This window comes from Nocardioides ganghwensis (assembly GCF_014779655.1).
In the GTDB taxonomy this organism is placed as follows: Bacteria; Actinomycetota; Actinomycetes; order Propionibacteriales; family Nocardioidaceae; genus Nocardioides; species Nocardioides ganghwensis.
Genome location: NZ_JACXYX010000001.1, coordinates 1 through 56,423 on the forward strand (window position 1 = coordinate 1; position 56,423 = coordinate 56,423).

Below are 56,423 nucleotides of genomic sequence, written 5' to 3' on the forward strand. Positions count from 1 at the left end.
GAACGACCAGTGGGCTGCTGAGTCCGACCCGGGTCGTCACCAGTACGCCGACGAGTTCGTCTTCAAGTTCAACCAGGACCAGGCCAAGGTCGACGAGATCATGCTGTCGGACAACGCCGACAGCCAGGCGGCCCTGGCGACCTCGCTGGGGTCGGACAAGTACAACGACGCCAACTCGCAGCTGGGCGACCGCCTGGTGCAGCAGACGTCGCAGTGCGTGAACACGCTGACGCCTGACTACACCAAGATCACCGAGATCGAGGTCCGCAAGGCCCTGGCCTACGCCTACCCCTACGAGGACGTCTGGATCGCCGGCGGCGAGGTGCCGGGTGTGACCCGTGTCCCCGCGAACTCGATCATGCCTCCCGGCATGGCGGGCAAGAAGGAGTTCCAGGTCGACGGTGAGCAGATCACCTACGACCCGGAGAAGGCCAAGGAGCTGCTCGCCGAGGCCGGCTACGAAGACGGCTACGAGATCACGATGGTCTACTACGAGGTCGACCCGCTGGCCAAGGCCACCCAGGACCAGATCACCAAGGGCTTCGAGGCCTCCGGCTTCAAGGTCACCGCGATCCCGGTCCAGGAGTCGCCGTACAACATCTGGCTCGACCCCGACAACAAGGTCAACAAGAAGCTGAACCTGCGTGGCGTCAACTGGTGCTCGGACTGGCCGGCCGGCTCGACGATGCTCCCGCCGCTGCTCAAGGGTGGGGCCGTCTACAACACCGCGCTGTTCGACGAGCCGTCGATCAACGACGAGATGGACGCCATCAACGAGCTCCCGCTCGAGGAGCAGGCTGACGCCTGGGGCGCGCTGGACGAGAAGATCATGACGGAGTACTTCCCGATCATCCCGACCGCGTTCCGCAACGAGCTGTTCGCCTTCGGCACCAAGATCGGCAACCCGACGGGCGATGGCTCGATCGGTGCGCCGAACTACAAGGACCTCTACGTCATGCAGTGATCCCGCCGACCTGCCGAGGGGTGGGGGCTCCCCGGACCGGGGAGCCCCCACTCACCGCGCGTGGTGGTGCTCGTGCGACTGGGGCGTCCACGCCCCCGACTCGTGCAGGCCCCCGCGCCACAGCGGCAGGGGCGCGTCGCCCACCGCCACCGCGAGGGCGGCGTCGGCGAGCAGCGTCGTCGTGTCCAGCAGCGGCAGCGGGGAGCTCGCAGGCGTGACCAGGGAGGTCAGCTCCTGGCAGCCCAGGACGACGGCCTGGCACCCCTCGCGGCGCAGGCCCTCGAGGATCCCGAGCACCACGTCGCGTGACTGCAGGGAGTACCTGCCGTGGACGAGCTCGTCGAAGATGATCGAGTGGAGCGTCGTCTCCTCCCACAGCGGCAACGGGACCGCTGAGATGCCCATCGGCGCGAGGTGGTCGGCGTAGCGCGCCCACCCCAGGGTCCACCTCGTGCCCAGGACGCCCACCCTGGCGAAGCCGAGGCGCTGGGCCTCGGCTGCGACGACCGGTGCGGCGTGGAGCCCCGGGATGGCCAGCTCGGCGCCGGGAGCCTCGAGGGGGACGTACGCGGTGTCGTCCGTGCACACGAAGAAGTGCGCCCCCGCCTCGCGCAGCCGTACCGAGCTCAGTGCCAGCTGGGTCCGGACGGTCTCGACGTCGCCGCGCTGCCAGGGCGTCGAGGCCGTGGCGAGCGGCGCCCAGCTCAACGTCAGCTCGGGGTGCGGCCGGGTGCCGAGCCGGGCAGCGCCGCCGGCTCGCACACGGCGCAGCAGCTCGGCGCCGCTGTCCAGGGTGGGCGCGAGAGCGCCGATGTGGAACACGGCTCAGCCGACCGGTGCGTGGGGCTGCGGGAGGTGCGGGGGCATGACGAGAGGTTGCGACAGGACCCTTGCGGTTCGCTTGCGGCGGACCTGGCTGCTCCCCGCACGCGCCTCCCGCTACCTTCTGGAGAGTGAGCGACTTCCAGCGCATCCTCGTGGTGAGCACGAACGCGGACGAGGCTGACGTCGCACGGGTGCGCAAGGGCATGGGCGTCGGCGCGATCGTGCTCACCGCACCGACCGCCGAGGGCAAGCGGATCGTGCAGGGGCTGCACCACGACGCGCACCCGGAGGTCCTGCTGGCGCCCGTACGCTTCCCGGACGTCGACCGCGGGCACCGCCTCGACGAGGTCGTACGCCGCCATGCCGTCGCCGACCGCTACCGCGACGTGGTCGTGGTGGCCGACCCGGCGACGATCACGCTCCTGCTGCGGGTCCTGGCGCCCGACCAGCTGCCCGCGTCGGGGCCTGTCACCGAGGTCGGACTGCCGCGCGGTCCGCGCCCCGTCCCGCTCGGCCGGGCGGCCCTCGGCGGCGTCGGGCTGGCGGTGCTGATGGGCCTGCTGTCCCTGGCGGTCCCGGTCTGGGTGCTGCCGACGATGGCCGCGGCTGCCGGACTGGTGCTCCTCGCGCTGCCCGGGCGCCGCTGGCTGGGGCAGTCCGTGCTCATCGCCGTGGCGGTCTCGCTGGGAGTGGCGCTGCTGGCGATCGCCGGGTCGGCCCGGTTCCCCGGCGCCTGGTGACCGGTGCGGCTCAGCCGGCGGGCGGCGCCAGCGCGGGCGTACGCCGCAGCACGACGACCATCGCGCACACGGTGAGCAGCAGTGCCGAGGCCAGCGCCACCACGCCCGGCCAGCCGGCGCGGCTCCACGCGGCGCTGCCGAGCCAGCCGTTGACCGACGCGCCGACGTAGTAGGCGAACGCGTAGAACGCGGCCGCCTGGGCCGTGCCGACGCCGGCCAGGTGGGCCCGGGACGTGACCCATCCGCTGGCGATGCCGTGCACGCAGAAGAAGCCGACGGTGAGTGCCGCCATGCCGAGCACGACGACCGGCAGTGCGCTCGCGAGGGTCAGCCAGGTGCCGACGAGGGCGAGGGCGCAGCCGGCCGGGATGGTCCCGCGGCGGCCGATGCGGTCGGCGATCCGTCCGGACGCCGCCGAGCTCACCGAGCCGAGGGCGTAGACGAGGTAGACGAGGCTGATCGTGCCCACCGGCAGGTCGTAGGGAGCCGAGCTGAGGCGGAAGCCGAGCGCGTTGAAGACGGCGACCATGGTGCCGATGCCGCACGCGCCGAGGACGTAGAGCGCCACCAGGGCCCGGTCGGAGACCGCGGCCCGCGCGCCCGTGAGCACCGCGCCGGCGCCCGCGGGGCGGCGTACGAAGTGGCGCGAGGCGGGCAGCAGCCAGGCGACCAGCGCCGCGCAGGCCAGCGCGAAGAGCGCCGCGGCGGCCAGGCCCCGGCGCCACCCGGCCGCTTCGGCGATCGGGGCGGTGACCACCCGCCCGGCCATCCCGCCGAGGGCGGTGCCGGCGATGTAGAGCCCGAAGGCGCGTCCGTGCGCGGAGGGGTGCAGCTCCTCGCGGAGGTACGCCGTGGCGACCGCGGGCAGCCCTGCGAGGGTGACGCCCTGGACCATCCGCAGCCCGAGCAGCGCCTCCCACGAGGGCGCCAGCGCGCACGCGACGCCGACGACGGCCGCCGACCAGAGCGCCGCGTGGATCAGGGGGGTGCGGCCCACCCGCTCCGACACCGGTCCGACCACGAGCAGGGCCACGGCGAGTGTGGCGGTGGTGAGCGACAGGGCGAGGGTCGCGCGGGCCGGCGTGAGGTCGTACGCCTCCACCAGCTCGGGCAGCAGCGCCTGCACGTCGTAGAGCAGCACGAAGGTCGCCATCCCGGCCGCGAACACCGCCACCATCACGCGGCGGTAGCCCGCGCTGCCCGGACGGTACGGCGAGGCGCCGGCGTCCGTGCGGGGCAGGTCGGTGGTGGTCACCCGGTCGATGGTGCGCCTCGGGACGTCCATGCGTCCAATGTCATCGAGGTGTTCATGCCATGCATCGTGCGTATGATCGTGCCGTGCAGATCCGGGACCTGGCGTGGCTGGTGCAGCTCGGCGAGACCGGGCACGTCACCGCGGCCGCCGCCGCGCTCGGCACCAGCCAGCCGACGCTGTCGCGGACGCTGGCGCGCCTCGAGGACGAGCTCGGCGTACGGGTCTTCGAGCGCACGGCGACCGGGATCGATGTCACTCCCGACGGCAGTCTCGTGCTCGACGCGGCACGCGACCTCGTCGCCCGTCACGACCAGCTGCGGGCTGACCTGGCCAACCGTCTCGATCCCGACGCGGGCCTGGTGCGGCTGGCCTTCCTCGACTCGATGGCCACCACGCTGGTGCCGCGGCTGCTGCGCGCCTTCCACGCGGAGGCGCCCGGCGTGAAGGTCGTGCTGAGCCAGGAGCCCGCCCACCACATCCGCCGGGACCTCGACCGCGGCGTCGTCGAGCTCGGGCTCACGATGGACCGGGCCCCCGACCTCGGCTGGCTGCCGGTGCAGCGCGAGCGGCTCGTCGTCGTGGTCCCGCCGACGCACCGGCTCCGCCGCCGGACCCGGGTCGACCTGACGGAGCTCGGCGACGACGAGCTCGTGACCACGCCGCCGGGATTCGGGCACAGCGCGCTCGTGCGGGCCCTGCTGGACGAGGCCGGGGTCAGCCCGCCGGTCTCCTTCGAGAGCGCCGACCTGGCCACGATCGAGGGGCTGGTGGCCGCCGGCCTCGGCGTCGCGATCGTGCCGGAGGCGTTCGCCGGGCTGTCGGGCTCGGTCGGTCTCCAGCTCGCCTCGCCGTCGGCGACGCGCACGATCGGGCTCACGTGGCGCACCGAGCGACCGCTCGCGCCACCGGCGGAGCGGTTCGTGGAGTTCGTACGCAGCCGGGCCTGGGCCGACTGAGGGGCCCGGCCTGCGGGGGATCAGCCCTTGCGGGGCCCGAACAGCAGGCGGCGTCCCTTGGCGTTGCGCGGCTCCGGGACCGCGGGCGGGGCCGGAGCGGGCCACCATTCGAGGCTCGGGTAGCCGGCGCGGTTGAAACCCTCGCGGTAGACGAAGTTGTCGCCGCACGAGCACACCCAGCGCTCGCCGATCTCGTGCCCTTCGGGGGTGGGTGCACCCTCGGTCTGCAGGCACACATGGATCATCGTGTTGTCCATCTCAACGCTCCCTCCCGTGGCGTCGACCCCGGGACGCCGGGGTTGATCCATCGTCCTCGGGCGCCGTGGGAAAGAAAATGAGCGACTGGCGAATCCGCTCGATCTTGAGCGAACCTCCGCTGAACCTGCGGATTCGCCCGCCTGTGGACCGGACCGCTGGGCGCGGCCGTCAGATCCAGCGCTGGAACCAGATGCGGGCGTCCCACTCCGACTTCGTCAGCAGCTCGTCGGTCCAGATCGGCCAGAACCAGGCGAACGCGACCAGGGCGAGCACGGTGTAGCTGCCGGCCACCACCACCCCGAACGTACGCCGGGGTGTGGGCACGTCGGAGGAGCCGACCAGGTGACCCATCGCCAGCACGACCGACAGGACGAGGAAGGGCAGGCAGGTGATGGCGTAGAAGAAGAAGATCGGCCGCTCGTCGAAGGCGAACCACGGCAGCCAGGTGCTCGCCAGGCCCACGACCGCCACCCCGTGGCGCCAGTCCCGGGCGCCGATCCACAGCAGCAGCGAGGCCACCATCGCCAGGCACCCGCCCCACCAGATGACGGGGTTGCCGATGAGCAGGACCTGGCGGATGCAGCTCGACCCCGACGGCGCCTCGCAGCCCTGCGAGCCGGGCTGGATGTCGGTCTGGGCGTCCACCCCGACGGGTCGTCCCATCACCAGCCACGTCGACGGCCTCGACTGGTAGACGTGGGTCGAGTCGTCGAGGAAGTGGCTGTGGAAGGTGTAGACGTCCTGGTGGTAGGACCACAGCGACCGCAGGGACTGGGTGACCTCGCCGAGTCCCTCGGCGTCGGGCTCGCTCGCCGTCGGCCACGGGTCGTCGCCGCCGTAGGAGGTGTACTGCGTGTTGCTGAACGCCTCCTCGTAGGCCTCGGCGTTCATCAGCCAGCCGGTCCACGACGCGACGTACGTCGCCAGGGCCACGCCGACGAGGGCGACGAAGGCGGGGATCCCGTCGAGGAACACCGAGCGCAGCAGCGGCCGGCGCTCGCCGAAGGCGCGACGGGCGCCGGCGCTCCACAACCAGGCCAGCAGCCCGAAGGCGGCGAGGGTGTAGGCGCCCGACCACTTGGTGCCGCACGCGAGGCCGAACGCCACGCCCCCGACCAGCAGCCACGGCCGCCACCAGAAGAGCCAGCGGCTGCGGGCCCGCTCCGATGCCAGCCGGTCGCGCAGCCACTGCCGGTCGGCGACCACGCAGTGCACGCCGCAGAGCAGGAAGAACGCGAGGAAGATGTCGAGCAGCGCGAGCCGCGACAGCACGAGCTGCAGGCCGTCGACCGACAGCAGCAGGCCGGCGACGAGTCCGAGGACGGTCGAACCGGTGACCCGCCGCACGAAGCGGCACATCACCAGCACCATCAGTGCGCCGACGACGGCCGAGGCGGTGCGCCAGCCGGCAGGATCCATGCCGAAGACCTCGATGCCGCCGGCGATCACCCACTTGCCCACCTCGGGGTGCACGACCATCGACGGGGTGTCCTGGAACAGCCCCGTCAGGTCGCCGTTGAGGATGGTCTTGTCGGCCTCCTCGACGTAGGTGCGGACGTAGCCGAAGGTGAGCAGCGACCAGGCGTCCTTGGCGTAGTAGGTCTCGTCGAAGGAGAACTGGTGCGGGGTGCCGAGGTGCCACCGGCGCAGGAAGAAGGCCAGGCCCGCCAGGCAGATCGCCCCGAGCCAGCCGGCCAGCGGGTCCTCCGACCGCCAGCGCGGGCGATTCCGCTCGGCGGCAGTCGGGTTCACGCCGGAACTCTAACCAGAGGGCCCCGGCGTACGGGTCCGGCGGCGAGCGACCGGTGTCAGACCCCGATCGAGGCCCAGTCGCCCCAGATCGCGAAGGTCAGGCCGCGGCTGGCCTGGATGTTCACGAACAGGGTGTGGCCGTCCGGGCTGAACGCGGACCCCGCGAACTCGTCACCCTCGCGCCCCGCCATCGCGTTGCGGGCGATGGAGAAGAGGTCGCCCTCGGTGGTCAGTCCGCGCAGGTAGTTGCCCTGGTCGTGGTCCTCGCACAGCACCAGCGTGCCCCGCGGGCTGGTGGTGACGTTGTCGGGGAAGTCGAGCACGTCGCGGCTCTCGGACTGGTAGACGCAGCGCAGGGTCTGGGTGCGGGTGTCGTAACCCCACACCTGCCCCCAGCCGCGTCCGTAGCCGTTGACGTTGTCCGGACCGGTCATGGCCGGACCCCCGCCCTGGGTCGCGGTGAAGTAGACGACGCCGTCGTGGAAGACCTGGCCCTCGCAGCGCGAGAAGCCCGCGGCGCCGCGGGCCCGCCCCTGGTCGCCCACGAAGTTGATCGCGGTGTCGTTGCTCGTCGGTGCCGGCTCGCCGGGGGTGTAGGGGAACTCGACGTCGGGCTCGTCGATGTCGACCCACTCGACGTCGTGGACGGTCGTGGTGTCCTGGTGCGCCTCGAGGTGGGCCAGGGGACGGCCCTTGACCGCCAGCATCTGCAGCTGGCCGTTGTGGTCGAGGTTGCGGTGCCGGTCGCGCCGCGCGCGCGGGACGTAGCGGTAGAAGCCCGACGGGAAGGCGAAGTTGTCCTCGGTGAGGTAGAGGATGCCCTCGTCCGGGTCGTACGACACCGCCTCGTGCGCGAACCGGCCTGCCTTGCGGATCGGTCGCGGCTCGGCGAGGCCGCCCGCGGGCACCTCGAAGACGTAGCCGTGCCGCTTCTGCAGCGGCACGTTGGACGCGCCGGTGAAGTCGGGACCGACGTCGGGACCGTTGACGGTCTCCTCGCACGTCACCCACGCACCCCACGGCATCTCGCCGCCGCTGCAGTTCATCATCGTGCCGCTGAGGCTCGTGTAGGCGTCCTGCACCTCGCCGAACCTCGTCACCTGGATCGTGGTGGTGCCGGCGCCGCCGCGCTTGTCGTAGGGCTTGGTGGGACCGAACGCCGGCTGCGGGTTGTTGACCTCGTGGTTGCGCACCAGCAGCACCGACCCGCCGGGGCCCGCGAACGCGCCCATGCCGTCGTGCCGCCCGGGGAGCCGGGTGCCGTCGCGCAGCGTCACCGGCGTGCTCGTGTCGTGGAAGGAGCGGTAGGAGAATCCTGCCGGGAGGTCGAGGCGTACGACGCCGTCGCGGGCGTCCGGGACCGGCACGAGCGTGCCGACGGCTGCGCCTGCGAGGGCGCCGGTGCGCGAGAGCGCGGCGGCGTTGGCGAAGCCCGCGAAGGGGCCGGCGACGAGGGCGCCTCCCAGGGCTCCCTTGATGGCGGTGCGGCGGTTCAGCTGCATGGTGACGGGACCTCCGGCGGGAAGAGGAATGGATCTCGTCACGCTAGGCCCGCGGGCGCGGTGGCGGAACCCCGCTGGGCAGCATCTACGGTGAACCTCATGGAAGGCGTCCTGGTCCTCGCGGGCACTCCGATCGGGCAGTCCGGCGACGCGCCGCCCCGGCTCGCAGCCGAGCTCGCCGGAGCCGACGTGGTCGCCGCCGAGGACACCCGTCGGCTCAAGCGGCTGTGCGCCGACCTCGACATCACGCTGTCCGGGCGCGTCGTCTCCTACTTCGAGGGCAACGAGCAGGCCCGGACCCCCGCCCTGCTCGAGGCGCTGCTCGCCGGGGAGCGCGTCGTCCTGGTGACCGACGCCGGGATGCCGAGCGTGTCCGACCCGGGCTACCGGCTCGTGGCCGCCGCCGTCGAGCACGACGTACGCGTCACCGCCGTCCCCGGACCCAGCGCCGTGCTCACCGCGCTCGCCGTCAGCGGCCTGCCGGTCGACCGCTTCTGCTTCGAGGGCTTCCTGCCCCGCAAGGCGGGGGAGCGCGGCCGCCGCCTCGCCGCCCTGGCCGCCGAGGAGCGGACGATGGTGTTCTTCGAGGCGCCGCACCGCACCGAGGCCGCCCTCGCGGCGATGGCCGAGGCCCTCGGTGACGACCGCCGCGCGGCCGTCTGCCGCGAGCTGACCAAGACCCACGAGGAGGTGCGCCGCGGCCCGCTGGCCGAGCTCGTCGCGTGGGCCGCGGACGGCGTGCGCGGCGAGGTGACGATCGTGGTCGAGGGATCCAGCGGCGGCCCCGCCGTGGACAGCGACCCCGGCTCCCTGCGTACGGCCGTCGCCGAGCTCGAGGCCTCCGGCTCGACCCGCAAGGAGGCGATCGCCGAGGTCGCCCGGCGCGCCGGCCTGCCCAAGAGAGAGGTGTACGACGTTGTCCACCGCTGACCAGGGTCCGACCCGCAGCCGCGCCGCGACCGAGGAGACGTCCGGCGCCCGCCGCGACCGCGAGCGCCCGCCGTCGCCCGAGCCCCTCCCGCACCCGGTCGTCGACAACCACTGCCACCTCGACATCGCCGACGGCGACTGGGTCTCCACCGAGGACGCGATCGCGGCCGCCGCCGCCGTCGGGGTGCCCCGCATCGTGCAGATCGGCTGCGACCTGCCCGGCGCCAGGTGGGCCGTCGCCGCGGCCGCCGAGCACGACGCCCTCGTCGCCGGGGTCGCGCTGCACCCCAACGAGGCGCCGCGGCTCGCGGAGGCCGGACGCCTGGAGGAGGCGCTCGCCGAGATCGAGCAGCTCGCCGGGACCCACGACAAGGTGCGCGCCGTCGGCGAGACCGGCCTCGATCGCTTCCGACATGCGCAGAGTCGTACGGGCGACGCCGGCTGGGCCGCGCAGGAGGAGAGCTTCCGGCGCCACGTCGACATCGCCAAGCGCCTCGGCAAGACGCTCGTCATCCACGACCGCGAGGCCCACGACGACGTGCTGCGGATCATCGACGAGGAGGGGGCGCCCGAGCGCTGGGTGATGCACTGCTTCTCCGGTGACGAGGCCTTCGCCCGGCAGTGCCTCGACCGCGGCGCCCACCTCAGCTTCGCCGGGACCGTCACCTTCAAGAACGCCGCGCCCCTGCGCAACGCGCTCGCCGTCACGCCGCGCGACCGCGTGCTCGTGGAGACCGACGCGCCCTTCCTGACCCCGACGCCCTACCGCGGCCGGCCCAACGCGTCCTACCTCGTGCCCCTCATCGTGCGGGCCATGGCCGAGGTGCTGCACACCGACCTCGAGGAGCTGTGCCGCGCGATCGACGCCAACACCGAGGCCGCCTTCGGGGGCTCCTGGTAGGTCGTCTCGGCAGGCGTTCGACAGGCGTCCGGCAGGCGTCCGGCAGGCGTCCGGCAGGCGTCTCCGTGAGCGGGGACACGTACTTCTTCTCGCCTTCGAGTTTGCGTCAGGGGTCTTCGTCGTTATCGTCTTGTGATTGTTGGCCGGGATCGGGAGTGATTTCCGGCAGCACGTGGACCGGATCGGGCCGGTCCAGCGAGACCCCCGCTCGCACGTCGTACGGCTCCACGCACGCTCGAAGCATGGCTGCCGCGCACGCTCGGCCGGGGGGTGCTGCCGCCCGAGGCCCGGGGAGTACGACGTTCGGAGAATCGTGCGCTCTCGTCTCGCGCAGCTCAGCAGGTCCAGGCTCAACTCACGGGCAGTCCTCGCGACCCTCGTCGCGGTCATCGTGGCAGCCGTCGTCGGCACGACGGTCGGCTACGCCGCCCTCAGCAAGGACGTGACCCTCACCCTCGACGGGAAGACCCGCCAGGTCAGCGCCATCGGCGACACCGTCGCCGACGTGCTCGAGTCCGAGGGCATCGAGGTCACCGACAAGGACCTGGTCGCCCCGGCGGTCGACGAGACCGTCACCGACGGCACGGCCATCGCGGTCCAGTTCGGCCGCCCCCTCGAGCTGTCCGTCGACGGCGACACCCAGACCTACTGGGTGAACTCCACCGACGTCGCGAGCGCCCTGGGCGAGATCGGCCGCCGCTTCGACGGCGCCGACCTGTCCACCAGCCGCGGCTCCTCGATCGGTCGCGGCGGCCTGACGCTCGAGGTCGTCACGCCCAAGGTCGTCCACCTCAAGCTCGGCGCGAAGGACCTCCGCAAGCGGACGGTCACCGCGCTCACCGTCGCCGACGTCCTGAAGTCGATGGACTTCGAGGTCGACAAGCACGACAAGGTCACCCCCTCGCTCTCCACCGAGATCGCCGACGGCGACAAGGTCGTGGTCAAGGACATCCGGATCGCGACCAAGCGCGTCGCGCGCGAGGTCGTCGACGCCCCCGTCATCGAGCGCGAGGACGACAGCATGTTCGAGGGCGAGGAGGAGGTCGTGCAGTCCGGCAGGGACGGCGTCCGCAACGTCACCTACCGGCTGCGCTTCGTCAACGGCGAGCTCGTCGCCCGCAAGGTGGTCAAGGCCGACCTCCGCGTGAAGGCCGTCCCGACGATCGTCAAGGTCGGCACCAAGGAGGAGCCGGAGCCCACCACCAGCAACTTCGCCGGCGGCAGCACCGTGTGGGACTCCCTCGCCCAGTGCGAGTCGGGTGGCAACTGGGCCATCAACACCGGCAACGGCTACTACGGCGGCCTCCAGTTCAGCCTCAGCACCTGGCGCGCCTACGGCGGCCCGGGCTACCCCCACCAGCAGTCCCGAGAGACGCAGATCGCCATCGCCGAGAAGCTCCGCGCGGCGACCGGCGGCTACGGCTCGTGGCCGGGCTGCGCCGCCAAGCTGGGCCTGCCGACCTGATCGAGGCCCACCACTAGGCTTGCCCACCATGACCACGAACCCGGCCGGCCCGAGGCTCCTCGGGCCGGCCGAGGTGCGTCGGCTGGCCGCCGAGCTCGACCTGCGACCGACCAAGCAGCGCGGGCAGAACTTCGTCATCGACGCCAACACGGTGCGCCGCATCGTGCGCGAGTCCGCGATCACCGGCGACGACGTCGTCGTCGAGGTCGGCCCCGGGCTCGGCTCGCTCACCCTCGCGCTGCTCGAGGTCGCCCGCCGCGTCATCGCGATCGAGGTCGACCCGCTCCTCGCCGAGCGGCTGCCCGCCACCATCGCGGCGTACGCCCCCGAGCAGGTCGACCGGTTCGAGGTCGTGCTCGCCGACGCGATGCGCATCGAGGAGGTGCCCGGACCTCCGCCGACGGCGCTCGTGGCCAACCTCCCCTACAACGTCTCGGTCCCCGTCCTCATCCACCTCCTCACCCTGCTGCCCTCGCTCGAGCGCGGCCTGGTGATGGTGCAGGCGGAGGTCGCCGACCGGCTGGCCGCCCGCCCCGGCTCGAAGACCTACGGCGTGCCCAGCGTGAAGGCGGCCTGGTTCGCCGACGTACGCCGTGCCGGCGCGATCGGGCGCAACGTCTTCTGGCCGGCGCCCAACGTCGACTCCGGGCTCGTCGCCTGGACGCGGCGCGAGCCCCCGCGCACCACCGCCACCCGCGAGCAGGTCTTCGCGGTCGTGGACGCCGCGTTCGCCCAGCGCCGCAAGCAGGTCCGCGCCGCGCTGCGCGGGCTGGCCGGGTCGGCGGAGGCCGCGACCGCGGCGCTCGACGCCGCGGGCATCGACCCCACGGCGCGCGGCGAGGTGCTCGACGTCGGGGACTTCGCCCGGATCGCCGAGGGCCTGGCGGCCACCCGATGACGATCACCGTGCGCGCCGCGGCCAAGATCAACCTGCACCTCGCCGTCGGCGCGCCCCGCGAGGACGGCTTCCACCCACTCGACACCGTCTACCAGGCCATCGACCTCTACGACGACCTGTCGCTGTCCGCGGCCGACGAGGACTCCCTCGCCGTGGACGGCCCGCCCTACGTCGACCTCGACGGCATCCCCACCGACGCCTCCAACATCGCGGTGCGCGCCCTGGCCGAGGTGGCCTGCGCGGGCGGGCACGCGATGCGGATCAGCAAGCAGATCCCGGTCGCCGGGGGCATGGCGGGCGGCTCCGCCGACGGAGCGGCCGCCCTCCTCGCCCACGACCGTCTGCACGGTCTCGACCAGTCCGACGACGTCCTCCTCGCGCAGGCCGCACGACTCGGCAGCGACGTGCCGTTCTCCCTCGTCGGCGGTACGGCCCGCGGCCGTGGCCGCGGCGAGGTCGTCGAGCCTGTGGAGGACGCCGGCACCTGGTGGTGGGTCGTCGTCCCCTCCGGGACGGGCCTGTCCACCCCGGCCGTCTACCGGCACTTCGACGTCCTCCACCCCGACGCGCCGTCGCAGCCCGCCGAGCCCACCGAGCTCCTCGCCGCCCTGGCCACCCGGGAGCCCGTACGCCTCGCGCGCACCCTCCGCAACGACCTGGAGGAGCCCGCCATCGACCTGCGTCCCGAGCTCGGCGCCCTGATCGAGCGGGGCGAGCGCGAGGGCGCGCTGCGCGGCATGGTGAGCGGCTCGGGCCCGACCTGCGTGTTCCTCTGCGAGGGCCGCGACGAGGCCATGACCGTGGCGGCCGCGCTGTCGGCGACGTACGACGTGGTCCTGCCCGCGATGGGACCCGTCGCGGGCGCGCACGTCGTCACCACCGGCTGACCGCTGGCCTGGCCGCATCGGGGCCGGATCGGGGCCGGATCGGGGCCGGATCGGGGCCGGATCGGAGACGGGTCCCGACCGGGAGGCTTGAACCGCGGCGGACGGGGAAGCATCCCGCTATGTTGTGCGCGACGTCGACGACGACGTCGCACGGATGACCTGGGGGAGGCATCGTGACCGTGTTCCTGCTGGTGGGAGCCGTCGGCGTCGTGCTGCTCCTCGTCGCCCTGGTCGTCGGCGACGTCCTCGACGGGGCGCTCGAGGGGCTCAGTGCAGGCTTCTTCTCGACCGAGGCGCTTGCGGGCTTCCTCGGCGCGCTCGGCTTCGGCGGCGCGATCGCCCTGGAGACGACCGGGTCGACGTCGCTGGCGGTGGTCATCGGTCTCGTCCTCGGCGTCCTGCTGGGCGCCCTGGCGGCCCGGGCGTCTCGGTTCCTGCACGGCGACGGTGAGGGCGACACCGTCCGCACCTCCGACATGGTCGAGAAGATCGGGTCGGTCGTCAGCGCGATCCCCGAAGGCGGCTTCGGTGTCGTGTCGATCAGCGTCGGCGGCCACCTCACCCGGCTCAACGCCCGCTCGAGCACCGCCGTGCCCGCCGGCACCCAAGTGAGCGTCACCCAGGTCATCTCGCCCACGGCCGTCCAGGTCGAGCCGCTCTTCCTCCCCTGAACCCTCCTGATCCCGTCCTGATCTCCTCCTGTCATCTCCTCCTGTCATCTCCTCCTGTCATCTCCTCCTGTCATCTCCTCCTGTCATCTCGTCTCGTCTCGTCTCGTCGCTAGGAGCACCGCCCATGTTCGGTCTGTCCCCGGTCGTCACCTCCGTGATCGGCCTCCTCGTCCTCCTGGTGCTTCTCGCGCTGCTGGTCACCACCCGCTACAAGGTGGCCGGGCCCAACGAGTCGTTCATCGTCACCGGGCGCAAGGGCAAGGGCGAGGTGCGCAACCCGGAGACCGGTGAGATCTCCACCGACCTGTCCGGCCAGAAGGTCGTCATGGGCGGCGGCGTGTTCGTCATCCCGTTCATCCAGCGCCTCGCCACCCTCGACCTGTCCTCGCGGCGGATCTCGGTGCAGATCCGCGGCGCCGTCTCCGGGCAGGGCATCAAGCTCAACCTCGACGGCGTCGCGCTCGTCAAGGTCGGCGGCAACGAGGACTCCATCCGCGCGGCCGGCCAGCGGTTCCTGAGCCAGCAGGCCGAGATCGAGACCTTCACCCAGGAGGTCCTCGCCGGTGCGCTCCGCTCGATCGTCGGATCGATGTCGGTCGAGCAGATCATCCGCGACCGCGCGGCCTTCGCCCAGCGCGTCGCCGAGGAGTCCGAGTCGTCCCTCACCGGCCAGGGCCTGGTGCTCGACACCTTCCAGATCCAGGACATCACCGACGACGGCTCCTACCTCGCCGACCTCGGCCGCCCGGAGGCCGCCAAGCTCAACCAGCTCGCCTCCATCGCGGAGGCCAACGCCCGCCAGGCCGCCGAGCAGGCGCGGATCGCCGCCGAGCAGGAGATCGCCATCACGCAGCGGGCGCTGGCGCTGAAGAACGCCGAGATCAAGGCCGAGACCGACGCCGCCAACGCACAGGCCGCGGCCGCCGGCCCGCTCGCCCAGGCCGACCGCGACCAGGCCGTCCTGCTCGAGCAGGAGAAGGTCGCCGTACGGCAGGCCGCCCTCAAGGAGCGCCAGCTCGACACCGAGGTCCGCAAGCCCGCCGACGCCGAGCGCTACCGCGTCGAGACCGAGGCCCAGGGTCGGCGCAGCTCGGAGATCCTCGAGGCCGAGGCCCGCAAGGCGTCCTCCATCGCCAACGCCGAGGCCGAGGCCGAGAAGGCCCGCCTGACCGGTGAGGGCGAGAAGTCCCGCCGCTCGGCGCTCGCCGAGGCCGAGGCCATCGAGGGTGCCAAGCGCGGTGAGGCCGAGAAGGCCCGCCGTGTCGCCGAGGCCGACGCCCTCCGCGCCGAGGGCGAGGCGCAGGCCGCCGCCATCCTCGCCGCGGGCCAGGCCGAGGCCGAGGCGATGGACAAGAAGGCCGCGGCCTTCGCCGGCTACAACGAGGCAGCCGTGCTCCAGATGCTCATCGAGGTGATGCCCAAGGTGGCCGCAGAGCTGGCCCGCCCGATGGCCGGCATCGACAAGCTGACCGTCATCTCCGCCGACGGCGCCGGCGAGCTGCCCAAGCAGGTGACCACCAACTTCGTGCAGACCATGGAGCTGCTCAAGACGACCACCGGTCTCGACGTGGAGCAGCTGATCCAGAAGTACGCCCGCACCGACGGGTCGCACGCCCAGCTCGACGAGGCGTCGCCGGCGGTGGACGGCCAGCCGGTCCGCTGAGGTCCTCGTGAGCGGTGCGTGAGACACGTTCTGGAGCCTCGGAAGCTGTCCTGCCCACCGCCACCTCGGTGGCGCCGGGCTGAGCGGTGGGTGACGCAGGTCCTGCGGCCTCCGAAGCTGTCTCACTCACCGCTCGCGGCAGGGCGTACGCCGATCTGCGGGCGCTGGGCCGCACCTGAGAGGATCGCCCGGACATGGCGAACCTCATCAACCTCGAGCGCGTCTCGAAGTCCTACGGCGTGCGGCCTCTGCTCGACGACGTCTCCCTCGGCATCTCGGTGGGGGAGCGGGTCGGCGTCGTGGGCCGCAACGGCGACGGCAAGACCACCCTGCTCGAGGTGATGACCGGCCTCGAGCAGCCCGACGCGGGGAGGGTCTCGCGCACCCGCGGGATCGAGATCGGCTACCTGCACCAGGGCGACGAGCTCCTCGACACCCACACCGTCCGCGAGGCGGTGCTCGGCGGTCGGCAGGACCACGAGTGGGCCGCCGACCCGACCACCCGCCAGGTCGTCGAGGAGCTGCTCGCCGGCGTCACGCTGGACCGCGCCGTCGTCGGGCTCTCGGGCGGCGAGCGCCGCCGCTGCGCGCTGGCCGCGCTGCTGCTCTCGCGCCACGACCTGGTGATCCTCGACGAGCCCACCAACCACCTCGACGTGGAGGCGGTCGCCTGGCTGGCGTCCCACCTCATCGGCCTGCCGAGCGCGCTCATCGTGGTGACCCACGACCGCTGGTTCCTCGACGAGGTCTGCCAGACCACGTGGGAGGTCCACGACGGCGCGGTCGACGCCTACGAGGGCGGCTACGCGGCGTACGTCCTGGCGAAGGCCGAGCGCCAGCGCCAGGCGGCCGCCACCGAGACGCGGCGGCAGAACCTCGCCCGCAAGGAGCTCGCCTGGCTGCGGCGCGGCGCCCCCGCCCGTACGTCGAAGCCGAAGTTCCGCATCGACGCGGCCAACGCGCTGATCGACGACGTCCCCCCGCCGCGCGACCGGATGGAGCTGCAGCGCTTCGCCAGCCAGCGCCTCGGCAAGGACGTGATCGACATCGAGGACGTCGACCTCGCGCGGGGCGATCGGGTGCTGCTCGACCACGCCACGTGGCGCATCGGGCCGGGCGACCGGATCGGGATCGTCGGGGTCAACGGCGCCGGCAAGACCTCGCTGCTCTCGCTCATCTCCGGAGCGCTGCCCCCCGACGTGGGCCGCGTCAAGCACGGCCGCACGGTCGAGATGCAGCACCTCACCCAGGCGCTCGACGAGATCGACCCGGCGGCCCGGGTGCTGCCGACGGTCGAGTCGATCCGTCGGGTGACCAAGACCCTCGACGGCCAGGAGATCACCGCGACGTCGCTGCTGGAGCGCTTCGGCTTCACCGGCGACCGGCTCACCGCGCGCCTCGGCGACCTGTCCGGCGGCGAGCGACGGCGCTTCCAGCTGCTCAAGCTGCTGCTGACCGAGCCCAACGTGCTGCTCCTCGACGAGCCCACCAACGACCTCGACATCGACACCCTCAACGTCCTCGAGGACTTCCTCGACACCTGGCCCGGCACCCTGGTCGTGGTCTCGCACGACCGCTACTTCCTCGAGCGCGTCACCGACTCGGTGTGGGCGCTGCTCGGCGACGGGCAGGTCTCGATGCTGCCGCGAGGGGTGGAGGAGTACCTCGAGCGGAGGGCTGCTTCTGCTGCGTCCGCCTCCCTCGGCGCTGCCGACTCGGCGGCCGCTCCTGCGTCATCCGAACCCGCACCCATCACGGCGGCTCCGCATGACGCAACGCCGGCCAAGGCGCGCCCCGGCTCCGCCGAGGACCGCGCGGCCCGCAAGGTGCTCGCCAAGGTGGAGAAGCAGCTCGAGCGCATCGCCGCGCGCGAGGCCGAGCTGCACGCCGAGATGGAGGCCAACCTCAGCGACTACGACCTGCTCGCGCGGGTCGGCGCCCAGCTCGGCGAGCTCGCGGCCGAGAAGGAGGAGCTGGAGCTGGAGTGGCTCGAGGCCTCCGAGGTCGTCGAGTAGACACGCGGACACAACTCCCTCCGGCGCTGTGCGTCGAGCGTGGCGGTCGGCTCACCGTCGGACTTCTGTCCGCGCGTCTACACTCCGTCAGCTGAGCGGCGTCAGCTGAAGGGTGCCAGCAGCGAGCGCAGCAGTCCGGCGAGCCGGGTGCGCTCGGTGGCGGAGAGGTCGGCGAGCAGGTCGGCCTCCGCCGCCAGCAGCGCCTCGAAGGCCCCGTCGACGGCCGCCTTGCCCTCGGCGGTCAGCCGGACGAGCACCCCGCGACGGTCGTGGGGGTCGGGCAGCCGCTCGACGAGGCCGCGCCCCGTCAGGCGGTCGACCCGGTTGGTCATGGTGCCGCTGGTCACGAGCGTCTCGCGGAGCAGTCGGCCGGGGGAGAGCTCGTACGGGCTCCCGGCGCGGCGGAGCGCGGCCAGCACGTCGAACTCCCACGACTCGATGCCGTGCGCGGTGAACGCGTCGCGGCGGGCGAGGTCGAGGTGGCGGGCCAGGCGGCTGATGCGGGAGAAGACCTCGACGGGCGCGAGGTCGAGGTCGCCGCGCTCGCGGCCCCAGGCCTCGACCAGGTCGTCCACCTCGTCACGCATGGCGGCATTGTGCCAGATCGATCGAGAATCTTGACATCGAGACAGTTCTGGCAGAGGCTGGAGATGTCTCGACATCAAGACATCCGGCGTCCATCGCCCTGGTGCTCCGTTGCGAAAGGCCGCTCGTCGACGCCGCTTCACCGGCTGAACGCAGCGGACTACCGTCCGGGGGTGTGGACCGACATGGACCGACATGGAGGAGGACGCACATGAGCCACACCTGGGACCCCGACCGCTACCTCGCGTACGCCGACGAGCGCGGGCGGCCGTTCGTCGACCTGCTCGCCCGGGTGCCGGCCGAGCGTCCGCGGGTCGTCGTGGACCTCGGCTGCGGCCCCGGGAACCTCACGTCCCTCCTGGCCGAGCGGTGGCGGGGGGCGCAGGTCACCGGCATCGACAGCAGTCCCGAGATGATCGCGACCGCGCGCGAGATCGAGGGCATCGCGTGGGAGGTCGGCGACCTGCGCGACTGGGCCGCGCCGGACCCGCTCGCGCTGCGCGCACCGGCCGACGTGCTGGTGTCCAACGCGACCCTGCAGTGGGTGCCCGAGCACCTCGACCTGCTCCCCGGCCTGCTGGACCGCGTCGCGCCCGGCGGGTGGCTCGCGTTCCAGGTGCCGGGCAACTTCGACGAGCCGAGCCACACCGCGCGGACCGACCTCGCCGCGCAGGAGCCGTACGCCGCGCACGTGCGCGACGCCCGGGTGCCCGTCAGCCACGACCCCGCGACGTACGCCCGCGTCCTGCTCGACCTCGGCTGCGAGGTCGACGCGTGGGAGACGACCTACCTGCACGTCCTCACCGGGGAGGACCCCGTCTTCGAGTGGGTCTCCGGGACCGGCGCGCGGCCCACGCTCCAGGCGCTGCCCGACGACCTGCGCCCGCTCTTCGAGGACGAGTTCAAGGCACTGCTGCGCGAGGCCTACCCGGCCGATGCCGCCGGCCGCGTGGTCCTGCCGTTCCGCCGGATCTTCGTCGTCGCGCGCAAGCCGCACGGGGTGCTGGTCCCGTGAGGCTCCACCACGTGCAGGTCGTTTGTCCGCCCGGTGGCGAGGACGCCGCCCGGCGCTTCTACGCCGACGCACTCGGCATGACGGAGGTCGACAAGCCGGCCGACCTCGTCGCGCGCGGCGGCTGCTGGTTCCGGGCGTACGACGACTCCGGCAGCGTCACGGCCGAGCTGCACGTCGGCGTCGAGGACCCGTACGCCCCGGCGCGCAAGGCGCACCCCGCCTTCGTCGTCGACGGCTCTTCGGCAGGCTCCGGGCGCCGCCTCGACGAGGTGGCGGCCCGCCTGCGCGAGCTCGGCTTCGAGGTCGACGAGAGCCAGCGCACGACCTTCCCCGGTCACCTGCGCCTGCACACCTTCGACGCCCACGGCAACCGGGTGGAGGTCCTCCAGGCCGTCTGACGGCATCCATTTTGACAATGATTCTCATTAACATCTAGCGTCCGTGCCTCCACGAGAGAGAGGCACGGGCCATGAGGTCGTTCAGGATGCTGGCGGTCGCGGTCGCCACGGTGATCGCCGGATCCGGGTGCACCGCACCCGCCGCCGAAGGGGGGAGCGCCGGTCACCCGCACGACCGGGACGCGCTCCGGGTCGTCGGACCGTTCGAGGTGCACAGCGTGGCGCCCGTCGAGAGCAGCGGGCTGTTCACCCGGCTCGAGGTCGCCGAGACGCTGGTGAGCAGCGACCTCGAGGGCGAGCTCCAGCCCGGCCTGTCGCCCTCGTGGACCGACTCCGCCGACGGCCGGGAGTGGACCTTCGACCTGCCCGCCGACGCGACCTTCCACGACGGCACCCCGGTGACCGCCGACGCCGTCGCCGCCTCGCTGCAGGCGGCGTACGAGGAGTCGGCCAGCCCCCTCGCGGCGGCGCCGGTCGAGCGCATCGCCGCCGCCGGCGACGCCGTGCGCATCGAGCTCGACCAGCAGTACCCGTCGCTGCCCGCGACGCTGACGCACTACAGCACCGCGGTGCTCGCGCCGGCGTCGTGGGACGGCGGCCGGGTGACCGAGGTGATCGGCACCGGTCCGTACGAGATCGAGGACGTCGAGCTGCCGGCCCGCGTCGAGGTGACGCGCTTCGAGGACTTCCGCGGCGAGGCGCCCGCCATCGAGCAGGTCAGCTTCCAGACCGTCGCCCGCGCGGAGTCGCGGGCGCTGATGGCCGTCAGCGACCAGGCCGACGTCGTCTTCGGCCTCGAGCCCGCCGGGCGCGAGCGGGTCGACGGCAGCGACACCGCCGAGATGGTCTCCAGCCTCCAGCCGCGCAGCCTGATGATGAAGGTCAACGTCGAGGATCCGGTCCTCGAGGACGTCCGCGTGCGGCAGGCGCTCAGCCTCGCCCTCGACCGTGAGTCGATGGCCGACGCCGTGCTCCGCGAGCCCGACCTCGCCGCCACCCAGCTCTTCCCGCCGTCCCTCACCGCCTGGAACCAGCCCGACCTCGAGCCGCTCGAGCACGACACCGAGGCGGCGGCGGCCCTGCTCGACGAGGCGGGGTGGACCGCCGGGCCCGACGGCGTACGGACCAAGGGCGGGCAGCCGCTGGAGCTCACGCTGACGACCTACCCCGACCGTCCGGAGCTCCCGGCCCTCGCCACCGCGATCCAGGCCTCGCTCGAGGACGTCGGCGTGGCCGTCCGGGTCGACGTCACCAACTCCAGCGAGATCCCGGCCCGCCACGCCGACGGCAGCCTCCAGCTCGGGCTGCTGGCCAAGCACCTCGCCCTCGTGACCGACCCGCTGCCCACCGTCGCCGAGACCTTCGCCGAGGAGGGCTCCGAGTGGGGCGTCATGGAGTGGCGCAACGACGACGTCGCCCGGGCGATCGCGGACCTCGAGGCCGGCGCCGACGAGGACGAGGCCGAGCAGGACCGGGCCACCATCGCCACCGCCGCGCAGGAGGAGCTGCCGCTCATCCCGGTCGCGTGGTACCGGATGAACGCCGCCGTCTCCGGCCACGTCGACGGCTTCGTCATGGACCCGCTCGAGCGGACCTGGCACCTCTCGCAGGCGACGTGGGCCTCGTGAGCGGGGCGTCCACGTCCCGCCTCGGCGCCGTGCTGCTGCGACGCGGCGCGCAGGGCATCGGTGTCGCGGTGCTCGTGGCGACCCTGTGCTTCCTCGTCGTGCGCCAGCTCCCCGGCGACGCGGCGCTGCGGATCGCCGCGGGGCGCTACGGCTACGACCTCGTCGACGCGGAGGCCGCGGCCGCCGTGCGCAGCGAGCTCGGCCTCGACCGCCCGGCCTGGCAGCAGCTCGCCGACTGGCTGGCCGCGCTCGTCCGCGGCGACCTCGGCACGTCGCTCGTGACGTCCGCTCCCGTGCGCGAGGAGGTCGGCTACTACCTCCTCGGGACGCTCCAGCTCGCCGGCCTCGCGCTCCTGCTGGCCGTGGCCCTCGGCGGTGTGCTCGGCACGCTTGCGGCACGACGCCCGGACGGGCTGGTCGACCGTGCGGTCGACACGTGGGTGGCCGGCGTACGCGCCCTGCCTCCGTTCCTGCTCGGGCTCGCGCTGGTGCTGCTCTTCTCCGTGCACTTGGGCTGGCTGCCCACGGTCGGCCACGGCTCCTCCACCACCATCGTCCTGCCGGCCGCGACGATCGCCATCGGGCTCTCCGGGCTCTTCGCCCGCGTCACCCGCGACGCCGTCGTGGAGGTGCAGCGCTCCGAGCACGTGCGCTTCGCCCGCACCAAGGGTCTCTCGGACCGGGTGGTCCTGGTCCGCCACGTGCTCCGCAACGCCGGCGTCGTGCTCGTGCCGTACGTCGGGGTGCAGGCGGTCGTCCTCGTCGAGGGGGTCGTGGTGGTCGAGAGCCTCTTCGGCTGGCAGGGCCTGGGCCACGCGCTGGTGCACGCGGTCTTCTGGCGCGACGTGCCGGTGCTCCAGGCCGCGGCGCTCGTCCTGGCCCTCCTGGTCGTGGCGGTCAACACGCTGGTCGACCTCGTGGTGCTGTGGCTCGACCCGCGCCCCCGCGGAGTGGCGGTGGGCGCATGAGCGCGACGCCGACCCCCGCCGTCCTCCCGGACGTCACCGTCGCCGACTCCCGGCGCGGGGGACCGGGCCGGATCCTCGCGATCGTCGTCCTCGGTGCGCTCGCGGCCTTCGCGCTGGTCGGCCCGCTGGTGCTGGCCGACCCCGGCGCGCAGGACCTCGGCCGCTACCTCGAGGCCCCCTCGCTGGCGGAGCCGCTGGGCCGCGACGAGTACGGCCGCAGCGTGCTCGCGCGGCTGGCCCACGCCACCCGACTCTCCCTGCTCCTCGGCCTGGTCTGCGTCGCCACGGCGCTGGTCCTCGGCACCGCGAGCGGCGTCCTCGCCGCGTGGCGCGGCAGCTGGATCGACGCCGTGCTCCGCGCGGTCTCCGAGGCCTTCGTCGCCATCCCGGCGCTCCTGGTCGTGCTGCTGTTCTCCGCGCTGTCGGAGAGCGGGTCCCTGCTGACGCTGTACGTCGGGCTCGCGCTGGTGCAGTGGGTGGAGTACTTCCGGGTCGTCCGTGCCCGCGCGGCGCTGGTCCTGGGCAGCCCCGCGGTCGAGGCCGCCCGGCTCCTCGGCCTCGGTTGGGTGCACGTGGTCGCGCGCCACCTGTGGCCGGCCGTACGCCCGCTCCTGCTGACCCTCGCCTCCCTCGGCATGGTGACCTCGATCCTGGCCATGTCGACGCTCGGCTTCGTCAAGGTCGGGCTCCAGCCGCCGCGCGCCGAGCTGGGCCTGATGGTCACCGAGGCGTTCCCGTTCCACGACGTGGCGCCGTGGCTCTCGCTCGCCCCGGTCGCCGTGCTGTTCCTGCTCACCGCGGGCTTCCTCGGCCTGCGCCACAAGGAGGTCACGCCATGACGGCGCTCGAGATGCACGACGTGGTCGTCACGCACGCCGGACGGAGGCTCGTCGACGTCCCCCACCTGCGGGTCGGGCCCGACCGACCGGTCACGATCGTCGGCGAGAGCGGGTCGGGCAAGTCGCTGCTGGCGCACGCCCTGATGGGCACGCTCGCGTCCACGCTCGAGGTCGACGGCAAGGTCGACATCGGCGGACGCCTGCTGCCGCTCGCCGAGCGCGGCAACCGGCGCGCACTGTGGGGGAGCGAGGTCGCCATGCTCCCGCAGGAGCCGGCGCTCGCGCTCGACCCGACGATGCGGGTCGGGCGCCAGGTCGCGGAGGGGGTGCTCGGCGCGACGCGGGAGACCGCCCGGACCCGGGCGGCCGCCGCCCTCGCGAGCGTCGGGCTCCCCGGGGCCTCGCGCACCTTCCCGCACACGCTCTCGGGCGGCATGGCCCAGCGCGTGGCGTACGCCGCGGCGACCGTCGGCGGTGCGCGGGTGCTCGTCGTCGACGAGCCCTCCAAGGGTCTGGACCCGGCATCCGTCGACCGGCTCGCCGAGCTGCTGCTGCGCCACGTCGTCGACGGCGGCCTGCTGCTCACCATCACCCACGACCTGCGCCTTGCCGCCGCCCTGGGCGGGGAGGTCGCGGTCATGCGCGACGCCGAGGTGCTCGAGTCGGGCGAGGCGGCGCAGGTGCTGGAGCGGCCGCGGCACGACTACACGCGTCGCCTCGTCGCCGCCGCGCCGGAGCGGTGGCGGCACCCTTGGCAACGGACGGGGTGGGAGACCACCGCGGAGCCGCTGGTGGAGGCGACCGGCCTGGCCAAGGCGTACGGCTCGCAGCAGCTCTTCGCCGACCTCGACGTGCGCGTACGCCCCGGCGAGCGGGTCGCGCTGAGCGGTCCGAGCGGCGTCGGCAAGACCACGCTCGGCGGTGCCCTCCTGCGGATCGTCGCGCCGGACGCCGGGCGGGTCGTCCACCACGACTCCCTGCGCGGGCGGGTGCAGAAGCTCTACCAGGACCCGGCGCTGTCGTTCCCCACGCTGGTGCCGATCGAGGTCGGCCTGCGCGACGTGGTCAAGCGGCACGGGGCCGACCCACGCAGGCTCGACCAGCTGGTCGCGGACCTGCGGCTGGCCCCCGAGCTGCTCACCCGGCGTCCGGCGGAGGTCTCCGGCGGGGAGCTCCAGCGCGTCGCGATCGCGCGGATGCTGCTCGCCCGGCCCCGGCTGGTGCTGGCCGACGAGGCGACCTCGCGGCTCGACCTGCTCACCCAGGAGACGACCATCGACGCGCTCGTACGCGGGCTGGACGACGACGCGGCGCTGCTGGTGGTGACCCACGACAGCGCCCTCGCGGACGCGGTGGCCGACACCCACCTGCACCTGTCCGGCGGCGACGGCCAGGACGCGACCTGACAATCGGGGTGCGGGACGCAGGGGGTTGCGGCACGATCGGCCCGGTGCGACTGCTGCTGATCATCGGACCTCCGGCCGTGGGCAAGATGACGGTCGGTCGGGCGGTCGCGGACCGCTCGACCTTCCGGCTCTTCCACAACCACCACACGATCGAGCTGCTGCTGGACGTCTTCGACTACGGCACGCCGCCGTTCAGGACGCTCAACAGCGAGTTCCGCCGCCGCATCATCGAGGAGGCGGCCGAGGCGGGCACCGACCTCGTGTTCACGTTCGTCTGGGACCTCGACCTCGCCGAGGAGACCGAGTGGCTCGCGGACCTCGTGGCGCCGTACGGCGACCGGGTCGCGGTCGTCGAGCTGGTGGCGGGCCTCGACACCCGGCTGGAGCGGAACCGCACCGAGCACCGCCTGGCCGAGAAGAAGTCGAAGCGCGACCTGGAGTGGTCCGACGCCAACGTCCGCGGGATGGAGGCCGACTACCGGATGAGCTCCGTCCCGGGTCGGGACGCACCGGGCGAGCGCCTGCTCGCGCGGTGGCCGCACCTGGTCGTCGACAACACCGACCTCCCGGCGGGCGAGACGGCCGACCGGATTCTGGCGTGGCTGGTTACTCAGCAGTAATATCGCCGCATGCCTGCCGTCCTCGACCTCTGGAGGAAGACCTCCGCGCTGCCCCTGGGCAACCGGGTCTTCTCGCTCGCCTTCAGCCAGAAGGCGCCCTACTTCGCCACGATCCGGCCGCGTTTCACCGTGATCGAGCCCGACCACGCCGAGCTGGTGATCCCCAAGCGGCGCCGCGTGCACAACCACATCGGCACGGTGCACGCCATCGCGCTCTGCAACGGGCTCGAGGCGGCGATGGGTGCGCTCGCCGAGTCGACGATCCCGCGCGACCGGCGCTGGATCCCCAAGGGGATGGAGGTCGCCTACACCGCCAAGGCCAGCTCCGACATCACCTGCATCGCCGAGACCGCCCCGGAGCAGTGGACCGCCGAGGTCGGTGACGGCTACGACCTGCCAGTGCGCGTGCGAGGCGTACGCACCGACGGCACCGTCGTGGTCGAGGGCGAGATCCGGCTCTGGGTGAGCCCGAAGAGGCCCTGACGGACGTCGGCGGACAGGCGTGCCACGAGGTGCCGAGATCCGGTCCGCCGCGTTCCGAGCGACGGTAGCCTGAGCGTCCGTCACACAGCGCAGAGGGAGAACATGGGTATCGACATTCGCCCGGCAACGTTGGAGGACGTCGATGCGATCGTCGATCTGGCTGCTTCGCGATCACTGGCTGCGATCGAGGCGGCTGAGGGCGCAGCGGGCGGCTTCCTGGTGTCGGACCTCGAACGCAGTGAGTACGAGCACCGGATCGTCGAGAGCCGCTTCTTCTACGTCGCGACCGACGACGGCACCATCGTCGGCTTCCTGATGGCCTACACGTCCGAGCAGCTGCGGGGCGACGAGTGGTTGAATCGCAGGGTGTTGGCCACGCTGGGCGCCTTCACCGTGATCAAGCAGGTTTGCGTGGCACGGTCACATGCCCGCCAGGGTGTGGGGTCCCGGCTCTACCACGAGCTGCTGGTCGATCGACCTCGCGAACCAGTGGTCGCGGCCGTGGTGAACGAGCCCCGCAACGAAGCGTCCAACAGCTTCCATCGCAAGCTGGGGTTCGAGGAGCTCACCTCGCTGACCCCGCCTGACGGGAGGCCACGGTTGGTCTTCGTGCTGCGGGAAGCACGGCTCGACGTCCTGATGGGTCAGTACGGCACGGCGATCGACCTTTACAAGCACGAGGACCTGCTCAACTGGCAGAAGCTCAACAACTTCTTCTACATCACCACGGGCCTCGCTGCGGCGTTCGCCTTCATGCTCGGTGACGTGGTGAAGGACGCCGCCGCCCGTCGAGCGCTGACGCTGGGTGTGAGCACGCTCGGTGCGACGTCGTCACTGGCGTTCTTGATCACGCTGTACTTCGGCCGGAAGTACCTTCAGGCTCGCAAGGCCACGGTGGTCCGATTCGAGGAGCACATCGCGTGGCACGGCGGGCAGCGCATCGTGGGCTCTGCCGGCGGAGATCCCCAGAACAAGTGGCTGAGCTTCTCGCCGACCGGCCTGGTGATGATGGCCGTGCCAACGGTTGGCCTCATCATCTGGGGCGTTGCCATCACGCTGCTGCTGGTCCGACTCTTCTGAATGAGTTTGGATGTCAGGCCGCTGCGGCGCCCGCATTGAGCCGTACGCCGGTCGACTGGCCGCGGGTGGACAGCCTGCGCTCGACGTACTCGGCGAGCTTCGACAGCGCATAGTTGATGACGATGAAGATCAGGCCGACCACGAAGAGCACCTGGATGGGGTTGTCGAGGTTGAGCGAGATCAGATTGCCGCGACGGAGCAGCTCGGTGTAGAGCCCCAGCACGGCCACCAGCGAGGTGTCCTTGAGGATCACGACCAGCTGGCTGATCAGCGCCGGGAGCATGGTCCGGAAGGCCTGCGGCAGCTCGACGTTCTTCATCGACTTCCACCGGGTCATGCCGACGGCCAGCGCGGCCTCGCTCTGGCCGCGGGGGAGCGAGTTGACCCCGGCGCGCACGATCTCGGCGATGATCACCGAGTTGTAGAGCGTCAGGCCGATCACGAGGAACCAGAGGCCGTCGCTGCCGGGCAGGAACGAGATGTCGATCCCCGTCGACCGGACCAGGATGTAGACGTAGAAGATCGAGATGATCACGGGCAGTCCCCGGAAGAGCTCGATCACGGCGACGACAGGGATGCGGCCGGCCCTGCCCAGCATCATCCGGGCCACTCCGAGGAGGGTCCCGATGACGAGGGAGAGGGAGATCGCCAGCACGGCCGCCGTGAGGGTCGCCTGCAGTCCCTTGGCCAGCAGGCGCCAGACGAGCACGAAGTTGTCGTCGCTGGGGTTGATCAGCGGTGACCAGAGCTCGGAGTCGAACTGACCACGGTCGGCCAGTCGCCACACGGCCAGGCCGGTGAGCCCGAGGAGGATGACGGCGGCGACGACCGTGCCGATGGCGGCGCGGCGGCGCGCCTTGGGCCCGGGCTCGTCGTAGAGGACGTTGCTCATCGCGCGATCGCCACCTTTCGCTCGGTGTAGGCAAGGAAGGCCGCGGCCGGGAGGGTGATGCACAGATATCCGACGGCCACCCCGGTGATGACCGGCAGGCCGTCGTAGCCCTGCGCACTCGTGAGGTTCTTGTAGACCGACCAGAGGTCGCCGCCGACGCCGAACGCGCCCACGACTGCGGAGTTCTTGAACATCGCAATGATGACGCTGCCCAGCGGCGGGACGATGCTGCGGAACGCCTGGGGCATGACGACCTGGGTGAGCGACTGGCTGAAGGTCAGGCCGATCGAGCGGGCGGCCTCGGCCTGACCGGCCGAGACGGAGTTGATGCCCGAGCGGATCGCCTCGCAGACGAACGCGCTCGTGTAGATCACCAGCGCCGAGACACCGAAGACGTAGTAGGACTGGTTGATGCCGATCTCCGGCAGGCCGAAGGCCATGAAGAAGAGCACCACGGTGAGCGGGCAGTTGCGGACCAGGGTGACCCACGAGGTGCCGAACCAGCGCAGCGAGGGGATCGGGGAGACCCGGCAGGCCGCGATGAACGTCCCGAGGATCAGCGATCCCACCATGCCCCACAGGCAGATCCCGAGCGACCTCAGGAACCCGGACCAGAAGAGGTCCATGTTGTTGAAGACGGCGTCCACGTCAGGTCCTTCTACGTCGAACGGGTGCCGGGGCGGAGACCTCCGCCCCGGCACACCGTGGATGGGTCACGCGCAGGCGTCGGGCTCGGGCAGCTCGGGCGTCTCGGTGCCCTCGACCTGACCTGCCGTGGCCTCCCAGGCCTCGAGGTAGGCGTCCTCGTTCTCGGCGAGCGTCTCGTTGATGAACTCGCAGAACTCGACGTCACCCTTCTCGATGCCGATGCCGTAGGGCTCCTCGGTGAACTGCTCACCCACGAGCTTGAACGCACCCTCGGACTCGTCGACGAAGCCGAGGAGGATGACGTTGTCGGTGGTGACGACGTCGACCTGGCCGTTGTCGAGGGCGTCGGCGCACTTGTCGTAGACGTCGAACAACACGAGCTGGTCCTCGCTGGCGAGATACTCCTTGATGTTCTCCGACGGCGTGGACCCGGTGACCGAGCAGACCTTGGCGTCGGGGTTGTCCGCGAGGTCCTCGGGACCCTCGATGGAGTCGTTGTCCTCGGCGACCATCAGCATCTGGCCGGCCTCGTAGTAGGGACCGGCGAAGGTGATCCGCTCCTTGCGCTCGTCGTTGATCGTGTAGGTGGCGACGACGAAGTCGACCTCCCCGTCCTCGATCACCTGCTCGCGAATGTCGGAGGTGCTCTCCTTCCACTCGATGTCCTCGGGAGCGATGCCCATGGCGCCGGCGATGATCTTCGCGACCTCCACGTCGAAGCCCTCGGGCTCGCCCTCGAGGTTCTGCAGGCCGAAGCCCGGCTGGTCGAACTTGGTGCCGACGGTGACGGTGCCGGCCTCCGCGATCTCGGCCATTGTCGTGCCGGCCTCGAAGTCGGTGTCGCTCGCCACCTCGACCTCAGGCGTCTCGTCGTCGCCGCCGCAGGCTGCCAGCGACAGGGCCAAACCCGTGGCGGCGATGATCGCCTTGGTCCTGGTGAATCGCATTGCGTCTCCTTCTGTCCTGAGCCGAAGAGGTTCCGGCCCCCGTTGGGTGGATGGATCAGTGCGTCAGTGCTTGAGGATCTTGCCGAGGAAGTCCTTGGCGCGGTCCGAGCTGGGGTTGGTGAAGAACTCCTCGGGGGTGTTCTCCTCGACGATGGCGCCGTCGGCCATGAAGACCACGCGGTCGGCAGCCGTCCGGGCGAAGCCCATCTCGTGGGTCACGACGATCATCGTCATGCCCTGCTCGGCCAGGTCGACCATGACGTCGAGGACCTCCTTGATCATCTCCGGGTCGAGCGCGGAGGTGGGCTCGTCGAAGAGCATCACCTTGGGCTCCATGGCGAGTGCGCGGGCGATGGCCACGCGCTGCTGCTGGCCGCCGGAGAGCTGCGCGGGGTACTTCTCGGCCTGGTGGCCGACCCCGACGCGCTCGAGCAGCTCGCGCGCCTTCTTCTCCGCGGCCTCCTTCTTCATGCCCCGGACCTTGATCGGGCCGAGCGTGACGTTCTCGAGGATCGTCTTGTGGGCGAAGAGGTTGAAGCTCTGGAAGACCATGCCGACCTCGGCCCGCAGGGCGGCGAGCTCCTTGCCCTCGGCAGGCAGTGGCTGGCCGTCGAGGGTGATGGTGCCCTCGTCGATCGTCTCGAGCCGGTTGATCGTGCGGCAGAGCGTGGACTTCCCGGACCCGGACGGTCCGATCACCACCACGACCTCGCCGCGGGTGACGGTGAGGTCGATGTCCTTGAGTGCGTGGAGCTGCCCGAAGTGCTTCTGGACGCCGCTCAGCACGACGAGGGGCTCGCCCCGGCCGGCGCTGACGGGGGCCGTTTCCTGCGCGGTCATGGCCGCAACCTATCGGCACGTGGCCCTGTCGGGCCATCGTCCACGGCCCGTCGGGGCCATCACAAAGTGGTGACGATTCCCGCCTCGGGGTCCCAGCGGCGCAGCTCGGTGAGGGTCAGCACCGCGTCCTCGTGCCCGACGGCGTCCAGCGCGGCGGCCACGTCGGCGCGCGGCACGCGCCGCGCGAGGGTGACGTGGGGCAGCCATCCTGCGTGCTGCACCCCTGGCACGTGGGAGCGCAGCTCGAGAACCGCGCGCACGATTTCGTCGGGCACGTCGACGAGGCGTACGAGCGTGACGCGGCTGCCGCCGAGCAGTGCGACGCCCGAGGGACGTACGGCGACCGGCAGCAGCGGGGCGACGAGCTCGCGGGCGCGGTGCTCGTCCTCGGGCCCGATCGAGGGAGCGGCGAGGACCGTGACGTGCGGGCTGTTGGTGACGCCGCGGTGGTCGAGCTGGGAGGGCAGCCCGGCGTCGCGCAGGGCCTGCCACTGCCGGCGTACGAGCTCGCACCCGGCCTCGTCGGGCAGCAGCTCGAGGGCGTGCAGGCGAGGCATGGCGGCGAGCCTAGGCCGGGGGCCGGGGGGACGGCGTCAGGACGCCTTGCGACCGCTGGTGACGCGCGAGGTCTGGTGGGACGTGGCGTCGAAGACCCGCACCCAGTCGACCTGCGCGGTGTCGCCGAGCTCGTCCGCGGTCAGCTCGCCGAGCTCGTAGTCGGAGGTGAGGTTGGACAGCACGAGGTACTGCGGGGCCTGCGAGACGGCCTTGGCCTCGCGGTAGTACTCGCGGCCGTCGATGCGGAAGATGTACTCGCGCGGCGTCCACTCGACGGAGAACACGTGGAACTCCTCCCACCAGGACCGCTTCGCCCCCAGCGAGCGCCGCAGGGTGGGGAACATGTCGCCGAGGCTGACCTTGTTCCAGCCGGCCTCGTAGTAGTGGATGTGGGACCCGACGGTCTCGGTGCCGCGGCCGTTCTCGCCGAAGAACTCCATCACGTCGATCTCGGTGCCGCCGGCGGGGACGCCGTCGACGTACTTCGTGCCCTGCGGGAGCAGCCAGAAGCCCGAGTGCATCCCCTTCGCGCGCTGCGGCTTGATGCGGGCGGCCACGATGCCGTGGCGGAACGCGCGGGTGTGCTCGGTCGCCACCTGGCTGTTGAGCAGGTAGGGGCTGGTGCCGGAGGCGCGGGGGTGCGTGTAGGAGCACGGCAGGCCGGAGCGGGCGGGGTCGAGGGCGACGCCGAGGTGCAGCACGCCACCGTCGACGCGGCGGGCCGAGGGGTCGACGCGGGCGCAGGTGCGCGGGGCGTACACGCTCTCGTGCTCGCGCTTCTGGTCGTTCCACACCGAGAGGTCGAGGTCGGTGCCGGAGAAGGTGTCCTCGAAGGCGGGCGTCCAGCGCGACGTGGTCACCGTACGGGTGGCCCAGGTGCGACCGCGGGAGGTGGTGGTCGCACGGTAGGTGCCGGCGCGGGGGGCGAAGGCGGCGGCGCCCCACGCGTCCTCACGGGCGGTGGCGACGACCTTCCAGCCCTGGCGGGTGCGGCGCTCGAGCGTGACGGTCTGGCCGGGCGAGGCCGGGCTGAACGTGGCCACCAGGCTGCCGGTGTCCTGCGGGCCGGCCGGTGACGTCCCGGGCTGCACGATCGGGGGGAGCGAGGTCAGCGTGGCGCGGACCGAGCCGGTGCGGGTCGTCTGCTTGCCGCCCTTCTTGCCGGCGGCGTGGACGTCGGAGGGGAGCAGCGCGAGCAACAGGACGGTAACGAGCAGGCCGATCACCAGTGCCGTGCGCACGGACTTGGATCGATCGACCTGCTGCTCGAGCTGCACTGGGGGCTCCCCGGGGCCGGTGGGTGACACCGCGCTCCTGTGGGGGAGGAACGCTCGGTGTTACCGCACTGTGTATCTGACGTAAGGATCTTGAGCAACATTCGGCAAAGAATGTGGCCATTCCGGAGAAATGGCCCATCCGGACTACGTGCAATGGTCTAGACGTGTGCTCCGGGCGCGATGCGGTCGAGCGCCTCGCGCCGCCGTACGCTGGACCCGCTATGAGCACTGCACCGGTTGCCACCCCAGACGTCGCCACGGACGCCGCCCCAGAGGCCGCGCGCACCTACGAGGTCAAGACCCACGGGTGCCAGATGAACGTCCACGACTCCGAGCGGCTCAGCGGCCTGCTGGAGGACGCCGGCTACGTCCGCTTCGACGGGGACGGTGCCGACGAGCAGGCCGGCCATCCTGATGTCGTCGTCTTCAACACCTGCGCCGTGCGGGAGAACGCCGACAACAAGCTCTACGGCAACCTCGGCCACCTCGCGCCGGTGAAGGCGCAGAAGCCGGGCATGCAGATCGCCGTCGGCGGCTGCCTGGCGCAGAAGGACCGCGACACCATCACGAAGCGAGCGCCGTGGGTCGACGTCGTCTTCGGCACCCACAACATCGGCTCGCTCCCGGTGCTGCTCGAGCGGGCCCGCGTCCAGGAGGAGGCCCAGGTCGAGATCCTGGAGTCGCTCTCGGTCTTCCCCTCGACCCTGCCCACCAAGCGCGAGTCGGCGTACGCCGCGTGGGTCTCCATCTCGGTCGGGTGCAACAACACGTGCACCTTCTGCATCGTCCCGGCGCTGCGGGGCAAGGAGAAGGACCGCCGTCCCGGCGAGATCCTCGCCGAGGTCGAGGCGCTGGTCGCCGAGGGCGTCACGGAGATCACCCTGCTCGGCCAGAACGTCAACGCCTACGGCGTGGAGTTCGGCGACCGCCAGGCCTTCTCCAAGCTGCTGCGCGCCTGCGGCGGGATCGAGGGCCTCGAGCGGGTGCGCTTCACCTCGCCGCACCCGGCCGAGTTCACCGACGACGTCATCGAGGCGATGGCCGAGACGCCCAACGTGATGCCGTCGCTCCACATGCCGCTGCAGTCCGGCTCCGACAAGGTGCTGCGCGACATGCGCCGGTCCTACCGCCAGTCCAAGTACCTCGGGATCATCGAGCGCGTGCGCGCCGCGATCCCCGACGCCGCGATCACCACCGACATCATCGTCGGCTTCCCCGGCGAGACCGAGGAGGACTTCCAGGCCACCCTCGACGTCGTGCGCGCCGCGCGCTTCTCGGCGGCCTTCACCTTCCAGTACTCCAAGCGCCCCGGCACCCCCGCCGCGGTGCTCGAGGACCAGGTGCCGGCCGACGTCGTCAAGGACCGCTACCAGCGCCTCGTCGAGGTCGTCGAGGACGTCGCCTGGTCGGAGAACAAGGCGCTCGTCGGGCGCACCGTCGAGCTGATGGTCGCCGAGGGCGAGGGCCGCAAGGACACCGCGACCAAGCGCCTGTCGGGCCGCGCGCGCGACAACCGGCTCGTGCACTTCGCCGCCGACTTCTCCGCGGTCGACGCCGACTCCGTGCGCCCCGGTGACATGGTCACCGTCGAGATCACCTACGCCGCCCCCCACCACCTCGTGGCCGACGGCGCGATCCGGTCCGTACGCCGCACCCGCGCCGGCGACGCCTGGGAGCGGCGTACGTCCGCCCCGCCCGCGGCCGCCTCGGTCGGGCTCGGCATGCCCGCGGTCGGCGTACCGGCTCCGCTGCCCCCGGCCCCCGCCTGCGGGTGACGCCTGGCGCTTGCGCGGGAGTCACCGGTTGACCGGCGACTCCAGGAAGATCATGGAAGGTCCGAGCCACCAGGTGACTCGGATCCTCCACGATCGCGTTGTCCACAGATCGTCCCGAGGGGATCGTGCAACGGCGTGCACCACGCGATCGTGGATCGGGTGACCGATCTCGATCGCCTGCTCCTCGCGCAGGACGGTGTCGTCTCCCGGGCCCAGGCCCTGCACGCCGGCCTGCACCCCCACGACCTGCGTCGGCTGGTACGCCGTCGTGACCTCGCTCCGCTCCTTCCCGGCGTGTACGTCTCCCACACGGGCGAGCCGTCCTGGGTGCAGCGAGCATGGGGTGCGGTGCTGGCCTGCGCGAGTCCGCGCGGTGTCGCCGGCGCCTCCCTGGGCGCGGCCCTCGCCGGTGCCTCCGCGATGCGAGCCGCCGACGGCCCAGGGCGCCCCGGCGCGGACAACGGACCGATCCAGGTGGTCGTGCCCCGCAGTCGGCGCGTGGTGGCGCCGCCGGGCATCGCGGTGACCCGCACGTTCCTGCTGCACGACCGCGTCCAGTGGAACCTCGGCCCGCCGCGGCTGCGCTACGACGAGGCCGCGCTCGACGTGGCTCTCGGGAGCGATGGCGACCTCGCGGCGGTGGGGGCGATCGCGCGCGCGGTGCAGGGCCGACACACGACTGCCGTCCGCATGCAGCGCTCGCTGGCGTCACGCAAGCGGGCGCCCCGTCGCGACTTCCTCGACGCCGTCCTGCGCGACGTGGCCGACGGGACGTGCTCGGTCCTGGAGCACGCCTACGTCGACCGGGTGGAGCGCCCTCACGATCTCCCTCGTGCTGATCGCCAGCGACGAGCCGGGACGGCGACCGGCATCGTCTACCGCGACGCGGTCATCGGCGAGCGCGTCATCGAGCTCGACGGCCGGCTGTGGCACGACACCGCGGAGCAGCGGGACAAGGACTTCGAGCGGGACCTCGACGCGGCGATCGTGGGGCTGGACGCCGTACGCCTCACCTGGGGCCAGGTCGTCGGACGACCGTGCTCGACCGCGGCGAAGCTGTCGTTGCTGCTCGAACGCGACGGCTGGCCCGCTGCCACGCCCTGCGGGAGCGGCTGCGTGCTGGCCGTCGCCGCGTGATCGTGGAGGATCTGGGCCAGCATGTGGCTCGGATCTTCCACGATCGCCGGGAGTCGCCGGGTCCCGCGACTCCCGACGAACGTCTCAGGCCGGCGGCTCCGGCGACCCGTCCTCGGCCTCCTGGCCCGCGGAGGGCCCGTCGCCGGACTCGTCGGTCGTGCCGGACTCCTGGTCGTCGGCCTCGCCCTCCGGCGCCTGCGACTTGTCGTCCGGCTCGGAGACCGCGTCGGGGAGGACGTCGTCGACGGCGGGGTTGTCATCGGGGTCGAGGTCGCGGGCCAGGCCGTTGTCGGCCGGGTCGTCGTGGATCGCGTCCACCCCGCCGGGCACCAGCTGGGGCTCCTCGGCGTAGGGCTCGGGCATCGGGCTCAGCTCGTGGTCGGTCATCGTTCCCCTCCCTGGGTCATGCGGGTGATCCTGCCCCGGCCGTCCGGCCCGGGCCACCCCCGCTCGGGCGGTCGTCCCAGCCGAAGGCCAGGTAGCCGACGCCGGAGGACAGGTTCGCGAGGGCGTACGCCTCGTGCGGCACCATCGGCTCCGGCAGCGCGTCGAGGCGGAACCAGCCCAGCGACGTCGCCTTCTCCGCCTCGACGATGCGCGGCTCGCCGCTCCACGACCGCGCGGTGAAGAAGAAGTCCGCGCGCTCCTCGACCGCCGGGCCGAACCGGCTTCGCTGCATGGTGAACACGAACTCCAGCGACAGGTCGGTGACGCCGAGCTCCTCGAGCGCCTCCCGGCGCGCGGCGTCGTACGCCGTCTCGCCCGGCTCGACGTGGCCGGCGGCGGCCGCGGCCCAGTGGCCCGGCATGTAGGGCACGGGCCCGCGCTGCTGGAGGAGCACCTCGGTGCCGTCGTCGCCCGCCCGGAGCAAGTAGACGTACGAGGCCGGGACGAGGGCGAAGCGGTCGGTCACTCGACCCAACCTAGGGCGCCGTCAGCGGGCGGTGCCGGGCGGGATGTCGTCGTCCTTGCCGTCGAGCTGGTCGAGCGCGTCGCGCGCCTTGCCGGTCGCCTTGTCGATCTTGTCGGCGTGCTTGCCGCCGGTCTTCTCGTTGGCGAGGGCGCCGGCCTTGTCGATGCCCTGGGCGATCTTGTCGCCGTGCTGGTCGACGGCCTCGGTGAGCTTGGCCTTGGCCTTGTCCAGGAAACTCATGGGTCCTCCTCGCGATCAGCCGCCCACCCCGACGGGTGGTGACTCCGGCACGCTTCGAGACTAGCCACGCTGCGACAATCGGGGCATGTCCCGCCCCAGGCCCCGACCGGTCGTCGCCCTCGTCGGAGCCACCGCGTCGGGCAAGACCGGCCTCAGCCTCGACCTCGCCGAGCGGCTCGGGGGAGAGGTGGTCAACACCGACGCGATGCAGGTCTACCGCGGCATGGACGTCGGCACCGCCAAGCTCCCCGAGGCCGGGCGGCGCGGCATCCGGCACCACCTGCTCGACCTGTTCGAGGTCACCGAGCCGGCCACGGTGGCGCTGTTCCAGGGGTGGGCTCGCGAGGCGATCGCCGACATCCGCGACCGCGACGCCACCCCGGTGCTGGTGGGCGGCTCGGCGCTCTACACCCGGGCGATCCTCGACCGGTTCGAGTTCCCCGGCACCGACGACTCGCTGCGCCGCGAGCTCGAGGTCGAGCTCGAGCGCATCGGCAGCCACGCCCTCCACGAGCGGCTCGCGGGCGTCGACCCCGAGGCCGCGGCGCAGATCCTGCCCGACAACGGCCGCCGCGTCGTACGCGCGCTCGAGGTCGTCGCGCTCACCGGCAGGCCGTTCAGCGCCAGCCTGCCGAGGCTGGAGTACGCCGACCCGCTGACCGTGCAGATCGGCGTGGACATCGACCGGCCGACGCTCGACGAGAGGATCGCGCGCCGGGTGGAGGAGATGTTCGCCAGTGGGTTCGTCGAGGAGGTCGAGGCCCTGCTCACCCGCGGCCTGGCCGAGGGCCGCACCGCGTCCCGGGCGATCGGCTACCGCGAGGTGATGGGCTACCTCGCGGGCGACCGCAGCCTCGCCGAGGCGATCGAGCAGACGACGGTCGCGACCCGGCGGTTCGCCCGCCGCCAGGACTCCTGGTTCCGCAAGGACCCCCGCATCGTGTGGATCGCGCACGACGACCCCGACCGGGTGGACAAGGCGGTCGGGGCGGTCGAGCGGCTCGGTGACTGAGGCGCCCAGGAGCGCAATCCCGGTCAAGCACGCCGCCGCCGGGCGGTGACACGCTGGCGCCATGGCGACGATCTACTACACCGGCTGCACCCTCGACGGCTTCATCGCGACCGATGACCACTCCCTCGACTGGCTGACCTCGCGCGACATCGACATGGACGGGCCGATGGCCTACCCCCGCTTTCGCGAGCAGGTCGGCGCCTGCGTCATGGGCGCCACGACGTGGCAGTGGATCCTCGACCACGACGAGGAGCCGTGGGGGTCGCTCCCGACCTGGGTGATGACGCACCGCACCTTCCCGGACGCCCCGCCCAGCGTGCGGTTCGACCGCGACGACGTACGCCGGGTGCACGCCGAGATGACCGAGGTGGCCGACGGCAAGGACGTCTGGGTCGTGGGCGGAGGCGAGCTCGCCGGGCAGCTCCACGACGCCGGCCTCCTCGACGAGGTGTGGCTGCAGTACGCCCCCGTCACGATCGGCGGCGGCGCCCCCGTGCTGCCGCGCCACGTCGAGCTGCGCCTCGAGGAGGTCGACCGCAACCGCGACTTCATGTGCGGGCGCTACTCCGTGGTCCGCTGATCCGTGGTCCGCTGATCCGTGGTCCGCTGACTCCTCCCGGAGGGCGTGGACAAGGCCCGCGGCGGCGGGCAGGGTGGATGCAACGACTCTCGGGAGGAACCCCATGCCCCACCTCGCCCGCCGCGTCAGCGCCACCCTCTCGGCCAGCGGCCTCGCCGTCGCCGCCGTCCTCGTCGGGTCCCCGGCACCCGCTGAGCCGTCGGCCCGGCCGTCGGCGCAGCCGGTCGCGCCGGCGGTGTCCGAGCGCCCCACGGTCAAGGACCCGACCGCGGTCGGCAAGGGCGGTGCGATCAGCACCGTCGACCCGGAGGCCAGCGCGGCCGGGCTCAAGGTGCTGAAGGCCGGCGGCAACGCGGTCGACGCCGCCGTCGCGGCCGCCGCGACCCTCGGCGTCACCGAGCCCTACAGCGCGGGCATCGGCGGTGGCGGCTACTTCGTGTTCTACAACGCCAAGTCCGGCAAGGTCCGCACGATCGACGGCCGCGAGACCGCACCGCGCAAGATGCCGCAGGACGCGTTCATCGACCCGGCCACCGGCAAGCCCTACCCCTTCACTCCCGAGCTCGTGACCAGCGGGGTCGGCGTCGGCACGCCCGGCACCCTGGCGACCTGGGACAAGGCGCTGGGCAACTGGGGCACGTGGTCGCTCGCCGAGGCGCTCGCCCCGGCGACGAAGGTCGCACGTCGCGGCTTCAAGGTCGACGAGACCTTCCGGCAGCAGACCCTCGACAACGAGGAGCGGTTCGCGGCCTTCAGGGACACCAAGAGGTTGTTCCTTCCGAAGGGAGACGCCCCCAGGGTCGGCTCGATCTTCCGCAACCCCGACCTGGCCTCGACCTACGACATGATCGCCCGGCGCGGGACGCGGGCGTTCTACCGCGGCAAGCTGGCGCGCATCATGTCCGACGTGGTGCGCAACCCACGCACGACCAGGAACACCGACCTCCCGGTGCCGCCGGGCCACCTCACCCCGCGCGACCTGCGCGACTACGAGGTGCGCTCGCAGCGGGCCACGAAGAGCACCTACCGCGGCCACGACGTCTACGGCATGGCGCCGTCGTCGTCCGGTGGCACCACCGTCGGGGAGGCGCTCAACATCCTCGAGCGCTACGACCTGTCGGCGATGACGCCCGAGCAGGCCCTGCACCACTACCTCGAGGCCAGCGCCCTCGCGTTCGCCGACCGCGGCAAGTACGTCGGCGACCCGGCCTACGTCGACGTGCCGACCCGGCGGCTGCTCGACGACCGGTTCGCCGCCGAGCGCGCCTGCGCGCTCAACCCGGCCAAGGCCGCGACCAAGCCCGTCGCCGCCGGCGACGTGACGTCGTACGACGGGGTGTGCTCGCCGACGTCGGCGAAGGGCGCCACCGACGCCGACACCGAGAACATCTCCACCACCAACCTCACCGTGGCCGACCGGTGGGGCAACGTCGTCGAGTACACGCTCACCATCGAGCAGACCGGCGGCTCGGGCATGGTCGTCCCCGGCCACGGCTTCCTGCTCAACAACGAGCTCACCGACTTCTCGACCGTCTACGACGCGGCCGACCCCAACCGCATCCAGCCCGGCAAGCGTCCGCGCAGCTCGATGTCGCCCACGATCGTGCTCAAGGACGGCAAGCCGTTCCTCGCGCTCGGCTCGCCGGGCGGCTCCACGATCATCACGACGGTCATCCAGATGCTGGTCAACCGCATCGACCTCGGCATGACGATCGAGGAGGCCATCGCAGCGCCCCGCGCGACCCAGCGCAACACGGTCAACGTGACGGCCGAGCCGGCCTTCATCGCGGCGTACGGTCCCGCGCTGACGGCCCTCGGGCACACGCTGGTGCCGTCGGGTGACGCGTTCACCAGCGCCGCCGAGATCGGGGCGGCGACGGCGATCGAGTTCGGACCGCGCAAGCGGCTGACCGCCGTGGCCGAGCCGAGCCGTCGGGGCAAGGGGTCCGCCAAGGTGGTCGACCCCCGCTGACGCTGGCGCGGCCTGCCACAATCGACGGGTGAGCTACCCCTTCCTGAAGGGCCACGGGACCGAGAACGACTTCGTGGTCCTGCCCGACGCGGACGGCACGGTGCACGGAGACGCCGACGGCGAGATGTCCGCCGACCGGGTGCGGGCGCTGTGCGACCGCCGCGCCGGAATCGGCGGCGACGGCGTGCTCCGCGCCGTACGCCGCGGTGACGGCTGGTTCATGGACTACCGCAACGCCGACGGCTCGGTCAGCGAGATGTGCGGCAACGGGGTCCGGGTCTTCGCGCGCTACCTCCACGAGCGCGAGGGCGAGGCGTTCCCGATGCCGATCCAGACCCGCGCCGGGGTCAAGGTCGTCGACCGCTCCGGCGACGAGCTGACCGCCGACATGGGCACGCCCGAGGTGCTGGGCGAGACCTCGGTGTCGGTGATGGGGCGGACCTGGCCTGCGCAGCACGTGTCGATGGGCAACCCGCACGCGGTCGCGTTCGTCGACGACCTCGCCGAGGCGGGCCCGCTCCTGGAGGCTCCCGAGCACGACGACGCGGTGTTCCCGGACGGCGTCAACGTCGAGTTCGTCGTACGCCGCGGCGCGCGCCACGTCTCGATGCGCGTCCACGAGCGCGGGTCGGGGGAGACGCGGTCGTGCGGCACCGGCGCGTGCGCCGTCGCGGTGGCCACGGCGCTCGCCGACGACGCCCCCCGCGGGACGACCTACCGCGTCGACGTGCCCGGCGGCACGCTCCACGTCGAGTGGACCGAGGACGACCGGATCCTGATGACCGGTCCGGCGGTGCTGGTCGCCGAGGGGACGACCGACCTGTAGCCGCGGGTCTCGATACAGCCGCACGCGGCTTTGTCCCCCAGCCGCTCGGCCACTCGACCTGGCCGGCCCCACGCGGCGACCTCCTGCGTCGGTCGCCGCTGCCCGGCTCATAGGATCCGGGCCATGGACATCACCGGATCCACCGCCATCGTCACCGGCGGCGCGAGCGGCATCGGTGCCGCCGTCGCCCGAGCCCTCGCCGCCCGCGGTGCGACCGTCGTCGTCGCCGACCTCAACGCCGAGAAGGGCGAGGCGCTCGCCGCGGAGATCAACGGTGTCTTCGCCCCCGTCGACGTCACGAGGACCGAGCAGGTCACCGCCGCCGTCGAGGCAGCCGCCGAGATCGCGCCGCTCCGCGCCTGCGTCAACTCCGCCGGCATCGGCTGGGCGCAGCGCACGATCGGCCGCGACGGGCTGCTGGAGCAGGCCCACGACCTCGACGCGTTCCGCAAGGTCGTCGAGATCAACCTCATCGGCACCTTCGACGTGACCCGCCAGGCCGCGACCGTGATGAGCCGCAACGAGCCCGACGAGGACGGCCAGCGCGGCGCGATCGTCAACCTCGCCTCGGTCGCGGCGTTCGACGGCCAGATCGGCCAGGCCTCCTACTCCGCCTCGAAGGGCGGCGTCGTCGGCATGACCCTGCCCGTCGCGCGCGACCTGTCCGCGGCCGGCATCCGGCTCAACACCGCGGCGCCGGGCCTGATCGACACCCCGATCTACGACGCGTTCCCCGACCCCGAGGAGTTCAAGGCCAACCTCGGCCGGAACGTGCTCTTCCCCAAGCGCCTCGGCCGCGCCGACGAGCTCGCCAGCATGGTCGTGGAGTGCCTCACCAACTCCTACATGAACGGCGAGACGATCCGCGTCGACGGCGGCATCCGGATGCCTCCCAAGTGAGCTGACGGCCCGGGGCGGACCGAACCTGCGCCACCTCGCGGAGCGGCACCGCCTGCGCCGCCGCCGAGCCGCTGGGAGGCCCCCGCTGGTCCAGACCGACGTCCAGCATCTGGGCGTTTCGATGCCTGCGACCGGGCCGAAGGTGGATGGTGCGAGGGCACGTCTCATCTGCATCCGGCCTGTGGGGGGCACTCGATGGCACATCTGGCGGAGCCGCACGACGCGGCCCCCGGCGCCGCCGACGACCGCGCGCCCGGCGAGGGCGAGCTCGCCTCGCTCGTCCGCCGCTGGGTGGGCGTACGCCGGTCCGGCGCCGCCGTACGGGTCGCGCAGGCGCCCGCGACCGCGCCCGTCCGCAGCGAGTCCGAGCCCGTCCCCGAGCCCGTTCCCGAGCCCGCTCCCGAGTCGGACCCTGCCACGGAGGCACCCCTCGCGATGCGGTCGGTCGCGCGCGCTGAGGCCAGCGGGGAGCGCGCGCCGCGGATCCCGGCGCTGCCGAGCCGCCCGACCGCGGAGGACACCGAGCACGCGACCCGGCTCGCGGTCCTCATCGACGCCCGCCGCGTCTCCGAGGACGTCGCCGCGGGACTCCTCACGCGACTCGGTGACCGCGGGTCGGTCAACGTCTGCCGCGCGTACGCCGACTGGCGCCGCTCCGACCTCGGCACGTGGGTCGAGCGCCTGCGCCGGCAGGGACTGCACTCCTTCCACCAGTTCGGCGACGGCGACGACCAGGCCCTGGTGGCGCTGGCCATCGACGCGGTCGACATCGCCCGCGAGGCCTCGGTCGACGAGGTCGTCCTCGCCGGCGACATGACCTCGATGCTGCCGCTCGTGCACCGGCTGCACGGCGCGGGCGTCCGGGTGGTCGTGGTCGGTCCGGCGCACACTCCCCACGACGTACGGGCCGCGTGCGACGAGTTCCTCGACGAGGACTCCCTCCTCGGCGAGCCCGCGGCCCCGGCCGGCCGCCACCGCGCCTGAGCTGGCCGCACCCGGCGCTGTCGCCCTGCGGGTGTTGGCCGTCGCCCCGGTCAGGCCTAGCCTGACGCGATGCGTCTCCAGGTGGCTCGGCTCGCCCTGACCGGTCTCGTCGCCGGCTTCGTCTCCGTCGTGACCCCGGCGTCGACGGCGGTGGCCGTCCCGGTGCCGTGCGTGGTGACGACGACCGGCACGGGCGGGGTGGTCGCCGCTGCCGGTGACACCTTCGCCACGACCGCCTTCGAGCTGGTCGCGCCGTCGTCCGCCGCCAACGTCGAGGACGTCGACGTGGAGGTGTCGCTGGTCCACGACAACGCCTCCCAGGTCAGGGTGCGGCTCGCCCACGCCACGACCAGCATCTTGCAGCGCCGCTTCGTCGACAGCGGTCCGCAGGTGCGTCCGCTGACGTGGGACGACGAGGCGGCCTCCGCCTACGGTCCGACGTCCCTCGCCGGGACGTACCGCCCCGACGAGCCCCTCACGGAGCACGACGGCACCGCCGCCCAGGGCCAGTGGCGCCTCCTGGTCGACAACTGGGCCGGATCCCGGGGCCGGGTGGAGTCGTGGTCGGTGCGCATCAGCTACTCCGCCTGCGACGCCGACGACGACGGGGCCGAGGACCACACGGACAACTGCACCGGCGTGGCCAACCCGGACCAGTCCGACCGGGACGCCGACGGCATCGGCGACGCCTGCGACGGCGACACGGACGGGGACGGCCTCGTCGACACCGTCGACGGCTGCCGCCTCGTCGCCGCGGCCACCGCCAGCGGGTGCCCGAGGGTGGGAACCCGGACGCGGCTCGGCAAGGACGAGGGTCGCCTGGTCGGACGCGTACGCTCCGACGTCCGCGCCTGCCGGTCCGGCGTCGAGGTCACGCTCAAGCGCGCGAAGCCCGGGCGCGACCTCAGGCTGGTCGTCCTCCGTGCGCGCTCCTCGGGCCGGTTCTCCACGCGGATGCCGCGCTCGGCGGGCCGCTACTACGTCGTCGTCCGCTCGCAGTACGCGCCGGGAGCCGCCGAGTGCGCCTCGAGCCGCTCGAAGAAGGTGCGCGTCCGCCGCTGAGGTTTCGCCGCCCGATCGCGGGGAACAGGCTCGCCATGGGACATCGCGGCAGGGTCGGCAGCAGGTTCGCCAGCAGGGTCGGCAGCGGCAGCAGGGTCGTCGTCGGGGCGGCGCTGGCGGTGGTGGCCGCGCTCGCGACCACCCAGCCGGGGACGACCGCCGGACCGGCGTCGGCGGCGGAGCCGTGCCCGGTGATCCCGATGACCGGTGCGGACGGCACCGCGGTCCCGATCGACGGCCAGTGCGACATGGACGGCGACGGCCACCCGGACGCGTGGGACAACTGCCCGGCCGAGTGGAACCCGGGCCAGGAGGACAGCGACGGCGACGGCCGGGGCGACGCCTGCGACTGGGACGACCCGCCGCCGACCTCCCCGCCGACCACCCCGCCGACCACGAGTCCCACCGCCAGTCCCACCACCAGTCCCACCGCGACTCCCACCTCGTCGCCGACCTCCCCGAGCCCGACCACCGCCCCCACGCCGCCTGCCACCTCGCTCCCGGGCTGCCAGGCCGGCTGCGCGTACGCACGCACCGTCGGCCTGCGGGCCGCGGGCGCGAGGCTGCGCGGGACCGTGTCGTCGCCGGCCACGGGCTGCCGCTCCGGTGCGGAGGTCACGCTGTGGCGCACCAAGAAGCGCGCCGACCAGCGCCTGGTGGTGCTGACGAGCCGCGCGTCGGGGGCCTTCTCGACCCGGCGCCCGGCGCGACCCGGCCGCTACTACGTCACCGTCGCCTCGCCCGACCAGCCCCTGTGCGCCTCGGCGAGGTCGCGCGCGATCCGCGTCGGCCGGCGCTGAGCCGACACCGCTGCGGAGAACTCGTTAGCGCAGGTCGTCGTGCCGACCTACCCTTGTCGGTATATGACGAACGCACCTGCCCACCCACCCACTGACGGCCCGGCCGCCGACTTCACGCTGCGCGACGCCCTCGACGCGACCCGCGGCTGGGACGACGAGACCATCCAGCTCGACGACGAGCTCCTCGAGGACGGCCTCGACACCGACCTCGAGGACGACCTCGACGGCGGCGAGGACTTCGAGTCCGGCTACGCCGACGAGGACTACGACGAGACCGACCCCGAGGAGCTGACGGTCGGCGCGCAGGAGCTCGCCGAGCGCCACGCCCTGCGTCGCGTCGCGAGCCTGCGCACCGAGCTCGAGGACATCACCGAGGTCGAGTACCGCCAGCTCCGCCTGGAGAAGGTCGTGCTCGTCGGCGTGTGGACCGAGGGGTCCGTCACCGACGCCGAGAACTCCATGGCCGAGCTCGCCCTGCTCGCCGAGACCGCCGGCTCCGAGGTGCTCGAGGCGGTCTTCCAGCGCCGGCAGAAGCCCGACCCGGCGACCTACATCGGTCGCGGCAAGGTCGAGGCGATCCGCGAGATCGTGCAGGCCACGGGTGCCGACACCGTGATCTGCGACGGCGAGCTCGCCCCCAGCCAGCTGCGCAACCTCGAGGACAAGATCAAGGTCAAGGTCGTCGACCGCACCGCGCTGATCCTCGACATCTTCGCCCAGCACGCCAAGAGCAAGGAAGGCCAGGCGCAGGTCGAGCTGGCCCAGCTTCAGTACATGAAGCAGCGCCTCCGCGGCTGGGGCGGCAGCCTGTCCCGCCAGGCCGGCGGCCGGGCGGCCGGCGGTGAGGGCATCGGTGGCCGCGGCCCCGGTGAGACCAAGATCGAGACCGACCGCCGGCGCATCAACACCAAGATCGCCAAGCTGCGCCGCGAGCTCAAGGAGATGCGCGGCACCCGCGACGTCAAGCGGCAGTCGCGCCGGCGCAACCACATCCCCAGCGTCGCGATCGCCGGCTACACCAACGCCGGCAAGTCCTCGCTGCTCAACCGGCTCACGGACGCCGGCGTGCTGGTGGAGGACTCGCTCTTCGCGACCCTCGACCCCACCACCCGGCGTACGACGACGAGCGACGGCCGCATCTACACGATGTCCGACACCGTCGGGTTCGTCCGCCACCTCCCGCACGGCCTGGTCGAGGCGTTCCGCTCGACGCTGGAGGAGGTCGCCGACTCCGACCTGCTGCTCCACGTCGTCGACGGGTCGCACCCCGACCCCGAGGGCCAGATCGCCGCGGTGCGCGTGGTGCTCGCCGAGATCGGCGCGACCAAGGTCCCCGAGATCATCGTGATCAACAAGGCCGACGCGGCCGACCCGATGGTGATCAGCCGGCTGAGGGCGCGCGAGCCGCACAGCGTGGTCGTCAGCGCGAAGACCGGCGAGGGCATCGAGGAGGCGCTGCGGACCATCGAGTCCGAGCTGCCGCGACCCCAGGTCGAGTTCGACGTGCTGCTGCCCTACGAGCGCGGCGACCTGGTCAACCGCATCCACCAGGAGGCCGAGATCGGCTCCATGGAGCACACCGGCGACGGCACGCTGGTCGTCGGCCGGGCCAATGCCGACCTCGCCGGCGAGCTGGCGGCGTACGCCCGCTGATCGGTCCGAGGGCGTTCAGCGGGGCGGAACCTTCACCGGTGCTGCCCCGTTGAACACTTCCGTGCCCTGATTGGGGCGTTCGTGCCCTGATTGGGGCGTTCCAAGTCTCGTGGTGGAGGATGTCGCGCATGTCACGTGGTGTCTGGGTTCGCTTCATCCTCGTGCTCGGCCTGCTGGCCGGGTGCGCTGCGCTCGCCGTCAACGTCAAGCCCAACCTGGGCCTCGACCTGCGGGGCGGCGCGCAGTTCGTCTTCGAGGCAGAGGGCACCGAGCAGACCCCGGCCACCGCCGAGAACGTCGACAAGACCCTCGAGGTCCTCCGTGGCCGCGTGGACGCCCTCGGCGTCGCCGAGTCCGTTCTGGTCCGCCAGGGCGAGAACCGCATCCTCGTCGAGCTCCCGGGCGTCACCAGCGACGAGGAGGCGCAGGAGGCCGAGGAGCGGATCGGCAGCACCGCCAAGCTCACCATCCACGAGGTCCTCGCCACGGCGCAGCCCGAGGCCGAGCCGAGCGAGGAGGGCAACCTCGTCCTGCCCTCCGACCAGGGCGACACCCTCGAGGTCGGGCCGACGGTCATCGAGGGCGAGGAGATCACCGGCGCCAGCGCGGTCCAGCGCGAGCAGAGCGTCGAGTGGGTCGTCGCGATCGACTTCAACGGTCCGGGCGGACGCACCTGGGCCGACATCACCGGCGAGGCAGCCTGCAACCCCTCCGGCGACCCCAAGCGCCGCATCGCGATCGTCCTCGACGGCGAGGTGATCTCCTCGCCCGAGGTCAACGAGACCGTCGGCTGCGACGTCGGCATCCGCGGCGGCTCCACCGACATCACCGGCAACTTCACCTCCGAGGAGGCCAAGGACCTCTCCGCCCTGATCGAGGGCGGCGCCCTGCCCCTCGAGCTGCGCGCGATCTCCGACCGGCTCGTCGGCCCCTCGCTGGGTGCCGCGGCGATCGACGCCTCCATCGAGGCCGGCATCATCGGTCTGCTGCTGACCGGCCTCTTCATCGTGGTCGTCTACCGGCTGGTCGGCCTGATGGCGACCATCGCGCTGGCGTCGTACGCGCTCCTGGCCTACGCCATGCTCGTCGGGCTCGGCTCGACGCTGACGCTGCCCGGCCTCGCCGGCTTCGTGCTCGCCATCGGCATGGCGATCGACGCCAACGTGCTCGTCTTCGAACGAGCGCGGGAGGAGTACGCCGCCTATCCGTCCGCAGGCCTGCGCCGCGCCCTCCAGGTGGGCTTCAACAAGGCCTGGACCGCGATCATCGACTCCAACGTCACGACGCTGCTCGCCGCCGGGCTGCTGTTCTTCCTCGGCTCCGGTCCGATCAAGGGCTTCGGTGTCACCCTGTCCATCGGTGTCATCGCGTCCATGGTGTCCGCGCTGATCATCGCCCGCGTGCTGTGCGACCTCGCGGTCTCCAACAAGGGAGTCAACCGCAAGCCGGCGATCAGCGGTCTCGGCGACGTCGGCAAGGTGCGCGCGTGGCTGGACCGCAAGGACCCCGACATCATGAAGAACCGGGGCCGCTGGCTCGCGGTCTCGGGCGCGGCGACGGTGTTCGCCATCGCCGGCATCGTGACCCAGGGCCTCAACCTCGGCGTCGAGTTCACCGGCGGGCGCCAGCTCGACTACTCGGTGACCAACCAGGACATGGACGTCGAGCAGGCGCGGGCCGCCGTGAGCGACGCCGGCTTCTCCGAGGCCGTCGTCCAGACCGCCGACGACCCCTCCGACTTCACCGTCCGCACCGGCGAGATCTCCAACGAGGACGAGCAGCGGATCGAGGACGAGCTGGGCAAGATCGGTGGCGACGTCTCGAAGATCGACGACCAGCTGATCGGTGCCTCCCTCGGCGAGGAGCTGCGCAACAACGCCCTCATCGCCTTCGGCGTGGCGTTCCTCGCCCAGCTGCTCTACCTCGCCTTCCGGTTCAAGTGGACCTTCGGCGTCTCGGCCGTCATCGCGATGGCGCACGACGTGCTGATCGTCGTCGGCATCTTCGCGTGGCTGGAGAAGCCGATCGACGGCATCTTCCTGGCCGCCGCGATGACCATCATCGGTCTGTCCGTCAACGACACGGTCGTCGTCTTCGACCGCGTCCGCGAGCGCTGGTTCGCCTCGAAGCCCGAGGACGACTTCAACGTCCTGGCCAACAAGGCCGCGGTCGAGACCGTGCCGCGCACCGTCAACACGGGTCTCGGCACGATGTTCATCCTCGGCGCGCTCGCGATCCTCGGCGGCGACTCGCTGCGCGACTTCTCGATCGCGCTGCTCATCGGTCTCATCGTCGGCACCTACTCCTCGGTCTTCACCGCCACCCCGCTGGTCACCTACTTCCACGAGAAGTGGCCGATGAGCCGGGTCAAGAAGGAGAAGGTCGAGCGGGCGCCGGAGGACTCCGGCGCGGTCGTCTGACCGCCTCCTTCGTCGGCGCCCGCGCCTCTCTCGCAGAGTCCCCGCCCAGGCGGGGACTCTGCCACTGGGAGGGGCGTACAACCGCCTCCAGGTGTCGGACTTCCCCTCCCAGTCCCCTCCCGGCGGCGCTTCCGGCCCCGGTTCCACCCCGACCGGCTGGGCCGCCGGGCGTACGATCGGCGCATGCTGTGGATCCTGCTGATCGTCGTCCTGGGCGTGGTCGCCTACCGCTACCGGGTCAAGCTCCTCGCGCGCATCCTCGGCCAGCCCGAGCGCCGCATCGAGCGCCAGCTCGGTCGCAAGAAGAACCACTGAGCCTGACTCTCCCGGCCTGACTGTGGACGGCGTCCGACGTCGTGTCGGCGCCGCCCCGTAGGGTTCTCTGGTGCCCGAGACCGACACCGCCACCGCGCCCGTCCAGGAGGTGCTGGCCACCGCGGTCGGCGCCCTCGGAGGCCAGCAGCGCGACGGCCAGGTCCAGATGGCGACCGAGGTCGCCGAGGCGATGGAGGAGGGCCGCCACCTCCTCGTCCAGGCCGGCACCGGCACCGGCAAGTCGCTGGGCTACCTCGTCCCGGCGATGCTCCACGACAAGCGCGTCGTCGTCGCCACCGCGACCCTCGCCCTGCAGCACCAGCTCGTCGAGCGCGACCTGCCGCGGCTGGTCGAGGCGGTCAGTCAGATCAAGAAGGACGTCCCCGGCCTCGACACGTCGTACGCCGTGCTCAAGGGCCGCTCCAACTACGCCTGCCTGCACCGCATCCGCGCCGGCGTCCCCGACGACCAGGGCACCCTCGTCGACGTGCCGATGGGCTCCATGGCCGAGAAGGTCCTCGAGCTGCGCGAGTGGGCGGAGGAGGAGTCCGAGGCCGGCGGCAGCGGCGAGCGTGACAACGCCCCGCGCCACACCGACCGCGAGTGGCGGCAGGTCTCGGTCAACCACCGCGAGTGCCTGGGTGCGAGCAAGTGCCCGTTCGGGGCGGAGTGCTTCGCCGAGCTCGCCCGCGAGAAGGCCCACCGCAGCCACCTCATCGTCACCAACCACTCCCTCCTCGCGATCGACGCGATCGAGGACGTGCCGATGATCCCCGACTACGACACGGTCGTCATCGACGAGGCCCACGAGCTGACCGCGCGCGTCACCCAGGCCGCGACCGACGAGCTCGGCGTGTCCGACATCGAGCGCGCCGCCCGCCGCGCGAGCCGGTGGACCGCCGACGCCGCGGGCGACCCCGCCGGCGACCTCGAGGACGCCGCGCAGCAGCTCGCCGAGGCGTTCGAGGCGACCGCGCCGGGACGGATCGACCAGGTGTCGACCCAGCTCTCCGACGCCCTGGTGCTGGTCCGCGACGCCGCGCGCGCCTGCCTCTCGGCCTTCCCGCGCGAGTCCGGCGGCGAGGGGGAGGGTGACGCCGGGCGCACCCAGGCCAAGGGCATGGTGCAGGAGGTCTTCGTCAACGCCGAGCGGATGGCGGCTGGCTCGCAGGCCGACGTGCTGTGGCTGGGCGAGGCGCGCGACCGCTTCCCGGCCCGGCTCCACGTCGCGCCGCTCCAGGTGTGGGGCCCGATGCGCGACAAGCTCCTCACCGACAAGACGGCGGTCTTCACCAGCGCGACGCTCATGCTCGGCGGCGAGTTCGGCGCGGTCGCCACCTCGCTCGGCCTCAAGCCCACCGAGCGGATCGGCCACCAGGTCGCCACCACCGAGGCCGACGACGCGCTGCCGTGGAAGGGCATCGACGTCGGCTCGCCCTTCGACTACGGCCAGCAGTCCATCCTCTACGTCGCCCGCCACCTGCCGCAGCCCGGCCGCGACGGCCTCGGCCCCGCCCAGCTCGACGAGATCTGCGACCTCGTCGACGCCCTCGACGGTCGCACGCTCGGCCTGTTCTCCTCGCGCCGCGCCGCCGAGACCGCCGCGGAGGCCGTACGCACCCGGTTGCCGCACCTGACCACGCTCGCGCAGGGCGACGCGCAGCTGCCCGAGCTGGCCAAGCAGTTCGTCGAGGACCCGCACACCTGCCTGTTCGGCACGCTGTCGCTGTGGCAGGGCCTCGACGTCCCCGGCGACACCTGCCAGCTCGTGATCATCGACCGCATCCCGTTCCCCCGGCCCGACGACCCGCTCATGTCGGCGCGCCAGCGCGCCGCCGACCAGGCCGGCGGCAACGGCTTCATGCAGGTCGCGGCCACCCACGCGGCGCTGCTCCTCGCGCAGGGGGCCGGCCGCCTGATCCGTACGACCTCCGACCGCGGCATCGTCGCGGTGCTCGACCCGCGGCTCGAGACCGCTCGCTACGGCCGCTTCCTCAAGGCGTCGCTGCCGCCGATGTGGTCGACGACCGACCCGGCGCTCGTGCGCCAGGCGCTCAAGCGGCTCGGCCAGTCGGCCTGACGTACGCCGACGTCAGGCGGGCGGCCGCACCACCAGCGCGCGACGTCATGGCGCGCGGTCGCCGGGCAAGCCGACGGCCATGACGTACGAACCTGACGTCATGGCGCGCGGTCGCCCGGGCAGCCGGCGGCCATGACGTACGCCGGCGTCAGGCGGGCGGCGGGTAGCCGAAGAGCTGGTAGTCGCGGGCGTACATCCGCGCGACGAGCTCGCGCAGCTCCTGGGAGACCTGGCGGTCGCGGCCGCCGGGCGCGGTCTGGTTCTTCGGCGCGGTCGGCACGGCAGGTGCCCCGATCCGTTCGCACACCTCGCCGAAGTCACGGTCGAACGTCTCGAGCCGGCCGACGAAGTCCACGCGGTTGAGGTCGATCATCCGGCTCTGCAGAGTCAGGTGCTGGTCGGTGCCGGGGACCGCCGACAGGTCCTGCCCGGCGGCCCACCGGGCGAACTCCTCGACCCGCTGCATCCGCTCGTGGGTGGCGGTGTCGAAGTCGTAGTAGTTGTGGTCGACGACCTTGTCGTGCCACGCCGAGACGAACCGGTCGAGCGGGTCGCGGACGAACGCGAACGTGAAGTAGTCGGCGAAGCTCGCCAGCGGGTAGCGGATCCGCATCGCGTGGTCGACGTCCATGCTCACGCCGTGGGTCTCGCAGTGGTGGCGGATGGTGCGGGTCGCGACCTTGGCCACGCGGTACCAGACGAACCGGTGGCTGTGGCTGATCGTGAGGTTGTACGCCAGGGGGCTGAGCCAGGCGGACTGCTCTCCCGCCGCGGCCAGCCGGTCGACCTCGGCCTGCGCCGCCGGGGTCAGCCGGCGGCGGTTGCCCGGGCGCGTCCGGAAGAGCAGCGGGTCGGGGTGGGCGTCGGGGTGGGCGTCGGGGCCGGCGGGTGACATCGGCGCGAGGCTACTACGGCAGCCGCGACCGGCCGTCGTACCCGCCTCGAGGCGCCCCCACGCCGAAGAAGTCCGCCAGGGTGGGCGCCACGTCGATCGTCGCGGCGCGCCTCGACGACGTCACGCCGCGCGGCACCCGGCGGTGGCCGCCGGCGAGGAAGAACGGGATCGGCATCGTCGCGGGATGGCCGTGGTTGCCGGGGATCGGGTTCGACCACTGGTCGGGGTCGCTGAACCGCCAGCCTGCCCTCGCGTAGACGATGACGTCGCCGCCCAGCGGGCCGGTGCGCAGCGCGGGCGTGACCCGCGGGTCGTGCGCGGCGAGCACGCCCGGCACCGCCGACGTCAGCGCGCGCATCCGGGTGACCGCGGCGTCGAGCAGGGCAGGGTCGCCAGTCCAGTAGAGGAGGTCGGCTCCGCCGTTGTCCGCGATCGTGACGTGGCCGGCGAGCAGCGGGTCGGCCTCGAGCACCGGCGTCAGGTGGATCAGCTGGTGGGGGAGCGACCAGTCCATGGAGTGGTCGGCGAGCACCACGAGCAGCGACGTCTGCCAGCGTCCGGACGACTTCAGCAGGTCGACGAACCGGCCGACCTGGAGGTCGGTCGCGGCGAGCGCCGCCTGCCGCGCGGCCCTCACGCCGAGCGGACCGGTGAGGTCGGAGTGACCCATCCGGTCGATGTCGCCGAGGTTGACGAAGACCAGGTGGGGGTCGTGCTCCTCCACCATCGCCAGGGTCGCCTCCATCGTGGAGGCGTCGGGCGCGTGCCCGGACACCGGCACGATGGGCGCGGGCTCCCAGCGGTGCGTGGCCCGGCCGCCGAAGATGCCGTAGAGGTACTCCTTGCTGAGCACCGTGCCCGTCGTGAGGCCGTTGCGGTTCAGTCGCTCGATGATCGTGCGGACGCGGATGTCCTCGGGGCGGTCCATGTCGCGCACCTCGCCGGTCGTCCGGTCGAGGATCGAGTTGGCCGGTACGCCCGACCGGTCCGGCCGGACGCCGCTCATCATCATCACGTGGCTGGGGATGGTCTCCATCACCGGCAGCGACGTCGCCCGCGGGTGGTGGAGACCGCCGTCGCGCAGCGCGCTGGTGCGCGGCATGAGCGTCGGGCTGATCTCGTCGGGCCGGCACCCGTCGAGGACGAGGACGTACGCCCTCCTCCGGGTGCCGGCCGACGCCGCCGCTGCAGCTCGCGGCAGGCCCGAGGTCGCGGTCGAGATGGCGATGCCGGCGGCGCCGGCGGTGAGCAGCGTCCGGCGACCGGTGCGGATCTCGTGACGTCCGCGCTCGAAGGCGCCGCTGGCCCTCGAGTCCCTGGGCGAGTCACACATCAGGCACCACCCACCGGCGTGCTGACGGCGTGGACCTTGTTGGTCCCCGACCGGGTGGCCCAGGAGGCGGTCCACGACGAGCCGGCTCGGCGGTCTGCGCGGTCGCCGATGACGTACCAGTCCATCTGCACCCGCTCCGGCGTGACGTCGAGGACGGAGTAGCCGTGGCTGTCGAAGTCGAGGTACTTCACGTGGCGGTTGTTGGTCTGGATCACCGCCTCGACGGCGAGCGACGAGGTGCGCGGCGGGGTGCCGGTGATGTCCTTGAGGTTGTTGGACGTGACCGACGTGCAGACCAGCTCGACGCCGGCCGAGTCGCCGAGCGGGTAGGTCGAGGCGTCGTACGGCAGGTCGCACGCCCAGCCGGAGTGGATGTCCCCGGTCAGGAACACCACGTCGTGCAGGCCCTGGTCGCGGATGTGGTCGAAGAGCTCGCGGCGGTCGGCGGTGTAGCCGTCCCATTGGTCGACGTTGTAGGGCGCGCCGTCGCGGGGGAGCAGGCCGGTGACGTCGTTGACGGGGTCGACGAGGTCGTGGGGGAGCTGGGCGAAGGTGACCGGCGCGATCATCACCGGGTTCCCGACGAGCTTCCACTGCGGCCCGCCGCGGCGGAGCCTCCGCTTGAGCCAGTCGAGCTGCGCGCGGCCGGTGATGGTGCCGTCGGTGCCGCCGGTCGGGCTGGGCACCGGGCTCGGCGCGGGCGTGCCGGCCTGCTGGTCACGGTACGTCCGCAGGTCGAGCATGCTGAGCTCGGCGAGCGCGCCGAACCGCAGCGTACGGAACAGCCGGGTGCCGTCGCCGGTCGCAGCCGTGCCGGACATCCGCACCGGCATCCACTCGTCGTACGCGCGGTGCGCGGCCGCGCGGCGTGCGGCGTAGTCGCCCTCGGCGGGCTGGTGGTTCTCGGCGCCGTCGCGCCAGGCGTCGTTGGTGACCTCGTGGTCGTCCCAGGTCACGATGAACGGGTGTCGCGCGTGCAGGGCACGCAGGTCGGGGTCGGACTTGTACTGCGCGTGCCGCTGCCGGTAGTCGGCGAGGCTCACCATCTCGCGCGCGGGCACGTGCGGCCGGATGTCGGTGTTGGCGCGGCCGTAGCCGTACTCGCCGGGCGCGTACTCGTAGAGGTAGTCGCCGAGGTGGATGACCGCGTGGAGGTCGTCGCGCCTGGCCAGGTGCCGGTAGGCGCTGAACCAGCCCGCCTGGAGGTTGGCGCACGACACGACACCGAACCGAAGGCCCGTGGGCGTCGCGGTGCGGGCCGGCGCGGTCCGCGTACGCCCCACCGGGCTGGTCTCCCCGCGGCACGTGAAGCGGTAGAAGTACGCCGTGTCGGGCCGCAGCCGGGTCGCGTCGACCTTCACGGTGTGGTCGCCGGCCGGGCCGGTGCGGACCGAGCCCCTGCGGACGACGTCGCGGAAGCGGCGGTCGGTGGCGACCTCCCAGGCGACCGTCACGCGTGGCCCGACGCCCGAGCCGGGGGTGGCGGCGGCGGTCGGGGTGACGCGGGTCCAGAGGACGACCGCGCGCGGGAGCGGGTCGCCCGAGGCGACGCCGTGCTGGAAGGTCTCGTGCCCGGGCCGTGCAGCTGCGGCAGTGGCGCCGGCCAGTGCGGCAGCGCCGGCGCCGCCGGCGATCACGGCCCGTCGGGTGAGGTGCGGTGCGGGGGTCACGGGTGGTTCAACGACGCACCCGCGCGAAGATCACGCCCCGCTGTGAGAGTTCACCCGCCGTTCAGGTTCTCCCCGCTGGTTGAGCAGGGCGCGCAGCGCCCGTGTCGAAACCGAGGCTGAACGGACCCTTGGTTTCGACACGCTCGTGCCTCGCTGCTCAACCGGCGGGGCCGTCCTGCCGCTGGTTGAGCAGGGCGCGCAGCGTCAGCCTGCCGCTGGTTGAGCAGGGCGCGCAGCGCCCGTGTCGAAACCGAGGCTGACCGGCGGGAGCCCTCACCCGAACGGGATGCGCCCCCGCAGCGACTCCGGGTCGGACACCGGCTGCTCGGCGGTCTCCCTGATGACCTCGCGGGCCTTGTCGACGCTGTCCCAGACGTTCCAGAGGACGACCCCGCGGACCTGCCCGGACTTGAGGTAGTAGACGACACCGGTGCCGATCTCGCTGTCCTTCCAGTCCTCGACCAGGTCGAGCCGGCTGCTGGTCTCGCCGACCGCCTCGTAGCCGTGGTCGAGGATGTCGGACCAGAAGAACGGCGTGTAGTCGTAGGCCGCGTCGGCGCCGGCCATCACCTTGCCGGCGTGTTCGCCGGACTTTTCGGCGTGGTCGACGTGCTCGACGCGGCGGCGGCCGAGCAGGGCGTCGGGGTAGGACGCGACGTCGCCCGCGGCGTACACGTCGGGGTCGCTGGTGCGGAGGTGGTCGTCGACCACGACGCCGTTGTCGACCTCGAGGCCGGCGGCCTCGGCGAGGCCGGTGCGCGGCAGCACGCCGACGCCGATCACCGCGGCGTCGGCGACGATGTGGGAGTCGTCGTCGAGGCGGATGCGTACGCCGCCGTCGTCCTCCTCGCCACCCGAGACCGAGCCGTGCACGATCGTCACGCCACGGTCGGCGAGCTCCTTGGTGAGGTGGGCGGCGAGGGCGCGGGGGAACATCTGCTCCTGCACGTCCTCGAGGTCGAGCACGAGCGTGACGTCGATGCCGTTCTGGACCAGCGCCGAGGTGATCTCGGAGCCGATGTAGCCGCCGCCGACGACCGCGACGTGGCTGCCCTTCGCGGCGACCGCGCGCAGCCGCTCGTAGTCGGCGGCCGTGCGGTAGTAGAGGACCCGGGGGCCGGGGGCGACGCCGAGCACGCGGGGCTCGGCGCCGGTGGCCAGGAGGAGCTTGCCGTAGCCGACACTGCTGCCGTCGGCGAGGCGTACGGCGTGGGCGCCGCGGTCGATCGCGGTCACGGTCGTGTCGGTGAGCAGGTCGACAGCGTCGTCGTCGTCGAGGTCGCCGGCGAGCGAGTTGCCCTCGAGGGTCTGGTCGTCCTTGAGCCAGAGGTCCTTGGAGAGCGCGGGCCGGTAGACCGGCTTGTCGGGCTCGGAGCCGAGGACGCCGATCGAGCCGCCGGCGTCCTCGGCGCGGATGCCCTTCACGGCGCTGGCCGCGGCCACCCCCGCTCCGACGATGACGTAGTCGTAGGTCTTCTCGACGTCGCTCATCTGGCCATCGTGTCCCGCGGGTGGGCGCCTTTCAACGGCGTCCCACCCCTACGGTGCTCAGAGGCTGCGGAGCACCGCCGTCACGACGCCGAGGATCGTGGCGTTGTCGCCCGGGATCGGGTCGTAGGCGTCGTTGTGGGGGAGCAGCCACACGTGGCCGTCCTTGCGCTGGAAGGTCTTGACCGTGGCCTCGCCGTCGATCATCGCGGCGACGATCTGACCGTTGGTGGCGGTCTGCTCCTGGCGGATCACGACGTAGTCGCCGTTGCAGATGGCCGCGTCGACCATCGAGTCGCCGGAGACCTCGAGCAGGAAGAGCGTGCCGTCGCCGACGAGCTGCTTGGGCAGCGGGAACACGTCGGTGACCTGCTCCTCGGCGAGGATCGGGCCACCGGCGGCGATGCGGCCGACGACCGGGATGTTGACCGCGGTCGGGGCGAGGTCGCCGATGCCGGTCTCGTCGACGCTGGACTCCTCGCCGCTCGAGATCGAGCGTCGG

54 protein-coding genes (1 of these 54 running past the window's edge) are annotated in these 56,423 nt (G+C 72.3%); 34 read left to right on the plus strand and 20 right to left on the minus strand.

Annotated features, from left to right (window positions below):
- On the plus strand, positions 1-964 hold a 964-nt coding region (locus tag IEZ24_RS00005), incomplete at its 5' end, for an ABC transporter substrate-binding protein (protein ID WP_191192786.1).
- Between the two features lie 51 nt (positions 965-1,015).
- Here the strand turns inward: IEZ24_RS00005 and IEZ24_RS00010 are convergent.
- The gene (locus IEZ24_RS00010; RefSeq protein ID WP_129455347.1) at positions 1,016-1,786 is read right to left on the minus strand and encodes an aspartate/glutamate racemase family protein; all 771 of its coding nucleotides are present in this window, start codon (positions 1,784-1,786) and stop codon (positions 1,016-1,018) included.
- Between the two features lie 131 nt (positions 1,787-1,917).
- Here IEZ24_RS00010 and IEZ24_RS00015 point away from each other — a divergent pair, with 131 nt between their 5' ends.
- Complete coding sequence (locus IEZ24_RS00015) at positions 1,918-2,529, plus strand: hypothetical protein (protein WP_129455346.1); 612 nt, start codon at positions 1,918-1,920, stop codon at positions 2,527-2,529.
- A 10-nt stretch (positions 2,530-2,539) separates the two neighbouring features.
- On the opposite strand, the gene IEZ24_RS00020 is transcribed toward IEZ24_RS00015, so the two are convergent.
- Positions 2,540-3,814, minus strand: a complete 1,275-nt coding sequence (locus IEZ24_RS00020; RefSeq protein WP_129455345.1) for an MFS transporter — start codon at positions 3,812-3,814, stop codon at positions 2,540-2,542.
- 53 nt (positions 3,815-3,867) lie between these two features.
- On the opposite strand from IEZ24_RS00020, the gene IEZ24_RS00025 reads away from it, so the two are divergent.
- The gene (locus IEZ24_RS00025) at positions 3,868-4,740 is read left to right on the plus strand and encodes a LysR family transcriptional regulator (protein WP_129455344.1); all 873 of its coding nucleotides are present in this window, start codon (positions 3,868-3,870) and stop codon (positions 4,738-4,740) included.
- 20 nt (positions 4,741-4,760) lie between these two features.
- On the opposite strand, the gene IEZ24_RS00030 is transcribed toward IEZ24_RS00025, so the two are convergent.
- From IEZ24_RS00030 to IEZ24_RS00040, 3 genes are all read right to left on the minus strand, one after another.
- Entirely contained in the window at positions 4,761-4,997 is a 237-nt protein-coding gene (locus tag IEZ24_RS00030; RefSeq protein ID WP_129455343.1) for a hypothetical protein, read from the minus strand.
- A 169-nt stretch (positions 4,998-5,166) separates the two neighbouring features.
- Positions 5,167-6,750, minus strand: a complete 1,584-nt coding sequence (locus tag IEZ24_RS00035; protein WP_129455342.1) for a dolichyl-phosphate-mannose--protein mannosyltransferase — start codon at positions 6,748-6,750, stop codon at positions 5,167-5,169.
- 56 nt (positions 6,751-6,806) lie between these two features.
- Positions 6,807-8,252 (minus strand): PhoX family protein, encoded by a 1,446-nt coding sequence (locus IEZ24_RS00040; protein WP_129455341.1) that lies wholly within the window; start codon positions 8,250-8,252, stop codon positions 6,807-6,809.
- 99 nt (positions 8,253-8,351) lie between these two features.
- Here IEZ24_RS00040 and rsmI point away from each other — a divergent pair, with 99 nt between their 5' ends.
- From rsmI to IEZ24_RS00080, 8 genes are all read left to right on the plus strand, one after another.
- Positions 8,352-9,182, plus strand: coding sequence for a 16S rRNA (cytidine(1402)-2'-O)-methyltransferase (gene rsmI, locus IEZ24_RS00045; protein WP_129455340.1), 831 nt, complete (start codon positions 8,352-8,354; stop codon positions 9,180-9,182).
- The gene (locus tag IEZ24_RS00050; RefSeq protein ID WP_129455339.1) at positions 9,169-10,083 is read left to right on the plus strand and encodes a TatD family hydrolase; all 915 of its coding nucleotides are present in this window, start codon (positions 9,169-9,171) and stop codon (positions 10,081-10,083) included. Before rsmI ends, IEZ24_RS00050 begins: the two co-directional genes overlap by 14 nt.
- Positions 10,084-10,396: 313 nt before the next feature.
- Positions 10,397-11,548 carry a resuscitation-promoting factor gene (locus tag IEZ24_RS00055; RefSeq protein WP_275938083.1) on the plus strand — a complete coding sequence of 384 codons (1,152 nt, stop codon included), beginning with the start codon at positions 10,397-10,399 and terminating at the stop codon, positions 11,546-11,548.
- Positions 11,549-11,576: 28 nt separating this feature from the next.
- The gene (rsmA, locus tag IEZ24_RS00060; RefSeq protein WP_129455338.1) at positions 11,577-12,446 is read left to right on the plus strand and encodes a 16S rRNA (adenine(1518)-N(6)/adenine(1519)-N(6))-dimethyltransferase RsmA; all 870 of its coding nucleotides are present in this window, start codon (positions 11,577-11,579) and stop codon (positions 12,444-12,446) included.
- Positions 12,443-13,333 (plus strand): 4-(cytidine 5'-diphospho)-2-C-methyl-D-erythritol kinase, encoded by an 891-nt coding sequence (locus IEZ24_RS00065; RefSeq protein WP_165356087.1) that lies wholly within the window; start codon positions 12,443-12,445, stop codon positions 13,331-13,333. Before rsmA ends, IEZ24_RS00065 begins: the two co-directional genes overlap by 4 nt.
- A gap of 173 nt (positions 13,334-13,506) precedes the next feature.
- Positions 13,507-14,004, plus strand: a complete 498-nt coding sequence (locus IEZ24_RS00070; protein WP_129455337.1) for a hypothetical protein — start codon at positions 13,507-13,509, stop codon at positions 14,002-14,004.
- Between the two features lie 124 nt (positions 14,005-14,128).
- Positions 14,129-15,667, plus strand: a complete 1,539-nt coding sequence (locus IEZ24_RS00075; RefSeq protein ID WP_129455336.1) for a flotillin family protein — start codon at positions 14,129-14,131, stop codon at positions 15,665-15,667.
- 194 nt (positions 15,668-15,861) lie between these two features.
- Positions 15,862-17,682, plus strand: coding sequence for an ABC-F family ATP-binding cassette domain-containing protein (locus IEZ24_RS00080; RefSeq protein ID WP_129455335.1), 1,821 nt, complete (start codon positions 15,862-15,864; stop codon positions 17,680-17,682).
- A 101-nt stretch (positions 17,683-17,783) separates the two neighbouring features.
- Here the strand turns inward: IEZ24_RS00080 and IEZ24_RS00085 are convergent, their stop codons facing one another.
- Complete coding sequence (locus IEZ24_RS00085; RefSeq protein ID WP_129455334.1) at positions 17,784-18,269, minus strand: MarR family winged helix-turn-helix transcriptional regulator; 486 nt, start codon at positions 18,267-18,269, stop codon at positions 17,784-17,786.
- A gap of 209 nt (positions 18,270-18,478) precedes the next feature.
- On the opposite strand from IEZ24_RS00085, the gene IEZ24_RS00090 reads away from it, so the two are divergent.
- The 9 genes from IEZ24_RS00090 (at position 18,479) to IEZ24_RS00130 (ending at position 26,704) form a co-directional block, all read left to right on the plus strand.
- A complete protein-coding gene (locus tag IEZ24_RS00090) occupies positions 18,479-19,282 on the plus strand; it encodes a trans-aconitate 2-methyltransferase (RefSeq protein WP_129455333.1) in 804 nt (267 codons plus the stop codon).
- Complete coding sequence (locus IEZ24_RS00095) at positions 19,279-19,680, plus strand: VOC family protein (RefSeq protein WP_129455332.1); 402 nt, start codon at positions 19,279-19,281, stop codon at positions 19,678-19,680. The genes IEZ24_RS00090 and IEZ24_RS00095 overlap by 4 nt, the downstream gene beginning before the upstream one ends.
- A 71-nt stretch (positions 19,681-19,751) precedes the next feature.
- Positions 19,752-21,308, plus strand: a complete 1,557-nt coding sequence (locus IEZ24_RS00100; protein WP_129455331.1) for an ABC transporter substrate-binding protein — start codon at positions 19,752-19,754, stop codon at positions 21,306-21,308.
- Positions 21,305-22,276, plus strand: a complete 972-nt coding sequence (locus IEZ24_RS22165; protein ID WP_129455330.1) for an ABC transporter permease — start codon at positions 21,305-21,307, stop codon at positions 22,274-22,276. Before IEZ24_RS00100 ends, IEZ24_RS22165 begins: the two co-directional genes overlap by 4 nt.
- A complete protein-coding gene (locus IEZ24_RS00110) occupies positions 22,273-23,115 on the plus strand; it encodes an ABC transporter permease (RefSeq protein ID WP_129455329.1) in 843 nt (280 codons plus the stop codon). The genes IEZ24_RS22165 and IEZ24_RS00110 overlap by 4 nt, the downstream gene beginning before the upstream one ends.
- Complete coding sequence (locus IEZ24_RS00115) at positions 23,112-24,521, plus strand: ABC transporter ATP-binding protein (protein ID WP_129455328.1); 1,410 nt, start codon at positions 23,112-23,114, stop codon at positions 24,519-24,521. Before IEZ24_RS00110 ends, IEZ24_RS00115 begins: the two co-directional genes overlap by 4 nt.
- Positions 24,522-24,565: 44 nt before the next feature.
- Entirely contained in the window at positions 24,566-25,141 is a 576-nt protein-coding gene (locus IEZ24_RS00120) for an ATP-binding protein (RefSeq protein ID WP_129455327.1), read from the plus strand.
- A gap of 9 nt (positions 25,142-25,150) precedes the next feature.
- On the plus strand, positions 25,151-25,624 hold the full coding sequence (locus IEZ24_RS00125) for a hotdog fold domain-containing protein (protein WP_129455326.1): 474 nt from the start codon (positions 25,151-25,153) through the stop codon (positions 25,622-25,624).
- A gap of 102 nt (positions 25,625-25,726) precedes the next feature.
- Complete coding sequence (locus tag IEZ24_RS00130; protein ID WP_129455325.1) at positions 25,727-26,704, plus strand: GNAT family N-acetyltransferase; 978 nt, start codon at positions 25,727-25,729, stop codon at positions 26,702-26,704.
- A 13-nt stretch (positions 26,705-26,717) separates the two neighbouring features.
- Here the strand turns inward: IEZ24_RS00130 and IEZ24_RS00135 are convergent, their stop codons facing one another.
- From IEZ24_RS00135 to IEZ24_RS00160, 6 genes are all read right to left on the minus strand, one after another.
- Positions 26,718-27,596 (minus strand): amino acid ABC transporter permease, encoded by an 879-nt coding sequence (locus tag IEZ24_RS00135; RefSeq protein ID WP_129455324.1) that lies wholly within the window; start codon positions 27,594-27,596, stop codon positions 26,718-26,720.
- Positions 27,593-28,243 (minus strand): amino acid ABC transporter permease, encoded by a 651-nt coding sequence (locus IEZ24_RS00140; RefSeq protein WP_207206820.1) that lies wholly within the window; start codon positions 28,241-28,243, stop codon positions 27,593-27,595. Before IEZ24_RS00140 ends, IEZ24_RS00135 begins: the two co-directional genes overlap by 4 nt.
- A gap of 66 nt (positions 28,244-28,309) precedes the next feature.
- On the minus strand, positions 28,310-29,191 hold the full coding sequence (locus IEZ24_RS00145; RefSeq protein ID WP_129455323.1) for a glutamate ABC transporter substrate-binding protein: 882 nt from the start codon (positions 29,189-29,191) through the stop codon (positions 28,310-28,312).
- A 63-nt stretch (positions 29,192-29,254) separates the two neighbouring features.
- Positions 29,255-30,031, minus strand: a complete 777-nt coding sequence (locus IEZ24_RS00150) for an amino acid ABC transporter ATP-binding protein (protein ID WP_129455322.1) — start codon at positions 30,029-30,031, stop codon at positions 29,255-29,257.
- Positions 30,032-30,090: 59 nt separating this feature from the next.
- On the minus strand, positions 30,091-30,588 hold the full coding sequence (locus IEZ24_RS00155) for a 2'-5' RNA ligase family protein (RefSeq protein ID WP_129455321.1): 498 nt from the start codon (positions 30,586-30,588) through the stop codon (positions 30,091-30,093).
- Positions 30,589-30,624: 36 nt separating this feature from the next.
- Positions 30,625-31,866, minus strand: a complete 1,242-nt coding sequence (locus tag IEZ24_RS00160) for a glycoside hydrolase family 16 protein (RefSeq protein ID WP_129455320.1) — start codon at positions 31,864-31,866, stop codon at positions 30,625-30,627.
- A gap of 221 nt (positions 31,867-32,087) precedes the next feature.
- On the opposite strand from IEZ24_RS00160, the gene miaB reads away from it, so the two are divergent.
- Together miaB and IEZ24_RS00170 are read left to right on the plus strand one after the other, a co-directional pair.
- Entirely contained in the window at positions 32,088-33,641 is a 1,554-nt protein-coding gene (gene miaB / locus IEZ24_RS00165; RefSeq protein ID WP_129455319.1) for a tRNA (N6-isopentenyl adenosine(37)-C2)-methylthiotransferase MiaB, read from the plus strand.
- Between the two features lie 159 nt (positions 33,642-33,800).
- Positions 33,801-34,778, plus strand: coding sequence for a type IV toxin-antitoxin system AbiEi family antitoxin domain-containing protein (locus tag IEZ24_RS00170; RefSeq protein ID WP_129455318.1), 978 nt, complete (start codon positions 33,801-33,803; stop codon positions 34,776-34,778).
- Between the two features lie 84 nt (positions 34,779-34,862).
- Here the strand turns inward: IEZ24_RS00170 and IEZ24_RS00175 are convergent, their stop codons facing one another.
- From IEZ24_RS00175 to IEZ24_RS00185, 3 genes are read right to left on the minus strand one after another with little or no spacing between them, the layout of a single operon-like run.
- Entirely contained in the window at positions 34,863-35,165 is a 303-nt protein-coding gene (locus IEZ24_RS00175) for a hypothetical protein (protein WP_129455317.1), read from the minus strand.
- A gap of 16 nt (positions 35,166-35,181) precedes the next feature.
- Complete coding sequence (locus tag IEZ24_RS00180) at positions 35,182-35,691, minus strand: NUDIX domain-containing protein (protein WP_129455316.1); 510 nt, start codon at positions 35,689-35,691, stop codon at positions 35,182-35,184.
- Between the two features lie 21 nt (positions 35,692-35,712).
- Positions 35,713-35,931, minus strand: a complete 219-nt coding sequence (locus IEZ24_RS00185) for an antitoxin (protein ID WP_129455315.1) — start codon at positions 35,929-35,931, stop codon at positions 35,713-35,715.
- Positions 35,932-36,016: 85 nt separating this feature from the next.
- Here IEZ24_RS00185 and miaA point away from each other — a divergent pair, with 85 nt between their 5' ends.
- From miaA to IEZ24_RS00240, 12 genes are all read left to right on the plus strand, one after another.
- Complete coding sequence (miaA, locus tag IEZ24_RS00190) at positions 36,017-36,943, plus strand: tRNA (adenosine(37)-N6)-dimethylallyltransferase MiaA (protein ID WP_129455314.1); 927 nt, start codon at positions 36,017-36,019, stop codon at positions 36,941-36,943.
- Between the two features lie 61 nt (positions 36,944-37,004).
- Positions 37,005-37,523, plus strand: a complete 519-nt coding sequence (locus IEZ24_RS00195; protein WP_129455313.1) for a dihydrofolate reductase family protein — start codon at positions 37,005-37,007, stop codon at positions 37,521-37,523.
- Between the two features lie 103 nt (positions 37,524-37,626).
- On the plus strand, positions 37,627-39,495 hold the full coding sequence (gene ggt / locus IEZ24_RS00200) for a gamma-glutamyltransferase (protein WP_129455312.1): 1,869 nt from the start codon (positions 37,627-37,629) through the stop codon (positions 39,493-39,495).
- A gap of 28 nt (positions 39,496-39,523) precedes the next feature.
- Positions 39,524-40,321, plus strand: coding sequence for a diaminopimelate epimerase (dapF, locus tag IEZ24_RS00205; protein WP_129455311.1), 798 nt, complete (start codon positions 39,524-39,526; stop codon positions 40,319-40,321).
- A gap of 123 nt (positions 40,322-40,444) precedes the next feature.
- The gene (locus IEZ24_RS00210; protein ID WP_129455310.1) at positions 40,445-41,221 is read left to right on the plus strand and encodes an SDR family NAD(P)-dependent oxidoreductase; all 777 of its coding nucleotides are present in this window, start codon (positions 40,445-40,447) and stop codon (positions 41,219-41,221) included.
- Positions 41,222-41,416: 195 nt separating this feature from the next.
- On the plus strand, positions 41,417-42,205 hold the full coding sequence (locus IEZ24_RS00215) for an NYN domain-containing protein (protein WP_129455309.1): 789 nt from the start codon (positions 41,417-41,419) through the stop codon (positions 42,203-42,205).
- 69 nt (positions 42,206-42,274) lie between these two features.
- Positions 42,275-43,267 (plus strand): thrombospondin type 3 repeat-containing protein, encoded by a 993-nt coding sequence (locus tag IEZ24_RS00220; protein WP_129455308.1) that lies wholly within the window; start codon positions 42,275-42,277, stop codon positions 43,265-43,267.
- 35 nt (positions 43,268-43,302) lie between these two features.
- Entirely contained in the window at positions 43,303-44,067 is a 765-nt protein-coding gene (locus tag IEZ24_RS22515; protein WP_191192787.1) for a thrombospondin type 3 repeat-containing protein, read from the plus strand.
- A 63-nt stretch (positions 44,068-44,130) separates the two neighbouring features.
- Complete coding sequence (gene hflX, locus IEZ24_RS00230; protein WP_224744646.1) at positions 44,131-45,720, plus strand: GTPase HflX; 1,590 nt, start codon at positions 44,131-44,133, stop codon at positions 45,718-45,720.
- A 128-nt stretch (positions 45,721-45,848) separates the two neighbouring features.
- Positions 45,849-48,140, plus strand: coding sequence for a protein translocase subunit SecD (gene secD / locus IEZ24_RS00235; RefSeq protein WP_129455307.1), 2,292 nt, complete (start codon positions 45,849-45,851; stop codon positions 48,138-48,140).
- A 183-nt stretch (positions 48,141-48,323) separates the two neighbouring features.
- On the plus strand, positions 48,324-48,455 hold the full coding sequence (locus tag IEZ24_RS21925) for a hypothetical protein (protein WP_263575394.1): 132 nt from the start codon (positions 48,324-48,326) through the stop codon (positions 48,453-48,455).
- 70 nt (positions 48,456-48,525) lie between these two features.
- Positions 48,526-50,535 carry an ATP-dependent DNA helicase gene (locus IEZ24_RS00240; protein WP_242498491.1) on the plus strand — a complete coding sequence of 670 codons (2,010 nt, stop codon included), beginning with the start codon at positions 48,526-48,528 and terminating at the stop codon, positions 50,533-50,535.
- A gap of 148 nt (positions 50,536-50,683) precedes the next feature.
- Here the strand turns inward: IEZ24_RS00240 and IEZ24_RS00245 are convergent, their stop codons facing one another.
- The 5 genes from IEZ24_RS00245 to lexA form a co-directional block, all read right to left on the minus strand.
- Complete coding sequence (locus tag IEZ24_RS00245) at positions 50,684-51,430, minus strand: sulfotransferase family 2 domain-containing protein (protein ID WP_129455306.1); 747 nt, start codon at positions 51,428-51,430, stop codon at positions 50,684-50,686.
- Positions 51,431-51,443: 13 nt separating this feature from the next.
- The gene (locus IEZ24_RS00250) at positions 51,444-52,763 is read right to left on the minus strand and encodes an alkaline phosphatase family protein (RefSeq protein WP_129455305.1); all 1,320 of its coding nucleotides are present in this window, start codon (positions 52,761-52,763) and stop codon (positions 51,444-51,446) included.
- Positions 52,763-54,433 carry an alkaline phosphatase D family protein gene (locus IEZ24_RS00255; protein ID WP_129455304.1) on the minus strand — a complete coding sequence of 557 codons (1,671 nt, stop codon included), beginning with the start codon at positions 54,431-54,433 and terminating at the stop codon, positions 52,763-52,765. The genes IEZ24_RS00250 and IEZ24_RS00255 overlap by 1 nt, the downstream gene beginning before the upstream one ends.
- Positions 54,434-54,706: 273 nt before the next feature.
- Entirely contained in the window at positions 54,707-55,924 is a 1,218-nt protein-coding gene (locus tag IEZ24_RS00260; RefSeq protein ID WP_129455303.1) for an NAD(P)/FAD-dependent oxidoreductase, read from the minus strand.
- A gap of 57 nt (positions 55,925-55,981) precedes the next feature.
- Positions 55,982-56,423 carry the 3' portion of a transcriptional repressor LexA gene (lexA, locus tag IEZ24_RS00265; protein WP_129455302.1) on the minus strand. 281 nt of this gene lie beyond the right edge of the window, so the window shows 442 of its 723 coding nt (coding positions 282-723); the start codon falls outside the window, past its right edge; its stop codon occupies positions 55,982-55,984.

Excerpts from the sequence above, each read along its gene's own strand:
- IEZ24_RS00020 (WP_129455345.1), bottom strand. The coding sequence starts at position 3,814 with ATGGACGTCCCGAGGCGCACCATCGACCGGGTGACCACCACCGACCTG.
- IEZ24_RS00030 (WP_129455343.1), bottom strand. The coding sequence starts at position 4,997 with ATGGACAACACGATGATCCATGTGTGCCTGCAGACCGAGGGTGCACCC.
- IEZ24_RS00040 (WP_129455341.1), bottom strand. The coding sequence starts at position 8,252 with ATGCAGCTGAACCGCCGCACCGCCATCAAGGGAGCCCTGGGAGGCGCC.
- rsmI (WP_129455340.1), top strand. The coding sequence starts at position 8,352 with ATGGAAGGCGTCCTGGTCCTCGCGGGCACTCCGATCGGGCAGTCCGGC.
- rsmA (WP_129455338.1), top strand. The coding sequence starts at position 11,577 with ATGACCACGAACCCGGCCGGCCCGAGGCTCCTCGGGCCGGCCGAGGTG.
- IEZ24_RS00065 (WP_165356087.1), top strand. The coding sequence starts at position 12,443 with ATGACGATCACCGTGCGCGCCGCGGCCAAGATCAACCTGCACCTCGCC.
- IEZ24_RS00075 (WP_129455336.1), top strand. The coding sequence starts at position 14,129 with ATGTTCGGTCTGTCCCCGGTCGTCACCTCCGTGATCGGCCTCCTCGTC.
- IEZ24_RS00080 (WP_129455335.1), top strand. The coding sequence starts at position 15,862 with ATGGCGAACCTCATCAACCTCGAGCGCGTCTCGAAGTCCTACGGCGTG.
- IEZ24_RS00085 (WP_129455334.1), bottom strand. The coding sequence starts at position 18,269 with ATGCGTGACGAGGTGGACGACCTGGTCGAGGCCTGGGGCCGCGAGCGC.
- IEZ24_RS00090 (WP_129455333.1), top strand. The coding sequence starts at position 18,479 with ATGAGCCACACCTGGGACCCCGACCGCTACCTCGCGTACGCCGACGAG.
- IEZ24_RS00100 (WP_129455331.1), top strand. The coding sequence starts at position 19,752 with ATGAGGTCGTTCAGGATGCTGGCGGTCGCGGTCGCCACGGTGATCGCC.
- IEZ24_RS00110 (WP_129455329.1), top strand. The coding sequence starts at position 22,273 with ATGAGCGCGACGCCGACCCCCGCCGTCCTCCCGGACGTCACCGTCGCC.
- IEZ24_RS00115 (WP_129455328.1), top strand. The coding sequence starts at position 23,112 with ATGACGGCGCTCGAGATGCACGACGTGGTCGTCACGCACGCCGGACGG.
- IEZ24_RS00125 (WP_129455326.1), top strand. The coding sequence starts at position 25,151 with ATGCCTGCCGTCCTCGACCTCTGGAGGAAGACCTCCGCGCTGCCCCTG.
- IEZ24_RS00130 (WP_129455325.1), top strand. The coding sequence starts at position 25,727 with ATGGGTATCGACATTCGCCCGGCAACGTTGGAGGACGTCGATGCGATC.
- IEZ24_RS00135 (WP_129455324.1), bottom strand. The coding sequence starts at position 27,596 with ATGAGCAACGTCCTCTACGACGAGCCCGGGCCCAAGGCGCGCCGCCGC.
- IEZ24_RS00145 (WP_129455323.1), bottom strand. The coding sequence starts at position 29,191 with ATGCGATTCACCAGGACCAAGGCGATCATCGCCGCCACGGGTTTGGCC.
- IEZ24_RS00150 (WP_129455322.1), bottom strand. The coding sequence starts at position 30,031 with ATGACCGCGCAGGAAACGGCCCCCGTCAGCGCCGGCCGGGGCGAGCCC.
- IEZ24_RS00155 (WP_129455321.1), bottom strand. The coding sequence starts at position 30,588 with ATGCCTCGCCTGCACGCCCTCGAGCTGCTGCCCGACGAGGCCGGGTGC.
- miaB (WP_129455319.1), top strand. The coding sequence starts at position 32,088 with ATGAGCACTGCACCGGTTGCCACCCCAGACGTCGCCACGGACGCCGCC.
- IEZ24_RS00175 (WP_129455317.1), bottom strand. The coding sequence starts at position 35,165 with ATGACCGACCACGAGCTGAGCCCGATGCCCGAGCCCTACGCCGAGGAG.
- IEZ24_RS00185 (WP_129455315.1), bottom strand. The coding sequence starts at position 35,931 with ATGAGTTTCCTGGACAAGGCCAAGGCCAAGCTCACCGAGGCCGTCGAC.
- miaA (WP_129455314.1), top strand. The coding sequence starts at position 36,017 with ATGTCCCGCCCCAGGCCCCGACCGGTCGTCGCCCTCGTCGGAGCCACC.
- IEZ24_RS00195 (WP_129455313.1), top strand. The coding sequence starts at position 37,005 with ATGGCGACGATCTACTACACCGGCTGCACCCTCGACGGCTTCATCGCG.
- ggt (WP_129455312.1), top strand. The coding sequence starts at position 37,627 with ATGCCCCACCTCGCCCGCCGCGTCAGCGCCACCCTCTCGGCCAGCGGC.
- IEZ24_RS00210 (WP_129455310.1), top strand. The coding sequence starts at position 40,445 with ATGGACATCACCGGATCCACCGCCATCGTCACCGGCGGCGCGAGCGGC.
- IEZ24_RS00215 (WP_129455309.1), top strand. The coding sequence starts at position 41,417 with ATGGCACATCTGGCGGAGCCGCACGACGCGGCCCCCGGCGCCGCCGAC.
- IEZ24_RS00220 (WP_129455308.1), top strand. The coding sequence starts at position 42,275 with ATGCGTCTCCAGGTGGCTCGGCTCGCCCTGACCGGTCTCGTCGCCGGC.
- IEZ24_RS22515 (WP_191192787.1), top strand. The coding sequence starts at position 43,303 with ATGGGACATCGCGGCAGGGTCGGCAGCAGGTTCGCCAGCAGGGTCGGC.
- hflX (WP_224744646.1), top strand. The coding sequence starts at position 44,131 with ATGACGAACGCACCTGCCCACCCACCCACTGACGGCCCGGCCGCCGAC.
- secD (WP_129455307.1), top strand. The coding sequence starts at position 45,849 with ATGTCACGTGGTGTCTGGGTTCGCTTCATCCTCGTGCTCGGCCTGCTG.
- IEZ24_RS21925 (WP_263575394.1), top strand. The coding sequence starts at position 48,324 with ATGCTGTGGATCCTGCTGATCGTCGTCCTGGGCGTGGTCGCCTACCGC.
- IEZ24_RS00245 (WP_129455306.1), bottom strand. The coding sequence starts at position 51,430 with ATGTCACCCGCCGGCCCCGACGCCCACCCCGACGCCCACCCCGACCCG.
- IEZ24_RS00250 (WP_129455305.1), bottom strand. The coding sequence starts at position 52,763 with ATGTGTGACTCGCCCAGGGACTCGAGGGCCAGCGGCGCCTTCGAGCGC.
- IEZ24_RS00260 (WP_129455303.1), bottom strand. The coding sequence starts at position 55,924 with ATGAGCGACGTCGAGAAGACCTACGACTACGTCATCGTCGGAGCGGGG.